At 70.0% G+C, this 48,125-nt stretch carries 42 protein-coding genes and 2 pseudogenes; 19 read left to right on the forward strand and 25 right to left on the reverse strand.

Annotated elements, in window-relative coordinates:
• The 4 genes and pseudogenes from AOZ49_RS15970 to AOZ49_RS15985 all read right to left on the reverse strand — a co-directional run.
• Positions 1-432, reverse strand: a pseudogene (locus AOZ49_RS15970) (ATP-dependent Clp protease proteolytic subunit); the annotation flags it as partial.
• 53 nt (positions 433-485) lie between these two features.
• Positions 486-845 carry an SRPBCC family protein gene (locus AOZ49_RS15975; RefSeq protein WP_054428751.1) on the reverse strand — a complete coding sequence of 120 codons (360 nt, stop codon included), beginning with the start codon at positions 843-845 and terminating at the stop codon, positions 486-488.
• The gene (locus AOZ49_RS15980; protein WP_054428750.1) at positions 842-1,156 is read right to left on the reverse strand and encodes an ArsR/SmtB family transcription factor; all 315 of its coding nucleotides are present in this window, start codon (positions 1,154-1,156) and stop codon (positions 842-844) included. Before AOZ49_RS15980 ends, AOZ49_RS15975 begins: the two co-directional genes overlap by 4 nt.
• 89 nt (positions 1,157-1,245) lie before the next feature.
• On the reverse strand, positions 1,246-2,301 hold the full coding sequence (locus AOZ49_RS15985) for a sensor domain-containing diguanylate cyclase (RefSeq protein WP_082380472.1): 1,056 nt from the start codon (positions 2,299-2,301) through the stop codon (positions 1,246-1,248).
• 206 nt (positions 2,302-2,507) lie between these two features.
• Between AOZ49_RS15985 and AOZ49_RS15990 the strand changes: the two genes are divergently transcribed.
• From AOZ49_RS15990 to AOZ49_RS16000, 3 genes are all read left to right on the forward strand, one after another.
• Positions 2,508-4,352 (forward strand): methyl-accepting chemotaxis protein, encoded by a 1,845-nt coding sequence (locus AOZ49_RS15990; protein ID WP_054476462.1) that lies wholly within the window; start codon positions 2,508-2,510, stop codon positions 4,350-4,352.
• 551 nt (positions 4,353-4,903) lie between these two features.
• Positions 4,904-5,332, forward strand: coding sequence for a tripartite tricarboxylate transporter TctB family protein (locus AOZ49_RS15995; protein ID WP_054476464.1), 429 nt, complete (start codon positions 4,904-4,906; stop codon positions 5,330-5,332).
• 15 nt (positions 5,333-5,347) lie between these two features.
• Entirely contained in the window at positions 5,348-6,859 is a 1,512-nt protein-coding gene (locus AOZ49_RS16000) for a tripartite tricarboxylate transporter permease (RefSeq protein ID WP_054476521.1), read from the forward strand.
• A gap of 87 nt (positions 6,860-6,946) precedes the next feature.
• Here the strand turns inward: AOZ49_RS16000 and AOZ49_RS16005 are convergent, their stop codons facing one another.
• Complete coding sequence (locus AOZ49_RS16005) at positions 6,947-8,641, reverse strand: FAD-dependent monooxygenase (protein WP_054476466.1); 1,695 nt, start codon at positions 8,639-8,641, stop codon at positions 6,947-6,949.
• Positions 8,642-8,731: 90 nt separating this feature from the next.
• Between AOZ49_RS16005 and AOZ49_RS16010 the strand changes: the two genes are divergently transcribed.
• On the forward strand, positions 8,732-9,577 hold the full coding sequence (locus tag AOZ49_RS16010; RefSeq protein WP_054476523.1) for an AraC family transcriptional regulator: 846 nt from the start codon (positions 8,732-8,734) through the stop codon (positions 9,575-9,577).
• A 44-nt stretch (positions 9,578-9,621) separates the two neighbouring features.
• Here the strand turns inward: AOZ49_RS16010 and AOZ49_RS16015 are convergent, their stop codons facing one another.
• Positions 9,622-10,788, reverse strand: coding sequence for a mandelate racemase/muconate lactonizing enzyme family protein (locus tag AOZ49_RS16015; protein ID WP_054428744.1), 1,167 nt, complete (start codon positions 10,786-10,788; stop codon positions 9,622-9,624).
• Positions 10,789-10,946: 158 nt separating this feature from the next.
• Between AOZ49_RS16015 and AOZ49_RS16020 the strand changes: the two genes are divergently transcribed.
• Positions 10,947-11,837 (forward strand): LysR family transcriptional regulator, encoded by an 891-nt coding sequence (locus AOZ49_RS16020; protein ID WP_054428743.1) that lies wholly within the window; start codon positions 10,947-10,949, stop codon positions 11,835-11,837.
• Positions 11,838-11,840: 3 nt separating this feature from the next.
• Here AOZ49_RS16020 and AOZ49_RS16025 read toward each other — a convergent pair whose 3' ends face one another.
• The 4 genes from AOZ49_RS16025 to AOZ49_RS16040 all read right to left on the reverse strand — a co-directional run bounded on the left by AOZ49_RS16025 (position 11,841) and on the right by AOZ49_RS16040 (position 14,062).
• A complete protein-coding gene (locus AOZ49_RS16025; RefSeq protein WP_054476467.1) occupies positions 11,841-12,293 on the reverse strand; it encodes a GNAT family N-acetyltransferase in 453 nt (150 codons plus the stop codon).
• A 76-nt stretch (positions 12,294-12,369) separates the two neighbouring features.
• On the reverse strand, positions 12,370-12,720 hold the full coding sequence (locus AOZ49_RS16030; RefSeq protein ID WP_054428741.1) for a DOPA 4,5-dioxygenase family protein: 351 nt from the start codon (positions 12,718-12,720) through the stop codon (positions 12,370-12,372).
• Positions 12,721-12,725: 5 nt separating this feature from the next.
• Positions 12,726-13,085 carry a translation initiation factor Sui1 gene (locus AOZ49_RS16035; protein WP_054476469.1) on the reverse strand — a complete coding sequence of 120 codons (360 nt, stop codon included), beginning with the start codon at positions 13,083-13,085 and terminating at the stop codon, positions 12,726-12,728.
• A 74-nt stretch (positions 13,086-13,159) separates the two neighbouring features.
• Complete coding sequence (locus tag AOZ49_RS16040) at positions 13,160-14,062, reverse strand: LysR family transcriptional regulator (protein ID WP_054428739.1); 903 nt, start codon at positions 14,060-14,062, stop codon at positions 13,160-13,162.
• A gap of 101 nt (positions 14,063-14,163) precedes the next feature.
• Here AOZ49_RS16040 and dkgB point away from each other — a divergent pair, with 101 nt between their 5' ends.
• From dkgB to AOZ49_RS16060, 4 genes are all read left to right on the forward strand, one after another.
• Positions 14,164-14,967, forward strand: coding sequence for a 2,5-didehydrogluconate reductase DkgB (gene dkgB, locus AOZ49_RS16045; RefSeq protein ID WP_054476471.1), 804 nt, complete (start codon positions 14,164-14,166; stop codon positions 14,965-14,967).
• 52 nt (positions 14,968-15,019) lie between these two features.
• On the forward strand, positions 15,020-15,910 hold the full coding sequence (locus tag AOZ49_RS16050; protein ID WP_054476474.1) for an NAD-dependent epimerase/dehydratase family protein: 891 nt from the start codon (positions 15,020-15,022) through the stop codon (positions 15,908-15,910).
• A 137-nt stretch (positions 15,911-16,047) separates the two neighbouring features.
• Positions 16,048-17,097, forward strand: coding sequence for an NADP(H)-dependent aldo-keto reductase (locus AOZ49_RS16055; RefSeq protein ID WP_054428736.1), 1,050 nt, complete (start codon positions 16,048-16,050; stop codon positions 17,095-17,097).
• 31 nt (positions 17,098-17,128) lie between these two features.
• Positions 17,129-17,881: a hypothetical protein gene (locus AOZ49_RS16060; RefSeq protein WP_054476476.1), complete on the forward strand. Its 753-nt coding sequence runs from the start codon at positions 17,129-17,131 to the stop codon at positions 17,879-17,881.
• A gap of 95 nt (positions 17,882-17,976) precedes the next feature.
• On the opposite strand, the gene AOZ49_RS16065 is transcribed toward AOZ49_RS16060, so the two are convergent.
• Entirely contained in the window at positions 17,977-22,305 is a 4,329-nt protein-coding gene (locus AOZ49_RS16065; RefSeq protein WP_054476478.1) for a bifunctional nitrate reductase/sulfite reductase flavoprotein subunit alpha, read from the reverse strand.
• Between the two features lie 409 nt (positions 22,306-22,714).
• On the opposite strand from AOZ49_RS16065, the gene nirB reads away from it, so the two are divergent.
• The 3 genes from nirB to AOZ49_RS16080 are packed head-to-tail and all read left to right on the forward strand — an operon-like array spanning position 22,715 to position 26,951.
• Positions 22,715-25,267, forward strand: coding sequence for a nitrite reductase large subunit NirB (nirB, locus tag AOZ49_RS16070; protein ID WP_054476480.1), 2,553 nt, complete (start codon positions 22,715-22,717; stop codon positions 25,265-25,267).
• Positions 25,267-25,671, forward strand: coding sequence for a nitrite reductase small subunit NirD (gene nirD, locus AOZ49_RS16075; protein ID WP_054428732.1), 405 nt, complete (start codon positions 25,267-25,269; stop codon positions 25,669-25,671). Before nirB ends, nirD begins: the two co-directional genes overlap by 1 nt.
• A gap of 11 nt (positions 25,672-25,682) precedes the next feature.
• Positions 25,683-26,951, forward strand: a complete 1,269-nt coding sequence (locus tag AOZ49_RS16080) for a nitrate- and nitrite sensing domain-containing protein (RefSeq protein WP_054476481.1) — start codon at positions 25,683-25,685, stop codon at positions 26,949-26,951.
• A 19-nt stretch (positions 26,952-26,970) separates the two neighbouring features.
• Here the strand turns inward: AOZ49_RS16080 and AOZ49_RS16085 are convergent, their stop codons facing one another.
• Complete coding sequence (locus AOZ49_RS16085; RefSeq protein WP_054476483.1) at positions 26,971-27,783, reverse strand: metallophosphoesterase; 813 nt, start codon at positions 27,781-27,783, stop codon at positions 26,971-26,973.
• Positions 27,784-27,862: 79 nt separating this feature from the next.
• Between AOZ49_RS16085 and AOZ49_RS16090 the strand changes: the two genes are divergently transcribed.
• Positions 27,863-28,840, forward strand: coding sequence for a helix-turn-helix domain-containing GNAT family N-acetyltransferase (locus AOZ49_RS16090; protein ID WP_054428729.1), 978 nt, complete (start codon positions 27,863-27,865; stop codon positions 28,838-28,840).
• 345 nt (positions 28,841-29,185) lie between these two features.
• A complete protein-coding gene (locus AOZ49_RS16095; protein ID WP_054476484.1) occupies positions 29,186-31,429 on the forward strand; it encodes a phosphocholine-specific phospholipase C in 2,244 nt (747 codons plus the stop codon).
• A 13-nt stretch (positions 31,430-31,442) separates the two neighbouring features.
• On the opposite strand, the gene AOZ49_RS16100 is transcribed toward AOZ49_RS16095, so the two are convergent.
• The 3 genes from AOZ49_RS16100 to AOZ49_RS16110 form a co-directional block, all read right to left on the reverse strand.
• Positions 31,443-32,855 (reverse strand): DUF2252 domain-containing protein, encoded by a 1,413-nt coding sequence (locus AOZ49_RS16100; RefSeq protein ID WP_054476486.1) that lies wholly within the window; start codon positions 32,853-32,855, stop codon positions 31,443-31,445.
• 103 nt (positions 32,856-32,958) lie between these two features.
• Positions 32,959-33,654 carry a pentapeptide repeat-containing protein gene (locus AOZ49_RS16105; protein ID WP_054429241.1) on the reverse strand — a complete coding sequence of 232 codons (696 nt, stop codon included), beginning with the start codon at positions 33,652-33,654 and terminating at the stop codon, positions 32,959-32,961.
• A gap of 31 nt (positions 33,655-33,685) precedes the next feature.
• A complete protein-coding gene (locus AOZ49_RS16110) occupies positions 33,686-34,336 on the reverse strand; it encodes a response regulator (RefSeq protein WP_054428726.1) in 651 nt (216 codons plus the stop codon).
• 396 nt (positions 34,337-34,732) lie between these two features.
• On the opposite strand from AOZ49_RS16110, the gene AOZ49_RS16115 reads away from it, so the two are divergent.
• Complete coding sequence (locus tag AOZ49_RS16115) at positions 34,733-35,506, forward strand: hypothetical protein (protein ID WP_054428725.1); 774 nt, start codon at positions 34,733-34,735, stop codon at positions 35,504-35,506.
• 77 nt (positions 35,507-35,583) lie between these two features.
• On the opposite strand, the gene gvpU is transcribed toward AOZ49_RS16115, so the two are convergent.
• A complete protein-coding gene (gvpU, locus tag AOZ49_RS32980; protein WP_197286521.1) occupies positions 35,584-36,033 on the reverse strand; it encodes a gas vesicle accessory protein GvpU in 450 nt (149 codons plus the stop codon).
• Positions 36,034-36,212: 179 nt separating this feature from the next.
• Complete coding sequence (locus tag AOZ49_RS16125) at positions 36,213-37,196, reverse strand: helix-turn-helix transcriptional regulator (RefSeq protein WP_054476489.1); 984 nt, start codon at positions 37,194-37,196, stop codon at positions 36,213-36,215.
• A 116-nt stretch (positions 37,197-37,312) separates the two neighbouring features.
• Between AOZ49_RS16125 and AOZ49_RS16130 the strand changes: the two genes are divergently transcribed.
• Positions 37,313-37,921 (forward strand): glutathione S-transferase family protein, encoded by a 609-nt coding sequence (locus AOZ49_RS16130; protein WP_054476490.1) that lies wholly within the window; start codon positions 37,313-37,315, stop codon positions 37,919-37,921.
• 22 nt (positions 37,922-37,943) lie between these two features.
• Here AOZ49_RS16130 and AOZ49_RS16135 read toward each other — a convergent pair whose 3' ends face one another.
• A complete protein-coding gene (locus tag AOZ49_RS16135; protein WP_054428722.1) occupies positions 37,944-39,257 on the reverse strand; it encodes a ParB/Srx family N-terminal domain-containing protein in 1,314 nt (437 codons plus the stop codon).
• A 147-nt stretch (positions 39,258-39,404) separates the two neighbouring features.
• On the opposite strand from AOZ49_RS16135, the gene AOZ49_RS16140 reads away from it, so the two are divergent.
• Positions 39,405-40,082 (forward strand): ArsR/SmtB family transcription factor, encoded by a 678-nt coding sequence (locus AOZ49_RS16140; protein WP_054476493.1) that lies wholly within the window; start codon positions 39,405-39,407, stop codon positions 40,080-40,082.
• Positions 40,083-40,114: 32 nt separating this feature from the next.
• Here AOZ49_RS16140 and AOZ49_RS16145 read toward each other — a convergent pair whose 3' ends face one another.
• The gene (locus AOZ49_RS16145; RefSeq protein ID WP_054476495.1) at positions 40,115-41,287 is read right to left on the reverse strand and encodes a multidrug effflux MFS transporter; all 1,173 of its coding nucleotides are present in this window, start codon (positions 41,285-41,287) and stop codon (positions 40,115-40,117) included.
• Positions 41,288-41,440: 153 nt separating this feature from the next.
• Between AOZ49_RS16145 and AOZ49_RS33565 the strand changes: the two are divergent.
• Both AOZ49_RS33565 and AOZ49_RS33570 read left to right on the forward strand, forming a co-directional pair.
• Positions 41,441-41,737, forward strand: a pseudogene (locus AOZ49_RS33565) (AraC family ligand binding domain-containing protein); the annotation flags it as partial.
• A gap of 238 nt (positions 41,738-41,975) precedes the next feature.
• Positions 41,976-42,167 carry a helix-turn-helix domain-containing protein gene (locus tag AOZ49_RS33570; protein ID WP_231690360.1) on the forward strand — a complete coding sequence of 64 codons (192 nt, stop codon included), beginning with the start codon at positions 41,976-41,978 and terminating at the stop codon, positions 42,165-42,167.
• On the opposite strand, the gene AOZ49_RS16155 is transcribed toward AOZ49_RS33570, so the two are convergent.
• The 6 genes from AOZ49_RS16155 to cyoC all read right to left on the reverse strand — a co-directional run.
• Complete coding sequence (locus AOZ49_RS16155; protein ID WP_054428718.1) at positions 42,164-43,270, reverse strand: porin; 1,107 nt, start codon at positions 43,268-43,270, stop codon at positions 42,164-42,166. The genes AOZ49_RS33570 and AOZ49_RS16155 overlap by 4 nt on opposite strands.
• A 295-nt stretch (positions 43,271-43,565) precedes the next feature.
• Positions 43,566-44,762, reverse strand: a complete 1,197-nt coding sequence (locus AOZ49_RS16160; RefSeq protein WP_054476497.1) for a porin — start codon at positions 44,760-44,762, stop codon at positions 43,566-43,568.
• Positions 44,763-44,889: 127 nt separating this feature from the next.
• Entirely contained in the window at positions 44,890-46,257 is a 1,368-nt protein-coding gene (locus AOZ49_RS16165) for a protoporphyrinogen/coproporphyrinogen oxidase (protein ID WP_054476499.1), read from the reverse strand.
• Between the two features lie 81 nt (positions 46,258-46,338).
• The gene (locus AOZ49_RS16170; protein WP_082380475.1) at positions 46,339-47,133 is read right to left on the reverse strand and encodes an SURF1 family protein; all 795 of its coding nucleotides are present in this window, start codon (positions 47,131-47,133) and stop codon (positions 46,339-46,341) included.
• A 4-nt stretch (positions 47,134-47,137) separates the two neighbouring features.
• Positions 47,138-47,536, reverse strand: coding sequence for a cytochrome o ubiquinol oxidase subunit IV (gene cyoD / locus AOZ49_RS16175; RefSeq protein ID WP_054428715.1), 399 nt, complete (start codon positions 47,534-47,536; stop codon positions 47,138-47,140).
• Positions 47,533-48,125: cytochrome o ubiquinol oxidase subunit III (cyoC, locus tag AOZ49_RS16180; RefSeq protein WP_054476525.1), on the reverse strand; the 593-nt coding region annotated here is incomplete at its 5' end. The genes cyoD and cyoC, both read right to left, overlap by 4 nt.

Raw genomic sequence — 48,125 nt, forward strand, 5'->3', positions numbered from 1 at the left:
GCGCTGCATTTCCTCGGCGTGGATCAGCATGTCCGAGGCCTGCCCCTGGAAGCCGCCCAGCGGCTGGTGCACGTGCAGGCTGGCGTTGGCCAGCGCGGCGCGATGGCCGGGCTCGCCGGCCATCAGCAGGAACGATCCCATCGAGCGCGCGGTGCCCATGCACAGGGTGTGCACCGGCGACTTGATGAACTGCATGGTGTCGTACATGGCCAGCCCGCTGGTGATGACGCCGCCGGGCGAATTGATGTACAGATGGATCGGCTTGCCGGGATTCTCGGCTTCCAGGAACAGCAGCTGCGCGCACACCAGGGCCGACACGGCGTCATTGACCTCGCCGCTCAGGAAGATGATGCGTTCGCGCAGCAGGCGCGAATAGATATCGAACGAACGTTCCCCGCGGCCGGACTGTTCCACCACCATCGGGACGAGCTGCATCGTTTCGCTCATGCGCGAACTCCTGTCTTGCATCAAAGGGAAAGGCGGCGTCAGGCGGCGAGCTTGAAGGCCGGCCAGGCATCGTTCGCGGCTTGCGGCGCGGGCCGCGCCAGCCGCGCGTCGTCGGGGGCGTGGATGATGGTCAGGCGGGTGCCGCCGTCGGCGGTGGGATTGAGCTGGAACGTGACCACGCTTTCCAGGCAGGGCGGCAGCGTGTCGCGCATGCGGTAGCGGATTTCGACGCCGGGCGTCGCGGCCAGCGGCTCGGGATCGGCCAGCGCGCCGTCCGGCAGCCACTGCTCGCGCAGGGCGGGGATGCTGAGGGCGCGCCAGACCTTCTCGGGCGGCGCATCCAGTTCGTAGTCGAGCACCAGGGTCGTGTCCCGCGAGGCGGCGTCCGTGTGGGTCATTGGTCCATGTCCTTGAGCAGCGTCTTCAGGGCGTCGACCCGCGCCGGCCACCAGGCGCGGTACTTCGACAGCCAGCCGGCGAGCAGCGCCAGGCCGTCCGGGTCGACTTCGTAATTGACGAAACGACCCTGGCGTTCCTCGCGCACCAGCCGCGCCTGGCGCAGCACCGCCAGGTGCTGCGAGACCGCGGGCTGGCTGATGTCCAGGCCCTCGCGCAGCGCGCTGGCGTTCATGGCGCCCGCCGCGAGCTTGTCGAACAGCGCGCGGCGGGTCGGGTCGGCCAGGGCCTTGAAGATGTCGTTTTCGATCATGGCAACACATTAGCAGTTACTTATGTGTTGTGCAAGCCCGGCCCGGCCCGGATCAGGGGCCGGGCCGCCGCCCTGCGCGGGCGGGGGACTCAGTGGATGACGCGGGCCGCCTTGCGGGCGCGCTTGATCTCGTACATGCGGGCATCGGCCAGGCGCACCGCTTCCTCGGCCGCCAGGCCGCGCGGATCGAGCGCCACCACGCCGACGCTGGCGCCCTCGTAGGGCAGGGCGGTCTCGCCGAGCTGGTAGCGGCCGACGGTGGCGGCGGCGGCGCGGTCTTCGAGCGAGCGCGCCGCTTCCTCGGCATCGCCGCGCTCGGCCTCGTGGCCTGGCGCCGCGTCGCCGCGCGCCAGCGCGGGGCCGGGGCCGATCAGCACGAATTCATCGCCGCCCAGCCGCCCGACCATGTCGGAGGCGCGCAGCGCCATCGCCAGGCGCCGCGAGACTTCCTGCAGGAAGGCGTCGCCCAGCTGGTGGCCGTAGGTGTCGTTGATGCCCTTGAAGCCGTCCAGGTCGACCACGCCCACCAGCACGCTGCCGCCTTCGCGCAGCGCGCGGCCGCGCAGGCGGTCCAGTTCCTCGTACAGCGCGCGGCGGTTGGGCAGGCCGGTCAGCGGATCGGTCAGCGCGTAGGCCATCAGCTTGGTGTTGGCGGTGCGCAGTTCGGCCACCAGCTGTTCGCGTTCCAGGAAGCTGGCGATCACGCTGGAGAACAGGCGCATGATGGCCTCGGCCTGCGGCGCGATGTCCTGGCGGCGGGCGCTGGCGCCGCACAGCGTGCCCAGCAGCAGGCCGTCGTCGGTGCGGATCGGGGTGCTGACGTAGGTCTGGATGCCGAGCTGGCGCGCCGCGTCGGAATCGGGCCAGCAGGCGCCGACGTCGCTGGTGGACATGCGGCCTTCTTCCAGCGCGCGCTTGCACAGCGTGTCCGACCACGGCACCGACAGGCCTTCCGGAATCTGCAGCGCGCCGACGTTGCGCGCGTAGCGCACGTGCTGCTGGTCCTCGTCCGGATCGATCGAGGTGAGATAGGTGGATTCCAGGCCGGTGACGGCTCCGAGCATATCCAGAAGGGGGCGCGTCAACTGTTCGACCGATTTGGCCGCCTGCAGTGACGCCGACAGTTCGGCGAGTATCGGGTCCAACGAAAGCTCCCAAAAAAACACTGACGCATCGACGCCGGCCCCGGGTCCTCGGCCCAGGGAGCGGCCTTGTCGACATTATGCCTGCCCTGCCTTCCTAAAGTCCTATGTTGCATTGCCGTAAGCCAGGATGGCGCGGACGCTTGCGTCGTCGCGTACCTGGATGCCCGTGCCCCCCCGGCATGGGCAGTTGCAGTAAGAAGACAAGCATGAAAATCACCTCGTTGCGCAACAGGATCCTGTTGATCACCTGCTTCACCGTCATCGGCGCGCTAGTGCTCTCGGGCATTGCGATTTATCACATCGTGCGCGACAACATGATGGCAACCATCTCCGCGGACCTGGACGCCATCGCCGCCGGCAACGCCAGCGCCATCGAACGCTGGTCGGCCGACAAGGCCCTGGCGGTATCGGCCACCGCCGCGGTGGTGGAGAAGGGCGATCCGCGCGGCCTGACCAAGCTCATGGGCGAGACCAACGGCTTTCCCATCACCAGCATCGGCTGGTCCGACAAGAGCTACTTCTCGACCGCCCAGACGCCGGCCGACTACGATCCCACCGCGCGTCCCTGGTACAAGAGCGCGGTGTCCGCCGGCAAGCTGACCGTGACCAAGCCGTATGGCGATTCCGGCACCGGCAAGCCCTACGTGGCCTTCACCGCGCCGATCGTGCGCGCCGGCCAGACCACCGGCGCCGTCAGCGGCGCGGTGGCGCTGGACGGCATCAAGGACGTCATCAAGGCGATCCGGCCCACGCCTTCCAGCACCGCGTTCGTGCTGGCCACCGACGGCCAGGTGATCTCGCACGTCGACGACAAGCTGGCGCTCAAGCCGTCCACCGACGTGGCCGCCGGCCTGACGCCGGCGGTGCTGGCCGGCATGGCGCACGACGGCGCCGCGCCGCTGGTGCTGAGCCTGGGCGGCGCGCCCAAGCTGCTCAAGGCGCGTCCGATCGCCGGCACCGACTGGTTCCTGGTGATCGCGCTGGACGAGGCCGAGGCCACCGCCGGCCTGTCGCAGGTGTTCAACGCCACGCTGATCTCGATGGTGGTGCTGACGCTGGTGGCCGTGCTGCTGGCCAGCGTGGTGACCTCGCGCGCCTTCAAGCGCCTGTCGGCGGTGCGCGACGCCATGGACACCATCGGTTCGGGCGACGGCGACATGACGCACCGGCTGGCGGTGGTGGGGCATGACGAAGTGGCGCAGATCTCGTCGTCGTTCAACGCCTTCGTCGACAAGATCAGCCACGTCATGCTGGACGTGCGCAACGGCGTGCACTCGATGACCTCGGCCACGCGCGAGATCGAGATGGGCAACCGCGACCTGTCGCAACGCACCGAAGTGTCGGCCGGCTCGCTGCAGGAGACCTCGTCGGCGCTGACCGAGCTGACCTCCAGCGTGCGCCAGACCGAGGAGGCCGCCGAGCACGCCACGCGCCTGGCGACCGAAGCCAGCCAGGCGGCCGAGCGCGGCGGCCGGGTGGTGACCGACGCGGTCAGCACCATGGGCGCGATCGCGCAGTCGTCCGAGCGCATCACCGAGATCATCAGCGTCATCGACGGCATCGCCTTCCAGACCAACATCCTGGCGCTGAACGCGGCGGTCGAGGCCGCGCGGGCCGGCGAACAGGGCCGCGGCTTCGCCGTGGTGGCGGGCGAGGTGCGCACACTGGCGCAGCGCAGCGCGGCCTCGGCGCAGGAGATCCGCACGCTGATCCAGGCATCGGTGCAGAACGTGCGCAGCGGCACCGAGCGGGTCCAGGCGGCCGGCTCGACCATGCACGAGATCGTTGAAGGCGTGTCGCGTGTTCAGCGTCTTGTCAGCGAGATCCACGGCGCCATGGCCGAACAGAGCGTGGGCATCAGTCAGATCGACCGCAGCGTGTCGGAGATGGACCAGGCCACGCAACAGAACGCGGCGCTGGTGGAACAGTCGGCGGCGGCCTCGGCGATGCTGAGCGACCAGGCCGGCGCGCTGGCCGGCACCGTGGCCCTGTTCAAGCTGCGCGGCGATGCGCACGGCGCCGCGCCCCGCATGGCGGCGCTGCCGGCCTGATCCGGCGCGGTTGGCGCGGCGGCGCGTGAGGCGCATGACGCGCCGCGCGCCGACGCGCATGGCGGTCCGTCATCCCGTGTGGTGACGGCCGCGCCAGCGTCGCGCAATGCGACGCGGGTGATGCATGGATGTCGCCGGAGATGGCGCTTGTCGTGGCGCGATGCGGTTGCATCGCGCCGATCTTTCCCGGTTCCGTTCGCGGACGTTTTTCCTGTCTTTCCACCGACCCGATCCGTCTTGCCGGAACGGCCCGCGCACGCGGCTTTCGTCTCGCTGAATGGGGGGTGAGGCCGCGGGCCGTTGTCATTTTGACATCAATTCAGGAAGCAGTCAGCTTCATGTCGCCAGACCTACGGGAAAGCGATAAGTCATTCGCGCGTTTCGGCGCAAAAAGCGAAAGCTGATTGGAAGTGTCGCTCTCTACTATCTGCCGACCTCGTCCGCAGCACCGAAATTTTCAGCGGGAAGACAGGCGGGGAAACCAGACCGGTTTGAGAAACCGGGTGGCAATAACAAGCGAAAAAAACGCAATGCCTGGGAGGGCGCGTCTTATGTATTTGGGCAATAGAAACTTTGTCGCGGGGCTCTTCATGATCGCCTTCGCCCTGCTGTTCGGGCTGGCGGCGTTGAAGTACCAACTGGGGTCGTTCAGCCGCTCGGGGCCGGGCCTGTTCCCGCTGATGGTCAGCTCGCTGCTGGGCGTGATCGGGGTGATCTCGGTGGTGCGTTCGCGCTTCGTGCCGCCGGTGCCGCTGAGCTACAGCATCAAGAACATCGCCATCATCATGCTGAGCCTGTGCGGCTTCGCGGTGGTGTCGGGCTTCATCAACATGATCGTGGGCATCGTCTTCCTGGTGTTCTGCTCGACGCTGGCGGGCACCTCGTACTCGGTGGTGCGCAATATCAAGATCTCGCTGGGCCTGATCGCGGTGGCATTCGCCTTCCGCAACCTGCTCGGCCTGAACCTGCCGCTGTACTGAGGGAGAGCCATCATGATGGAGATGTTGAACAATCTCGCGTTCGGTTTCGAGCACGCGCTGACCCTGCAGAACCTGATGTACTGCGCGATCGGCTGCGTGGTCGGCACGCTGGTCGGCCTGCTGCCGGGCCTGGGCCCGCTGTCGACCATCAGCCTGCTGTTGCCGCTGACGTATTCCATTCCCACCGGCGGCGCGCTGATCATGCTCGCCGGCATCTACTACGGCGCGCAGTACGGCGATAGCGTCAGCGCGATCACGATGAAGATCCCGCATGCGAGCAGTATCGTCGCCTGCATCGACGGGTATCAGATGAACCTGAAGGGCAAGACCGGCCTGGCCTTGTTCACCGCGGGCGTGTCGAGCTTCATCGGCGGCACCGTGGCGATCGTGGTGCTGTCGACGATGGCGCCGGCGCTGGGCGAAGTCGGCCTGCTGTTCGGCCCGGCCGACTACTGCGCGCTGATGCTGCTGGGCTTCTTCTGCGTCAGCTTCGTCAGCAGCGGCAGCCTGCTCAATGGCCTGGCGATGGCCATGATCGGCATCCTGCTGGGCGTGATCGGCACCGACGTCAACAGCGGCGTGGCGCGCTACACGATGGACCTGGCCTTCCTGCAGGACGGCGTGGGCCTCATCAGCATCGCGCTGGGCTGCTTCGGCATCGCCGAGATCGTCAAGAACCTGGACAACCGCAACACGCTGACGCCGTTCAACGGCAAGATCAAGCTGATCCCGACGTGGCCCGAGTTCAAGCGCATCATCCCCAGCGCGCTGCGCGGCAGCGTGGTGGGTTCGGTGCTGGGCATCCTGCCGGGCGGCGGCCCGACGATCGCGCAGTTCGCCGCCTACGCGGCCGACAAGCGCTTCAGCAAGTACCGCCACGAGATCGGCAACGGCGCCATCGAAGGCGTGGCGGGCCAGGCGGCGGCCGACGAAGCGGCCGCGCGCACCAGCTTCATCCCGCTGATGGCCATCGGCATCCCCGAAAACGCCGTCATGGCGCTGATGCTGGCCGCGTTCATCGTCAAGGGCATCCAGCCCGGTCCCAACATGATCGGCACCCACCCCGACCTGTTCTGGGGCCTGGTGGCCAGCATGTGGGTGGGCAACTGCTTCCTGCTGATCCTGAACGTGCCGCTGGTGCGCTACTGGCTGTCGGTGTTCAAGATCCCGTACACGGTGCTGTTCCCGGCGATCCTGTTCTTCTGCTGCATCGGCACGTTCAGCATCAACAACAACCTGGACGACATCTACATCACGGCGATCTTCGGCCTGATCGGCTACCTGTTCCTGCGCCTGGGCATGGAAGCGGCGCCGCTGATGCTGGGCTTCATCCTCGGCCCGATGCTGGAAGAGAACTTCCGCCGCGCCATGCTGCTCAGCCGCGGCGAGTTCGGCGTGTTCCTGACGCGGCCGATCAGCGGCACGCTGCTGGCGCTGATCGGCGCGGCCGTCGTGTGGCAGCTGGTGTCGTTCCTGCGCAAGGCGCGCAAAGCGCCGGCGCTGGAGCGGCAACCCGCCGAGCCGTGATCGTGCGTTGAACGCCTGGCCCTGTCGACGCCGCCCGCGGCGCCGACAGGGCCGGGTCGGATGCCCGGCGCGAGCGTCATGCGCGCGCTAGGGCAGATTGGCCTGCCACTCCTGCAATTGCTGGGTCCGCTGTTGCGTCCTGCGCAGAAGGCATGCCATCTGGTCCGCATTGCGCCCGGTCCCGGCCTGATTGATCAGGTACCACGCGGCACACTCGCTGTCGCGAAAGCGCACCCACCGCCGCTGGGCCTCGACGAACCGGGTTTTCAGCGCGGGATAGTCAAGCACCTCGTTCCGGGGTTGCGACAGGGTTTTCAGAAGCCGTTGATACACGCCGTTGAGGTCGCTGTCGGCCTGCTCGTAGGCGGCCTGCGCCCGCATGTCCGTGCATATCGGCGAATAGTCGTCCGCCTGGCAGTCCTGCGCATGCGCCAGGGGCGATGCGCTCAGGACAAGAGCAGCAATGAGGCGACGGCCGGACGTTGAACGCATGCGCATGGTGGCTGAGGGATGTCGGGTCGAGAGTCGGGAGGCGGCTTCAAGCCGCTGATTATCGCCCACGCATCCGCGCCCTGGGCGTCGGCCGTCCCGCCCCATGATGCGCGCGGCGGCCTGCGTCGATTGGCCGACGGCCAGCGCTCCGCGTTGCCGCAGACTCTCCTCATAGCGTTGCAAGGCCTGTTCCAGCGGCAGGCCTTGTCGCGTCTGCGCCAGCAACGCCGCCAGCGATTGCGCATCGGCCAGGGCGGTGTTCGCGCCCAATCCGCCCGCCGGGCTCATTGCGTGGACGGCATCGCCCAGGAAGGTCAGGCCCGCTTGCGTCCAGCGGGGCAGGGCGGGCGCGCTGTAGACGGTCTTCAGGGCGATGCCGGCCGGATCGCTGGCGGCCGCCATGGCGGCCAGCGCGGGATGCACCGGGGCGAGCAGCCGCTCGGCGGCGCGCTGCCAGCGACGGCCGGCATCCGCATCCCGCGGGGCCGCGTCGGCGTCGGGCAGGGGCGAGTCCTCGCCCAGCACCGCGGCGCGTTCGCCGATCACGGCCCAGTACTGGTAGTTGGGGATATCGCTGAGACGGCTGGCGGGGGCGATCCGCTGCGCAAGCGGCGGCAGCGCCGGCAGCCGCATGGCGTCCAGCACCAGCGCATAGCCGGGTCCGAACACCACGCCCGCGCCGGCCCGCAGATCCGCGGGCAGCGCATCGCCTGCCAGGCTGCCCAGCGGCGCCACGCCGAAGATCGTGACGGTGCCCGTGTCCCGCGGCGCGGCCTGCGGCAGATGCTGGCGCCGCAGCGCGGAATGCACGCCGTCGGCGGCCACGACCAGCGTGCCGGGCCGCGCGGGCAGGCCATCCAGGCGCAGCCCCGCCGCGTCCAGGCCGGCGCAGCCATGGCCGAAATGCACCCGCGGCCCCAGGCCCGACAGCAGGATCTCGCGCAGCGTCTGGCGGTGGGCGGAGCGGTCGGGCGGGGTGTCGGCGCCGTCCAGGCGCCAGGTGGCCGAGGCGCGCTGCGGCAGCGGCCGCAGTTGCGCGTCGAACATGCCGCCGGGCTGGTCGTGGGTCGAGCAGCTGTGTTGGAACAGGGCGTACAGGTCGGGCGGCAGGCAGTGCGCCAGCGCCGCCTGGCCGGTGGCGTCGATGCGCAGGCGGTAGCCCTGCACCCGGCTGTCGGTGCGCGCGTCGCGCTCGTAGACGTCGACCTCGATGCCGGCGCGCGCCAGCCCCTGCGCCAGGCACAGTCCGCCCAGGCCGGCGCCGATGATGGAAACGTGGAGATTCTGCATAATGTCCTCGAAGCAAGCCGGCGTCGCCGGCACCCCCACAGCTTGCGCGCAAGCGCGTCCGCGCCGGTAATGCCGGCGCGCCAACAAATCATGCGAACCCGCCAGACCGCTGCCCCCGCGCCCGACTACAGCGAATTGCTCGACGGCCCGGCCGTGTGCGTGTTCCATGGCGCCGACGCGCCGGGCAGCGAGTTCCGGCTGGGCTCGCGCGAATACGATTGGCACGCCCATGCCCGCGGGCAGTTGTTCGGGGTGGACAGCGGCGCGATGCGGGTGCGCACCGAGGCGGGCGCATGGCTGTTGCCGCCGCAGCGCGCGGGCTGGATCCCGCCGGGGCTGCGGCACCGGGTCAGCGTGGCGGGCGCCGCCAGCGGCTGGGTCGCGCTGGTGCATCCGCGGGCCGCCGCGGCGTTGCCGGCGGCGCCCTGCGTGCTGGGGGTGGACGGGGTGTTGCGCGCCATGGTCCTGCGCGCGGCCGATTGGCCGGACAAGCTGGCGCTGGATCCGGCGCGCGCGCGCTTCGCGGCGGTGTTGCTGGACGAGATCGAGGCGGCGCCGCGCGAACGCCTGCACCTGCCGTGGCCGCGCGACCGGCGCCTGGCCCGGCTGGCGCAGGCGTTGGCCGACGACCCGGCCGACAGCCGGCCGCTGGACGTGCTGGCCGCGCACGCCGGCCTGGCGCCGCGCACCGCGCAGCGCCTGTTCCGCGACGAGACCGGCCTGGGGTTCGCGCAGTGGCGCCAGCAACTGCGCCTGATCCATGCGCTGGAACGCCTGAGCGCGGGCCAGCTGGTGGCGCAGGTGGCCGACGCGCTGGGCTACGCCACGCCCGGCAATTTCATCGCCATGTTCAAGCGCGCCTTCGGCATGACGCCGGGGCGCTATCTGCGCACGCCGCTGGACGAGGGCGACGCGGGCGTCGCGGGCGTCGCCTGATCCGCGCGCCGGGACGCGCGGCGTCCCGGCGTCTGGCGGCCGCCTTACTCCGCCAGCTTGCGCATCTCGGCGATCAGGTCCGCCTTGCCCTCGAAGCCGATGCCGGGCAGTTCGGGCAGCGTGACGTAGCCGTTGTCGACCCGCACGCCGTCGGGGAAGCCGCCATAGGGCTGGAACAGGTCCGGATAGGATTCATTGCCGCCCAGGCCCAGGCCGGCGGCGATGTTCAGCGACATCTGGTGGCCGCCGTGCGGAATGCAGCGGCTGGCCGACCAGCCGTGCTGGCGCAGCATGTCGAGCGTGCGCAGGTATTCCACCAGGCCGTAGCTCAGGGCGCAGTCGAATTGCAGCCAGTCGCGGTCCGGCCGCATGCCGCCGTAGCGGATCAGGTTGCGCGCGTCCTGCATCGAGAACAGGTTCTCGCCGGTGGCCATCGGCTTGTCGTAGTAGTTGCGCAGCGTGGCCTGCAGTTCGAAGTCGAGCGGGTCGCCGGCTTCCTCGTACCAGAACAGGTCGTACTGCGACAGCGCCTTGGCGTAGCGGATCGCGGTGTCCAGGTCGAAGCGGCCGTTGGCGTCCACCGCCAGTTTCTTGCCATCGCCCAGCACGCCCAGGATGGCGTCGATGCGGCGCAGGTCTTCGTCCAGCGAGGCGCCGCCGATCTTCTTCTTGACCACGGTATAGCCGCGGTCGACGTAGCCGCGCATCTCGTCCTTGAGCTTGCCCAGGTCCTGGCCCGGATAGTAGTAGCCGCCCGCCGCATAGACGAACACGCGGCGGTCGGGGCGGCCGTTGCCGTAGCGCTCGGCCAACAGCTGGAACAGCGGCTTGCCGGCGATCTTGGCGACCGCGTCCCACACCGCCATGTCGATGGTGCCAATGGCGACCGAGCGTTCGCCATGGCCGCCCGGCTTTTCGTTGATGTACATGGCGTCCCAGACCCGGTGCGGATCGAGGTTGTCGCCGCTGTCGTCGAGCAGGCTGGCGGGGTCGGCCTCCAGCACGCGCGGGATGAAGCGTTCGCGCATCAGCGTGCCCTGGCCATAGCGGCCGTTGGAGTTGAAGCCGTAGCCGATCACGCGCCGGCCGTCGCGCACCACGTCGGTCACCACGGCCACCAGGCTCAGCGTCATCTTGCTGAAGTCGATGTAGGCGTTGCGGATGGGGGAACTGATCGGGACGGTCTTCTCGCGGATTTCGACGATTTTCATGGTGTCTCCTGGCCGGGGGCGGGGATGGGAAAACCGTAGATTATTGGCTTGATGCGGCATTATGATTCGCTATCAGGCACTACTTTATTAACTTGAAGTTAAAGATTCCGGCGCTCGCCTGCCGTCGCCGGCCTCGTCCGCATGAGGCGTTTCCCGCCGTGAACCACGATCTGGCATCTTCCCTGGAGTTCTTCGTGCTGCTGGCGCGCCACCGCAACCTGTCGACGGTGGCGCGCCTGCTCGACCTGACGCCGCCGGCGGCCACCAAGCGCCTGGCGCAGCTGGAGGCGCGGCTGGGCGTGCGGCTGGTGAACCGCACCACCCGCAGCATCAGCCTCACGCCCGAAGGCGAAACCTACCTGCACTACGCCACGCGCATCCTGGCCGACGTGCGCGAAATGGAAGAGGTGGTGTCGTCCAGCGGTTCGGTGCCCAAGGGCCTGCTGCGCATCAACGCGACGCTCGGCTTCGGCCGCACCGCGATCGCGCCCATCGTGTCCGAGTTCGCCGCGCAGCATCCGCAGGTCGAGGTGCAGCTGGACGTCACCGACCGGCCCATCGACCTGGTGGAAAGCGGCGTGGACCTGGGCATCCGCTTCGGCGCCTTGCCCGATCAGCGCCTGGTCGCCCGGCGCGTGCTGTCGAACCGGCGCTTCCTGTGCGCGGCGCCGCGCTACCTGGCGCGGCACGGCACGCCCGCCAGCCTGCGCGACCTGGCCAGCCACCAATGCATCATCCACCGGCAGAACGAGGACGCCTATGGCGTCTGGCGCTTCACCCGCGACGGCCGCGCCGAGACCGTGAAGGTGCATGGCGCGCTCTCCAGCAACGATGGCGACATCGTGCTGAACTGGGCGCTCGATGGCCACGGCATCCTGGTGCGTTCGGAGTGGGACCTGGCCAAGTACCTGGAGAGCGGGCGGCTGCGGGTGGTGCTGCCCGAGTTCATCCTGCCCTCGGCCGACCTGTTCGTGTACTACCCCAGCAAGCGCGACCTGTCGGCGCGCACGCGGGCGTTCATTGATTTCCTGATGGCGCGCTTCGCGTAGGCCCTAGCGGAATCGATAGGCCAGCACTTCGTCGCCGGCCGCGTCGATCTCGCCGGTGGGCGTCCACCCCAGCCGCCGGTAGAAGCCGTGCGAGCGCACGCCCGGATCGGCCGCGCAGCTCAGGAACAGGCGTTCGTGGCCCAGCCCGCGCAGCGTCTGCATGACCTGGTCGAGCAATGCGCGGCCGATGCCGCGGCCCTCGCAGGCCGGCAGCAGGGCCAGCACCAGGATCTCGCCGCTGTCGCGATCGCCGAAGCAGTAGCCGGCCAGCGCGCCGTCCGCCAGCGCCACCACGCCGGGCAGCGAGCCGTCGCGGATGCCGTCGCCCCAGCTTTCAGGCGTGATGCCGAGCGCGCGCAGGTCTTCGGCCGAGAAGGCATTCTCGCGGGTGCGGCCGCGCAGGTCGATGCAGGCGGCGGCGTCGTCGGGATGGGCTGGGCGGTAGTGCAGGTTCATGTCGGGCGTCGTCAGGCGGAAGGGGGCGCGTCCGGCGGCTCGCGGACGCGCGCCGGGCGCGGGAAGTGCGCGGGGATCAGCCGCCGAGCGCGGCCAGGTTCAGCGTGTGGCTGTGGCCGATCCACACCGCGCAGTCGCGGTGGTCGCGCAGCGATTCGCCGGTGTTGGGATGCAGGAACACATCCAGCGCGCCATGGTTGAGCGCCAGCCAGGTGAGCACCCGCGGCAGCGTGGCCGGCGCGAAGGCGAGCTGATAGCTCCATTGCGGATGCGGGCCGACCGGGCGCTCGTGGAAGCGGCCCATCTGGATGCTGTCGCCGAACGCGGCGATGGCCTGTTCGCGCAGCGCCCAGGCCGCGTCGCGGCTGTCGGCATTGAAATAGACGTGGGCGTGCCAGCTGTCGACGATGGCGGGGTCCAGGATCATGAGGGTCAACCTCCGGCGCGCTTGGCGCGATGGCCGAGTTTGTCGAGCGCGGCCAGGATGCGGTCGCAATGGTCGCCCTGCACCTCGACGACGCCGTCCTTGACGGTGCCGCCCGAGCCGCAGGCGGTGCGCAGTTGCTTGCCCAGCGCGGCCAGGGCGTCGTCGTCCAGCGGCAGGCCCTTGACCACGGTTACGGCCTTGCCGCCGCGGCCCTTGGTTTCGCGCGACACGCGCACGCCGCCGGGGGCCGGCACGGGCCGGGCCGCCGCCTTGCACTGGCAATCGGCGAGCGGGCGGCGGCATTGCGGGCACATCCGGCCGCCATCGGTGGAATAGACGAGTCCGCCTGGGGAGCTGCTTTTCATGGGTGATGCGTGAGATTGCGGTTCAGGCAGCCATTATGCCGGAGCCGCCGCCGCGGGCCCGGCGCGGGCGGCGCTCATTCGTCGAAGCCGCGCGGCCCCAGCGATTCGACCAGGTAATCGATGAACGACTTGATGCGCGAGGAGATCGCGGTGTTGCGGTAATAGACCGCGTTGACCGGCTGGCGCACGTCCAGCGTCTGGCGCGGAAACAGCTGGCGCAGCGCGCCGGACTGGCGGTCGGCGCGCGTCATGAAGTCCGACAGGCAGACGATGCCGGCGTCGTTCAGCGCCAGTTGCCGCAGCGTCTCGCCGCTGAACGAGCGGATCGCCGGCTGGATGTGCAGCGGCTGGCCGTCGGCATCCTCCAGCGGCCACTCGTTGAGCGATTCCAGTTGCGAGAAGCCCAGCAGGCTGTGGTCCGCCAGGTCGGCCACGCGCTTGGGCGTGCCGTGCGCCGCCAGGTAGCCGGGGCTGGCCAGCACCCGCACGCGGCTGCGGCCGATCGGCACGGCATGCAGCGACGAATCCTTCAGGCTGCCGATGCGCAGCGCCAGGTCGGTGCGGCGTTCCAGCAGGTCGATGTTGCCCTCATTGCTGTTCAGTTCCAGCTCGACCTTGGGATAGCGCTTGCGGTAGCCAGGCACCAGCGGCACGATCACGTGCAGCATGAAGGGCGAGGCGGCGTCGACCCGCAGCCGCCCGGCCGGCTGGTTGCGGCGCGCGTGCATCTGCTCCTCGGTCTCTTCGACCGCGGCGATGATCTTGCGGGCCTGCTCCAGGTAGGCGCGGCCTTCCTCGGTCAGTTCCAGCCGCCGGGTGGTGCGGCGCATCAGCGTGGTCTGCAGCTTTTCCTCCAGCCGCGTCATGGTGCGGCTGGTGGCGGAAATGGTCTGCTGCAGCGCATCGGCGGCGGCGGTGATCGAGCCGCTGTCGACGATGGCGATAAAGACCTGCATTTCGTCGAGTGTCGTTTTCATATTTGAAGTTATATCAAAAGTCTTTCGCCGATACAGGGCTTATTCCGCAAGGATCGTGCGGGCACACTGGGTGCATTCCAACACCTACCCAGGAGTTTTACATGAGCATCCCGTCTTTTGGCGTCGGCACTTTCCGCCTGCAGGGCCAGGTCGTCATCGATTCCGTGCGCAACGCGCTGGACGTCGGCTACCGCGCCGTCGATACCGCCCAGATCTATGAGAACGAGGCCGAGGTCGGCCAGGCTGTCGAGGCCAGCGGCATCGCCCGCGCCGACCTGTTCCTGACCACCAAGATCTGGGTGCCGAACTATGGCCGCGCCAAGCTCGTGCCCAGCCTGAAGGACAGCCTGGCCAAGCTGCGCACCGACTACGTCGACCTGACCCTGATCCACTGGCCCGCGCCCGGCAACGGCGTCGCCATCGCCGAGATGATGGCCGGCCTGATGGATGCCCGCGAGCAGGGCTTGACGTGCCAGATCGGCATCTCCAACTTCCCCATTGCCGAGACCCGCGAGGCCATCGCCGCCGTCGGCAAGGACGCCATCGCCACCAACCAGATCGAGCTCAGCCCCTACCTGCAGAATGCGGCGCTGGTGGACTTCCTGAACCAGCAGGGCATCCCCGTCACGTCGTACATGACGCTGGCCTACGGCAAGGTGCTGAAGGATCCTGTGATCGGCCAGATCGCGCAGCGCCACAACGCCACGCCGGCGCAGGTCGCTCTGGCCTGGGCGCTGCAACGCGGCTTCGCCGTGATCCCGTCGTCGACCAGGCGCGAGAACCTGGCGAGCAACCTGCTGGCCCGCGACCTGCGCCTGACCGACGCCGACATGGCGCAGATCGCCGCGCTGGAACGCAACGGCCGCGAAGTCAGCCCGGAAGGCCTGGCCGCCGCCTGGGACTGAGGCACGCCATCGGCGCCGCGCGCGCCAACCAGATTTCACAAGGAGCCATTCCATGAAGCTATTCATCACCGGCGCCAGCGGGTTCATCGGCGGCGCCGTCGCCGCCTCGATGGCCAGGGCCGGCCACCAGGTCCGCGGCCTGATCCGCAATCCCGACCGCGCCGCCGAACTGCGCGGCTTCGGCATCGAACCGGTGCTGGGCACGCTGGATGACGCGGCGCTGCTGGCGGCCGAGGCGCGCGCCGCCGACGCGGTCATCAACGCCGCCGACAGCGACCATCGCGGCGCCGTCGAGGCCCTGCTGGGCGCGCTGGCGGGCAGCGGCAAGGCGTTCATCCATACCAGCGGCAGCAGCCTGGTCGCCGACGACGCGCTGGGCGAGCCGTCCGACGCGGTGTTCGACGAAACCACGCCGGTGGCGCCGGTGCCGGGCAAGGTGGCGCGCATCGCCATCAATGACCTGATCCACGCCAGCGCGCCGGGCGTGCGCAGCGTGGTGCTGTGCCACACCCTGATCTACGGTTCGACCGAGGGGCCGCGCGCCGCAAGCGTGCAGATCCCGCCGCTGGTGGCGCAGGCCCGCGAAAGCGGCATCGCGCGCCACGTCGGCCGGGGCCTGAACCGCTGGTCCAACGTGCACATCGCCGATGTCGCGGCGCTGTATCACCTGGCGCTGGAGAAGGCGCCGGCCGGCAGCTTCTATTTCGTCGAGAACGGCGAGACCGCCTTCGTCGACCTGGTCGGCGCCATCGGCCAGGCCCTGGGGTTGGGACCGGCCCAGGCCTGGGATCCGGCGCTGGCGGTGGCTTATTGGGGCAAGGACCTGGGCGCCTACGCGCTCGGCTCCAACAGCCGGGTGCGGGCGGGCAAGGCGCGCCGCGAACTGGGCTGGGCGCCGCGGCACGATGACGTGCTGGGCTGGGTGCGCCAGGCCATCGCCTGACGCGGGACGGCGCGGCGCCGGGTCGGGGCCGCGCCGGCGTCCACGGGGTGGGCCAACGGCGGGGCGCCGTCAGCAAAACGCCAACAGAGTTGCGGTAAGGTAACCGTTCCCTTCAGAGATTCCGCACGGAGCAGAACTTGAAATACCGCAAACTCGGCCGTACCGACCTGGACGTCAGCCTGATCGGCCTGGGCACCATGACCTGGGGCGAGCAGAACACCGAGGCCGAGGCCCACCAGCAGCTGGACTACGCGCTCGAGCGCGGCGTCAACCTGGTCGACGTGGCCGAAATGTACCCGGTGCCGCCCAAGCCGGAAACCCAGGGCCTGACCGAAACCTACATCGGCACCTGGCTGGCGCGCAGCAAGCGGCGCCAGGACATCGTGCTGGCCAGCAAGGTGGCCGGCCCGGTGCGCGATCCCAAGCGTCCCGGCCACATCCGCGACGGCAAGACCTTCCTCGATCGCAAGAACCTGACCGAGGCGCTGGACGCCAGCCTCAAGCGCCTGCAGACGGATTACCTGGACCTGTACCAGCTGCACTGGCCCGACCGCACCACCGCCACCTTCGGCCAGCTGTCGTATCCGTGGGTCAAGGACGACCACACCGTGCCGATCGAGGAAACCCTGTCGGTGCTGCAGGACTTCGTGCGCGCCGGCAAGGTGCGCCACGTCGGCGTCTCCAACGAAACGCCGTGGGGCGTGTCGCAGTTCCTGAAGGCCTCCGACAATCTCGGCCTGGCGCGCATCGCTACGATCCAGAACGCCTACAGCCTGCTCAATCGCGTCTACGAGATCGGCCTGTCGGAATTCAGCCACCACGAAGGCGTGGGCCTGCTGGCCTATTCGCCGCTGGCCATGGGCATGCTTTGCGGCAAGTACCTGGACGGCGCCCGTCCCGCCAACGCCCGCCTGACGCTGTATACGCGCTTCACCCGCTACAGCAACCCGCAGGCCGAGGCCGCCACCCGCGAGTACGTCGAACTGGCGCGCCAGCACGGCATCTCGCCGACGCACCTGGCGCTGGCCTGGGTCAACCAGCGCCCGTTCGTCACCAGCAACCTGATCGGCGCCACCAACCTGCAGCAATTGAAGGAAAATATCGATAGCGTCGACGTCGAACTGTCGTCCGACGTGCTGCAGGCCATCGACCAGATCCACGTGCGCCACCCGAATCCGGCGCCTTGATCCCGCTTGCCGGGAGCGACGAGGACCCTATATGCGCAATCTCGATTTCAGCTCCTGGCAAACCGTACTGTCCACGCTGCTGGGCCTGGCGGTCATCACCCTGATCGGGGTGGGGATCCGCCTGCTGGTGATGCAGACCATCCAGCAGCGGCGCGAACGCGAGAACCGCCAGATCAACGAGCGCCTGCGCACCCTGATCGCGGCCTACAAGACGCTGGGCGGGTCCTTCACCGGCAACCTGGTGGTGGACCCCAGCCATCTGCGCGACCTGCGCCATGGCGCGCCGCAAGCGGCCGTCGCCAGCGGCGCGCACGACGATGAGATCGACCCCGATGCCGCCGACCCGCTGCGGCCGGCGGCGCTGGACGGCCCCGGCGGCGAGCGCCGCCGGCGCGTGCGCGACGCGGTCGAGGCGGCGCTGTCCGACATCATCCTGCCGGGCACCGAGGACCAGGTGCGGCTCGCGGCCCAGGCGGCCGCCGACCTGGTGGCCGGACGCCGCATCGAGACCGCCGAGCTGGTGGTGTCGCTGCGCGACTTCATCCGCCGGGTGCTGAACCTGGAACCCGTGCCGGTCGGCCTGGCGATTCCGCGCCAGGGCCCGACCCGGCCCGCGGCTGGCGGCGCGAAGGGCGGCAATGCCCGTGGCGAGGCGGGCGGCGGCGGCAAGGGCGGGGGTGGGGGTGCAGGGGGCGGCGGCGCCGCCGCGGGCATGGGCATGATGGGCGTGGGCGCCGGGCTGGCGGCCGACGATCCGCACGATCCCCACGGCGGCGCCCGCTAGCACGCAACCGTCGGTCATGCCGGCGTGGGTGATGCCTGCGCGAGCCGGCCGACGCGCCGGCCGATCATTGCGGCCGCGCGCCGCGCCGCTTCGCTTCAATACACATCGCGCACATAGCGCTTGTCCGCGGTCATGCGCGCCACGTAGGCCGCCGCCGCGTCGGCATCCATGCCGCCGTGTTCCCGCACCACCTGCCTGAGCATGGCGTCTACGTCGCGGGCCATCTGTCCTGCATCGCCGCAGACATAGAAATGGGCGCCCTCCTGCAGCCACGCCCAGAGCCGCGCGCCGTGCTCGCGCATGCGGTCCTGCACGTAGATCTTGGCGGCCTGGTCGCGCGAGAACGCCAGGTCCAGCCGCGTCAGCAGGCCGTCGTCGCGCAGCGCCTGCAGTTCGTCGCGATAGTAGAAATCGCTGGCCGCGTGCCGCTCGCCGAAGAACAGCCAGTTGCGGCCGCCATCGCCGCGCGCCCGCCGCTCTTGCAGGAAGGCGCGGAACGGCGCCACGCCGGTGCCGGGGCCGACCATGATCATCGGCGTGTCGCCCTGCCGTGGCGGCCGGAAGTGGCTGGCCTCCTGCACGAAGACCGGCACGTCGGCGTCGCTCGCGCGGTCGGCCAGGAAGGTCGATGAGACGCCCTTGCGCTGGCGCCGGCCGTTGTCGTAGCGCACCGCGGACACCGTCAGGTGAACCTGGCCGGGATGCGCCTTGGGGCTGGAGGCGATGGAGTACAGACGCGGTTGCAGGCGCTTGAGCGCGCCCAGCCACGCCTGCGCCGGCAGCGCCGCCGGAAACGCGTGCAGCACGTCGGCCAGCTGCTTGCCCCACAGCCATTGCCGCAGGTCCGCGCGGCGTTCCTCGGCCAGCAATTGCCGCAGGCCGGGATCGCGGGTGTGTTCCGCGATCAGCGCCAGCGTGGCCGGCGCGGGGCGCGCGATTTCGTAATGCGCGGACAGCGCCCGGGCCAGCGGCATGTCGCCGACGCCCGGCACGCTGGCCACCGCGTCGCCTGACAGGCCGGCCTGCGCCAGCAGTTCCTCCACCAGCTCGGGGCAGTTCACCGGCCAGACGCCCAGCGCGTCGCCGGCCTGGTAGTCCAACCCGGTGCCGGCGATGTCCAGCGTCAGCGCGCGCGTGTCCTTGTCGCCGCTGGCGTTCAGCCGCTGGTTGCCGATCAGGCGCGCGGGCGCCGGGCGCGTCCGGGAGGGCGGCGCCGGGCGCGCGCCGATGGGCGGGGCGGCAGGTTCGGGCGGCGCGGCGGGGGCCGCCCTGCCGGACGGGGCGTCGGCAGTCAGCGCCGCCGCGATGTCGTCAGGCATCAGGCCGCCGGCCGCATGGCCATGCTGTTCGGCGTCGGCCGCATGGATGCCGGCGATGGCGCTTTCCAGCCAGGCGTCGGCCGGCGCCTCGTAGTCGGTGTCGCAATCGACCCGCGCCAGCAAGGGCCGCGCGCCCAGCTGCGCCAGCCGCTGGTCGAGCCGGCGGCCGTGGCGGCAGAAGGCGTCATAGTTGCTGTCGCCCAGCGCCAGCACCGCATAGCGCAGCGACGCCAGCCGCGGCGCGTCGGCGGCCGACAGCGCGCGCCACAGGTCCTGGCCGTTGTCCGGCGCGTCGCCGTCGCCGAAGGTGCTAGTGATCAGCAACAGGTGCTGGGCGCGCGCCAGGGCGTCGAGCGTGCAGTCCGCCATGCAGGCGGTGCGCAGCTCGAAACCGGCCGCGGCCAGCGCGGTGGCGCTGCGTTCCACCAGCGATTCGGCATTGCCGGTCTGCGAGGCCCATAGCAGCGTCACGCGCGGGCGCGGGCCGATGATGCGGACGGTGGCCTCCGCCGCGTCGGTGGCAGGCGTGGTCGCAGGCGCCAACGGCTGCGGCACGCGGCTGTACAGGCCATGCAGCAGGCCGTTGAGCCACAGGCGGGTGGCTTCGTCGAAAGGCGCGTGGACGGGCAGCTCCGGAATGCCGGGAGCGCCGCCGGCCTGCCGCAAGCCGTTGAGAAAACCCGACAGGTAGTGGCGCTGGCGCGCATCCAGCGCGGGCGGTTCCGCGCCGCTCGTCAGGCCGAGTAGCGCGGCCATGGCCTCGGCGGGGGCGGCGCCGCTGGCCGACACGGCGACGGGCTGCAGGGCCGGGCCGGTCTCCAGGTTCCCGGCCGCTGTCAACGCCGGGGCCGCGTGTGCCGCGGCCAGGCCGGCAACATTGTCGGCCGCCATTTCCGTCATGGCCAACGTGGCCGGCGCTACGGCGCGCGTCGCCCTGCCGGCAGGCGCCGCGACGCGGCACAGCGCCACCGCGCAGAACTTCAGCTCGGGCTGCTGCGACACCGGATCGATGGCGTCGCTGGTGACGGCGTTGATGCACAGATCGTCGCCATACACGTCGTTCCAGTGCATGGGGGCGAAGCAGTTGCCGGGCCGCACCCGGTCGGTGACGACGGCGGGCAGCACCGCGCGGCCGCGGCGCGAACGGATCTCAACGTTGTCGCCGGCAGCGATGCCGAGCGCTGTCGCGTCATCGGGGTGGATCTCCACGAACGGCGCGGGGTTGAGTTTGTTCAGCATCGGCACCTTGCCGGTCTTGGTCAGCGTGTGCCATTGGTGCTGCAGCCGCCCGGTGTTGAGCACCATGGGATAGTCGGCGTCGGGCAGCTCGGCCGGATCGGCGTGCGGCCGCGCGTGGAACTGCGCGCGGCCGTTGGCGGTGGCGAATGCCAGGCGCGGCCGCGCGCCATCGTCCTCTTCGCGCCACGGCTGGCTGACGCCGTCGTTGAGATAGCGGATCGGATTGCGCTCGGGGCCGTCGGCGCGCGCACAGGGCCATTGCAGCGGCGTCTCGCGCAATCGCGCATGGCTGGCGCCGCGCAGGTCGTAGCCGGTGGCGGGGTTGGAAAAACCGGCGATCTCCTCGAACACCTCGGCCGCGCTGGCGTACTGGAACGCGTGGCCGTAGCCCATCTCGCAGGCCACGCCGGCGATGATGCGCCAGTCGGGCAGCGCGTCGCCGGGGGGCGGCACGGCCCGCGGCATCAACGTCAGGGTGCGTTCGGAATTGATCATCACGCCGTCGGCCTCGGCCCACAGCGCGCCGGGCAGCAGGATGTCGGCGTAGCGGTTGGTCTCGGTGTCCAGGTAGGCGTCCTGCGCGATCACCAGTTCCGCCGCGCGCAGCCCGGCCACCACGTTGGCGCGGTTGGCGACGCTGGCCACCGGGTTGGTGCAGATGATCCAGCAGGCCTTGACCTCGCCCGCCGCCATGCGCTGGAACAGGTCGATGGTGCCTTGCCCCAGCCGCGTATGCAGCGTGCCGGCGGGCACGCCCCAGCGCGCTTCGACAAAGGCGCGGTCGGCGGCCGACAGCACGCTGCGCTGGCCCGGCAGGCCGGGGCCCATGTAGCCCATCTCGCGTCCGCCCATCGCGTTGGGCTGGCCGGTCAGCGAGAACGGCCCGCTGCCCGGCCGGCAGATGCGGCCGGTGGCCAGGTGCAGGTTGCACAGCGCGTTGGTGTTCCAGGTGCCGTGGGTGCTCTGGTTCAGCCCCATGGTCCAGCAGCTCATCCATTCTGGCGCCGCGCCGATCCAGTCGGCGGCCTGGCGCAGTTGCGCGGCGGCAATGCCGGTCAGCGCCTCGACCCGCTCGGGCGCGTAGTCGCGCAGCAAGTCCGGCATGGCCTCCCAGCCGTCGGTGTGCGCGGCGATGAAGGCCGCGTCGGTCTTGCCGGCCCCATGCAGCAGATGCAGCAGGCCGTTGAGCAGCGCCAGGTCGGTGCCCGGCTTGATCGCCAGGTGCAGATGCGCCTTCTCGGCGGTGGTGGTGCGGCGCGGATCGACCACGATCAGGCGGGCGCCGGCCTTGACCCGGTCCATCATGCGCAGGTACAGGATCGGATGGCAGTCGGCCATGTTGGCGCCGATCACCAGGAACAGGTCGGCGCGGTCGATGTCCTGGTACGAGCCGGGCGGGCCGTCGGCGCCCAGCGACAGCTTGTAGCCGCTGCCGGCGCTGGCCATGCACAGGCGCGAATTCGATTCGATGTTGTTGGTGCCGATGAAGCCCTTGGCCAGCTTGTTGGCCAGGTACTGGGCCTCGATCGACATCTGTCCCGATACGTACAGCGATACCGCGTCGGGGCCGTGCGCGTCGATGATGGCGCGCAGCCGCCTGGCGGTGTCGCGCAGGGTGTCCGCCATCGGCCGCGGCGCCAGGTCCTGGCCGCGCCGGTCGCGCACGTAGGCGTGCTCCAGCCTGCCCGACTGGCGCAGGGCAAGGTGGGCCGACGACCCCTTGGTGCAGAGACGGCCGAAGTTGCTGGGATGCTCGCGGTTGCCGGTGATCTTCACCACCTGCTCCCGTTCCACGTGCAGGGTCATGCCGCAGCCCACGCCGCAGTAGGGGCAGACGGTGTCCACGGTGCGCTGGCTGCCGCTCATGCTCGGTTCCCAAAAAAGAAAGCGCCCTGCCTGCGCGGCCAGCGGCCGGGCGGGCAGGGCGCCATTGCCCTGGTTGGCTCCCGGCGTGGCCGGGTCGATACCCTGTCGATGCAAGTTCCATGCCAATCGGCCGCCGCCGGTGGACCGCGCCGCACGCGGACCGGCGGCGCGCGCGGTGGTGCGTGGCTGCACCGCCGTGGTGCGCCGCCGACCCGTTTGGGTGCGCGGCGGCGTGGGTGGCGGGCCGCCGCGCGGGCGGCATCGCGATGGCACGCTTATTGCTTTGATTGCCATACCGGGCCCGTGTCCGGCCAGACAACGCAAGCTTTGCAGGCAACGGCGCCCGGACCCACCAGTCCCGGGCGCCGTTTGTCTTTTGAAAACCGAACGGCCCAGCCTGGACAGCCCCATGAGCACAGCGACCTCCACGACTCCCATGCAGACCCTGATCGTCATCGGCAACGGCATGGTCGGCCATCACTGCGTCGAGCAACTGATCGAGCGCGGCGCGCTGGCGCGCTATCGCATCCTGGTGTTCGGCGAAGAGACCCGGCGCGCCTACGATCGCGTGCACCTGTCCGAATACATCGGCGGCCGCGATGCCGAATCGATGGCCATGAGCGACGCCGCGTTCTATGAGCGGCCAGGCCTGTCGCTGCGGCTGGGCGAGCCGGTGCTGCGCATCGACCGCCACGCGCGACAGGTGGTGACGGCCGCCGGCAGCCATGACTACGACAAGCTGGTGCTGGCCACCGGCTCCTATCCCTTCGTGCCGCCGATCGCCGGCGCCGAAGGGGCCTCGCGCCTGGTGTACCGCACGCTCGATGACCTGGACCAGATCCGCGCGGCGGCCGACGGCGCCCGGCGCGGCGTGGTGGTGGGCGGCGGCCTGCTGGGCCTGGAGGCGGCCAATGCGCTCAAGTCGCTCGGGCTGGAGGCGCACGTGGTCGAGTTCGCGCCGCGCCTGATGCCGGTGCAGCTGGACGAGGCCGGCGGCGGCGCGCTCAAGGCGCGCATCGAGGCGCTGGGCGTGGGCGTGCACCTGTCGCGCGCCACGCAGGAAATCAAGGATGGCACGCAGTACCGCTACCGCATGCGTTTTGCCGAGGGCGCGCCGCTGGAGACCGACCTGATCGTGTTCTCGGCCGGCATCCGGCCGCGCGACGGCCTGGCGCGCCAGGCCGGACTGACGGTGGCCGAGCGCGGCGGCGTGGCCGTCGACGGCTATTGCCGCAGCAGCGATGCGTCGATCTACGCGATCGGCGAATGCGCCGCGTTCGACGGCGCCATCTTCGGCCTGGTGGCGCCCGGCTACCAGATGGCGCGCGTGGCCGCCGCCGAGCTCTGTGGCGACGACAGCGCGCCGTTCGCCGGCGCCGACATGTCGACCAAGCTCAAGCTGCTGGGCGTGGACGTCGGTTCGATCGGCGATGCCCATGGCGCCACGCCCGGCGCGCGCAGCTACCGCTACATCGACGAGGCGGGCGCCTCGTACCGCCGCCTGGTGGTGTCGGCCGACGGCAAGCGCGTCCTGGGCGCGGTGCTGGTGGGCGACAACAGCTACTACGACACGCTGCTGCAATACGCGCAGAACGGCATCGCGCCGCCGGCCGACCCGGCCAGCCTGATCCTGCCCGCCGGCCAGGCCGCGCCCGCGCTGGGCGCCGGCGCGCTGCCGGCCACCGCCACCATCTGTTCGTGCCACAACGTCAGCAAGGCCGCCATCTGCGACGCGCTCGACGGCGGCTGCACCGACGTCGGCGGCGTCAAGGCCTGCACCAAGGCCGCCACCGGCTGCGGCGGCTGCGCGGCCCTGCTCAAGCAGGTGGTGGAACACGAACTGGCGAGCCGCGGCGTCGCGGTGGACAAGAGCCTGTGCGAGCACTTTCCCTACACCCGCCAGGAGCTCTATTCGATCGTCCGGGTGCAGGGCATCGAATCGTTCGAGGAACTGCTGGCGCGCCACGGCCGCGGCCACGTCGGCTGCGATCTCTGCAAGCCGACGGTGGCGTCGATCCTGGCGTCGTGCTGGAACCGCCCGATCCAGGATCCGAATCGGGTGCCGCTGCAGGACACCAACGACACCTTCATGGCCAACATGCAGAAGAACGGCACCTATTCGGTGGTGCCGCGCATCCCGGGCGGCGAGGTCACGCCCGACGGCCTGATCGCGATCGGCGCCGTGGCCAAGAAGTACCAGCTCTACACCAAGATCACCGGCGGCCAGCGCATCGACCTGTTCGGCGCGCAACTGCACGAGTTGCCCGACATCTGGGCCGAGCTGATCGCCGCCGGCTTCGAGACCGGCCACGCCTACGGCAAGTCCACCCGCACCGTGAAGTCCTGCGTCGGCAGCACCTGGTGCCGCTACGGCGTGCAGGACAGCGTCGCCATGGCGCTGCGCATCGAAGACCGCTACAAGGGCCTGCGCGCGCCGCACAAGCTCAAGTTCGCGGTCTCGGGCTGCACCCGCGAATGCGCCGAGGCGCAGAGCAAGGACATCGGCGTCATCGCCACCGAGAACGGCTGGAACCTGTACGTGTGCGGCAACGGCGGCATGCGCCCGCGCCACGCCGAACTGTTCGCCCAGGACCTGGACGATGCCACGCTGATCCGCTACATCGACCGCCTGCTGATGTTCTACATCCGCACCGCCGACAAGCTGCAACGCACCTCGGTCTGGCGCGAATCGCTGGAAGGCGGCCTGGACTACCTGAAGGCCGTGGTCATCGACGACAGCCTGGGACTGGGCGCCGAACTGGAGGCGCAGATGCAGCTGGTGGTGGACCGCTATGAATGCGAATGGGCCAACGCCCTGTCCGACCCGGAAAAGCTCAAGCGTTTCCGCACCTTCGTCAACAGCGCCGCCGCGGATCCGGACATCCGCTTCGTGCAGGAGCGCGGCCAGCCGCGGCCCGCGCCCGCCGCGCGCGTGATTCCCATCGCCGAGGAGCTTGCCTGATGCGCTCGAATGTCGTGATCGCCCTGCGCCAGGAGGCGCCATTCAATGCCCGGCCCGGCGCCGAGGCGTGGCAGCCTGTCTGCACCCGCCGCGACCTGGTCGCCGATTCCGGCGTGGTGGCGCTGGTCGATGGCCGCCAGGTGGCCCTGTTCTACTTGCCGGCGGTGGCCGGCGAAACGCTCTACGCCATCGACAACCGCGACCCGAAGTCGGGCGCCAACGTGATCGGCCGCGGCATCGTCGGCCACCTGGCCGGCGAGCTGGTGGTGGCCTCGCCGCTGTACAAGCAGCACTTCCGGCTGCGCGATGGCGTCTGTGTCGAGTATCCCGAGCAATCGCTGCGGGCCTGGCCGGTGCGCTTCAACGGCGACGCGGTGGAAGTCCAGCCGCCCGCCGCAGCCTGAGGATCGTCGCCATGTCGCAGCACGCCATGCCCTCGACCCTGCGCTTCCTCCTGGCGGCCCGCCGCAGCGAGCTGCACGGACTCGAAGCGTTGGCCAGCACCTGTGAGCTGGCCACCCTGGTCAGCAAGCTGGTGCACGTGCTGCAGAAGGAGCGCGGTTCGTCCAACCTGTATCTGTGCGGCGGCCAGGACGCGCTGCGCCAGACCCTGGCCGGCCTGAGCTCCGACGCCTGCGCGGTCGAGGAGGAAGTGCGCCGCTTCCTCGACCGGCTGGAACCGGATGCCACCCGCAGCGCCGGCAAGGCGCGGCTGCTCAACTGCATCGCCTACGCGCTGTACCGCCTGGACGAGCTGCCGCGCACGCGCCGCGCCATCCGTGACCGCCGCGTGGCGGCGGAAGAGGCCGGCGCGGTCTTCACGCGGCTCATCGCAAGCCTGTTCGCGCTGGTGTTCGAAGCCGCCGACTCGTCGCTCGACGCGGGCGTCACGCGGCTGCTGGTGGCGCTGCTCAATTTCATGCAGGGCAAGGAGCTGTGCGGACAGGAACGCGCCTATGGCGTCATGGGCTACACCGCCGGCTATTTCACCGAAGTGCAGAAGGCCCGCGTGCTGGAGCTGGCGGATCTGCAGAAGCGCTGCTTCGACAGCTTCGCGCAGTACGCCGGCGCGGACGCGCTGGCCGCGTGGGAGCGGCTGGAGCAGGGCGCCGGCCCGGTGCTGCGGCTGCGCGACATGGCGTTGCGGACCTCCGAGGCCGAACGCGTCGACGCCGGCCTGGCCGAGCTGTGGTTCGGCCTGTGCACCGAGCGCATCGACGCCATGCGCGCGGTCGAAAGCCTGCTGGCCGAGGCCCTGACGCTGCAATGCCATCGCCGCATCGTCGAGACCCGCGCCGAGCTCGACAACCACCGGCTGCTGCTGAGCCGCTTCGCCGACCGCGCCGGCGACGACGCGCCGGCGATGCTGTTCCAGCTGCAGGGCCGCATTCTCGACGTGCCGCCGCAGGACGGCGTGGGCGAGGCCATGGAGCGGTCCATCCTCGACCTGATGCGCGATCAGGCGCAGCGCCTGCGGCAGTCGGACGACGCGCTGGCGCTGGCGCGCGGCGCGCTGGAGGAACGGCGGCGGGTCGAGCGCGCCAAGTGGCTGCTGGTCAGCCGCCACGGCCTGAGCGAGCAGGCTGCGCACGACCAATTGCAGCGGGTGGCCATGGACTGCCGGCGTTCGCTCGACGAGGTCGCCCGGCAGGTGCTGGCCGAACTCGATACCGCGGCGCGCTGAACGCCGCCGCGATGCCAGCCTACGCGCGCGGCACGTCCCACAACGCGTCGGGCAGGTAGCCCTCCTGCTCGCCCTTGCGGGCGTAGCCCAGCGGATTGGCGACCACGCGGCAGCCGTCCTTCACGTAGTCCAGCGGGCAGTGCAGGTGGCCGTGCAGCCACAGGTCGGCCAGCGGCAGCAGGTGGTCCAGCGCGTTGCAGAAACCGGCGGTGCCCGGCGTCACGCCGTAGCGCGGATCGGCGCTGGCCAGGCTCGGCGCGAAGTGGGTGATGGCGACCGTGGGGCCGTCGAACGGCGCGCGCAGCGCCGCTTCCAGCCAGGCCTGACAGGCCAGGCCCTGCTCGCGCATCTGCTCGGCCATGAAGGGCGCGCCGTGGCGCCGCATCTGCGCCTTTTCCAGGTAGAAATCGGCGGCCCGGAACGCCTTGCCGCGCTTGGCCAGCGCCTGCGTCAGCGTGTCGCCCGGCGCGGCCAGCGCGTCGAAGTCGCTCCACAGCGTGGTGCCCACCAGCCGCACGCCGTCGATCACCAGGGTCTCGCGCTCGAGCCACTGGATCCCCAGCGCCTCGCACAGCGTCCGCAGCCGCTCGTGGGTCTCGTCGAAGTCGAGGTTGTCGTATTCGTGGTTGCCCGGCACGTACACCACCGGCGTCGGCCAGCCGTGGCGCGGCGCATAGCGGCCCAGGCCGAAGTCGTCCGTGGCCAGCCGCGAGCGCGGCTGGTACGAGCCGATGTCGCCCGCCAGCACCAGCAGGTCCGCGCCCGGCGTCGGGTCCGCGACGAAAGTGGGGTCGGATTCCAGGTGCAGATCGGACAGCAATTGGATTTTCATGAGGCAGCAGGGGGGGGCTTGTGTTGGTTGCGATTCGCAAGTAAATTGGTTGCGACCCGCAACTTCAGGACGCGCCACCATGGATCTTATCGACTTTCCCACCCGATCCCGCGAACAGACCATCCGCGACCTGCGGGAATTCTCGCGCAAGCTGGTGCGCGAACTCGGCTTCATGCGGCCTTCGCTGGCCGGCAGCGAGCTGGCGCCGTCGGCGGTGCACGCCATCATCGAGATCGGCCTGCAGCCTGGCATCCAGGCGCGCGACCTGGCGCTGGTGCTGCGGCTGGACAAATCCAACACCAGCCGCCAGGTGGCCAAGCTGGAAGCGGCCGGCCTGGTGGCGCGCGAGACCGACAGCGGCGACGCGCGCGCCTCGCGCCTGTCGCTGACGCCGGCCGGCCTGGACCTGCGCAACCGCATTGACCAGTTCGCCACCGAGCAGGTGTCGCGGGCCCTGAGGCAACTGGCGCCGCCCGACCAGGAGATCCTGGTGCGCTACCTGTCGCTCTATGCCGACGCCTTGGCACGCGAGAATCCGAACACCCGCGCCGCCCAGGCCAGCGACGCCATCGAGCTGCAGATCCAGGAAGGCTATGCGCCGGGCTGTATCGGCGACGTGGCCGCATTGCATGCGCGTTACTACGCGCAGGCCGCCGGCTTTGGCGTGGTGTTCGAGCGCCTGGTGGCGACGGGCCTGGCGGCCTTCGCCGAGTCGCTGCCGGCGCCGGGCAAGAACCTGTGGCGCTATGCCGACGGCAACCGCACGCTGGCCTCCATCGCCATCGACAGCGACCTGGAAAAACGCACCGCGCATCTGCGCTGGTTCATCGTCGATGAATCGCTGCGCGGACTCGGCGTCGGCCGCGCGCTGCTGACGCGCGCGATGCGCTTCGTCGACACGCTCGATATTGACGAAACGTATCTGTGGACCTTCAAGGGATTGGACGCCGCGCGCCATCTGTACGAGTCCGAAGGCTTCGTGCTGACCGAGGAAGCCGAGGGCACGCAATGGGGCGGCGTGGTGGTGGAGCAGCGCTTCAGCCGGCCCGCGCGCTGACGCATCTGGACACACACTGAGGCCGCGCGCACGCGCCGCGGCCCGTTTCGGCACGCCACCTTTCACGGCGCTGTCACGTCGCATTCCTAGACTCGCTGGGGTCTTGCCGGCTGGTCGCGGCAAGGTCGGTCCTCCTCTTTCCAAAGAACCTCCCCATGCCCTCCACGAGTCTTGCAAGAACCCTTGCCGCGGTCCTGCTCGCGGCCGCCACGCTCGCCGCCTGTGGCGGTGACGATTCCTCCGACGATCCCGCGCAGCCGCCGGTCACCCAACCGACCGCGCCGCAGCTGCGTTGCGCCCCGTAAGCGGCGGTAGCGCCGACCTCCACGATCCCGAGTAGAACTGATGACCTCCCGCCGCAATTTCCTCCAGACCGCCACGGGCGCGGGCTTCGCCGCCGCCGCGCTCGCCGCCTTTCCGCCCAGCATCCGCCGCGCGCTCGCCATCCCCGCCAACAACGCCACCGGCACCATCAAGGACGTCGAGCACGTCATCATCCTGATGCAGGAGAACCGCTCGTTCGACCATTACTTCGGCACGCTCAAGGGCGTGCGCGGCTTCGGCGACCGCTTCCCGATTCCGCTCGCCAACGGCCGCAAGGTCTGGCAGCAGCAACGCGCCAACGGCGCCGTGCTGACGCCGTTCCACATCGACGGCACCACCAACAACGCGCAGCGCGCCTCCGGCACCCCGCACAGCTGGGACGACAGCCAGAAAGCCTGGGACGGCGGCCGCATGGCGCAATGGCCGACGCACAAGAACGACATCTCGATGGGCTACTTCAAGGAACGCGAGATCCCGTTCCAGTTCGCGCTGGCCAACGCGTTCACGCTGTGCGACGCCTATCACTGTTCGATGCATACCGGCACCGACGCCAACCGCTCGTTCCACCTGACCGGCACCAACGGCGCCGTGCCCACCAACACCGCTTTCGTCAACAACGAGTGGGACTGGATCGACGGCCTGCCGGCCAACGTCAACAAGGGCTACACCTGGACCACCTACGCCGAGCGGCTGGAGCAGGCCGGCGTCAGCTGGATCTCGTACCAGAACATGCCCGATGAATGGGGCGACAACATGCTGGGCGCGTTCCGCGCGTTCCGCCAGGCCAACGTGAGCTCCGGCTTTCCGGTGTCCAGCGGCGGCGAGCCGGGCGTGCCCTACGCCAACACCGGTCAGGCGCTGCCGTACAAGGCCTACGACCCGGCCACCGACAATGCCGCCAATCCGCTCTACAAGGGCGTGGCCAACACGCTGCCGGGCGCCGCGCCCGAGAACTACCTGGACGCCTTCAAGCGCGACATCCGCGACGGCAAGCTGCCGCAGGTGTCCTGGATGAACGCGCCGTCGATCTACTGCGAACACCCCGGCCCGTCGAGCCCGGTGCAGGGCGCCTGGTTCCTGCAGGAAGTGCTGGACGCGCTGACCGCCGTGCCCGAGGTCTGGAGCAAGACGGTGCTGCTGGTGAATTTCGACGAGAACGATGGCTACTTCGACCACGTGCCGTCGCCGTCCGCGCCGTCGCGCGACGCCGGCGGCAGCCCGGCCGGCAAGACCACGCTGGCCGATGCCGACCTGACGCCCGAGTACTTCACGCACGCCTCGCCCGCCGGCAGCACGACCCAGCCGGCGACCAAGGACGGCCGCGTCTACGGTCCCGGCCCGCGCGTGCCGATGTACGTGATCTCGCCCTGGAGCCGCGGCGGCTGGGTCAACTCGCAGGTGTTCGACCACACCTCGGTGCTGCGTTTCCTGGAAGCGCGCTTCGGCGTGGCCGAGCCCAACATCAGCCCGTTCCGCCGCGCGGTCTGCGGCGACCTGACCAGCGCCTTCAACTTCAAGACGCCCAACACCGAGTCGCTGCCGACGCTGGCCGGACGCGCCACGCGCGCCGCGGCCGACCAGTTGCGCACCGCGCAGGAGGCCCTGCCGCAGATGCCGCTGCCCACCGATATGCAGCTGCCGCTGCAGGCCAGCGGCACGCGGCCGTCGCGCGCGCTGCCCTACGAACTGCACACCAGCGCGCGCTGCGCCGCGGCCGGCACGGTGGAGCTGGTGTTCGCCAACACCGGCACGCAGGGCGCGGTGTTCCATGTCTACGACCGCTATCACCTGGACCGGTTGCCGCGCCGCTATGCGGTCGAGGCCGGCAAGACCCTGTCCGACACCTGGAACGCGCTGCAGGACAACCTCGGCATGTACGACCTGTGGGTGCTCGGCCCCAACGGCTACCACCGCCATTTCAAGGGCGACACCAACCGCATCGCCGACAGCGGCGCGCTGCCCGAGATTCGGGTCTGCTACGACATCGCCAACGGCGAGGTCTACGCCGAGCTGCTCAACACCGGCGCCAAGGCCTGCACCTTTACGGTCGCGCCGCAGGCGTACCGCCAGGACGCGGCGGTGACGCTGGACGTGGCGGGCGGCGGCAAGGCCACTCGCAACTGGGGGCTGGCGGCCAGCGGGCAGTGGTATGACTTCGCCGTCACCTGCTCCAGCGATCCGGCGTTCTACCGCCGCTTCGCCGGCCGCGTCGAGACCGGCGCGCACACGGTGAGCGATCCGGCCATGGGCGTGGCCGGCGCCTGACGGCCGGGCGCGGTCAGACGCGGAAGTCCGCCGCCATGTCCTCGTCGGTGCGCATGGGCAGCTTGCCCGCGCGGCAGGCCTCGAGGAAGCGGCGGTAGTCCTTCTCGTTCTGCCGCGCGTAGCCCTGCGCATACGCCAGCAGCGCCTCGGGGAATTGGCCCGCGCGTCCCATGTACGCGGCCAGCTCCACCGAGTGCCCGCTGGCCTTGGCATGGGCCCGCGCCAGCGCGCGGCCGCACATGCGGGCGTAACCGGTCAGGATCTTCTGGTTGAAGCTCTCGACGTCGGCCGACACTTTCATGTCGCGCAACTGGCGGAAGTAATAGTGCCTGCCGCGCGGCCCCGTCGACCACCCCAGGAAGATGTCGCTGGCCGCCTGCAGCAGCCGCTGGCCCGCCACCACGCGATAGCCGTCATGCGCGGGCGCCTTGTCGCGGGCATAGCGGGCGATCACGGATTGGCGCGCTTCCTTGACCTGCAGGAACAGCGGATTGCCCCAGCTGTCGACCATCAGCATCACCAGGCAGACCGTGCCCACGCTGCCCACGCCCACCACCTTGAAGACCACGTCCTGCACCGCGAAGTGCTTGAGCAGTTCGCGCCGGTCCGGCGCCAGGCTGTCGAGATAACCGGCGTAGCACTTGGCCATCTTTTTCTTCCAGGTCGGCGTGTCCGGCCAGTGCTCGGCCTTGCCCAGCAGCGTCACCGGGCCGCTGGGGTGGAACATGGCCGGCGGCGCGTCGCGGATGCGCCAGTGGCCGCCGTCCAGGTACGCCATCTTGTGCAGCATGCTCTCGTTGGTGCGGCCGGCGGCCTTCTCCATGGCGCGGCCGATCAACCGGCGGCCCTCGGGGGTTTCCGCGTCCTGCAGCATGCGCTCGAAGGTGATGCCTTGGTACCAGACGTCGAGCGTGCTGTTCTGCGCGTACTCGTTCATGCGCAGCTGGTATTCGCTGGCGGCCGCCATGACGATGTCGGCGCTGTCGCCGCGGCCATAGCCCATGTGCGCCGCCGCCACCGCCAGACTCGCCGTCAGCCGCTTGACGTCCCATTCCCACGGGCCGGTGGCGGTTTCGTCGAAGTCGTTCAGGTCGAACAGCAGCTGCCGTTCGGGCGTGGCGAAGCCGCCGAAGTTGAGCAGGTGGGCGTCGCCGCAGATGGGGATGGAGATGCCGGTATGCGGGGTGCCGGCCAGGTCGTGCGCCTGCAGGATGGCGGCGCCGCGAAAGAAGGTGAAGGGCGAGGCCGCCATGCGGCCGTAGCGCAGCGGGATCAGGGCCTGCACCCGCCCGGCGCTGTTGATCCGCAGCAACCGGATCGGGTCCCGGTCGACATTGCCGAGGGCGGCGTGGGCCGAACGCTTGACGCGTTCCCGGGCCTTCTGTCCGTTGGACCTGCGCGCTTGAATGCTGTCTGTTTCGAGCATGGCGGTTCCCTGGTCGCGGACCGGTGCCGATGACCGGCCTGTCGCCAGGAGTGTAGCGGGACCGGGCGCCTTGCGGGCGTCCGCGCGGACGGCGCGGCCGCCGTCAGATGACGGTGATGCGCAGTTCGGCCAGCAGCGCCGCCGCCTGGGTCTTGGAGATGGCCGCGCCGGCCAGCCGCGCGGCGGCGGACAGGTCGATGCCGCCCAGGTCGGCCTCGCGCAGGTCGGCGCCCTCGAACCGCACGTTCTTGAGCGTGGCGTTGCGCAGGCTGCCGCCATGGAACACCGTGTCGCGCAGATCGCAGCCGGTCAGGTCGGCGTCGGAGAAGTCCAGTTGCTGCAATGCACACTTGCGGAACGAGATGCCGCGCACCAGCGCGCCCACCAGCAGGCAGTCTTCCAGCGTCCAGCCCAGGCAGGCGATGCCGTCGAAGTCGGCGCCGGTCAGCTTGCAGCCCTGGAAGCGGGCGCTCGCCAGGCGCGCGCGGCGCCAGTTGGCATTGTTCAGGTCGCAATGCTCGAATAGCGCCTCGCTGGCGTCGGCCGAGGCGAACACGGCCTGTCCGCCACGGCAGCGCCGCCAGACGCTGTCGGCCAGCGTCGCGCCCTGGAACGAGGCGCCGGCGATGGCGCAGGCGGTGAAGCGGGCGCCGCGCAGATCTAGGCGCGAGAAGTCGGCTTCCTGGAAGTCGCAGTCGTCGAAGGCCAGCGGCTGGCCGTCGGCCCGCTCGATCAGCGCCTGCATCGCCTGGCGGTCCAGCGCCTGGCCGATGACGGTTTCCGGGGATTGCCGCGTCATGCCCATCTTCTCTATCGGGTTCATCGAACCCTCATTGGAACATGCCGTGCTCGACGCAGAACGCCACCAGTTCCTGGTCGGTGCGCACGTCCAGCTTGCGCATGGCCGAGATCTTCTGGCCGCTGACGGTCTTGACGCTGCGCTTGAGGCTGCCGGCCACCTGCATCATCGACTCGCCGCGCACGAAATGCCGCAGCACCTCGAACTCCTTGGGCGAAAGGCTGTTGATGCGGTCGCCGATGAGCGCGCCGCGCCCCGCTGGCGACGGCCGCCGCGTCAGGCCGGGCGGATAGTATTTGCGGCCGCGTTGCAGCGCCTGCAGGGCGCTGACGATCTCGTTCGGGCTGTCGTGCTTGAAGACCACCGCATCGACGCCGGCGTCGTACAGCGCCGACACGATCATGGGATTGGACACCATGGTCAGCACCACCACGCGGACCCCGGGATAGTGGCGGATCAGGTACTTGACCAGGCGGATGCCGTCGCCGTAGAGGTCGTCGCCGGGCATGGCGTAGTCGGTGATGACCACCTGCGGCAGCTCGCGCTCGAGCTGCTCGACCAGCGCCGTCGGCGAGTCCAGCGCGGCGACGACCTCGAAGCCCAGGTACTGCTTCAGCAGTTCGGTCATGGCCATCAGGACCAGGGGGTGATCGTCGGCGATGACGATGCGGAGTCTTTGCATGCGGGGCGCGGTCGGGTTGGCGGGAGGGACCGACGAATTATTCCGCATCGGCGGCCGCGGGCGGAGCCGGCGGCGCCGAAGCCGGACGAGGGGACAGAATTTTAGGGTTCATGACGGCCGCAGGCGGTGGGAGGAATCTCAAAAATGCAAGCAGGACGGGCGCGCCGGCCGCACCTGGGCAGCCAGCGCCCGCTCGGATCCATCCAGGCGCGATCACGCGGCCGATTGAGAATATTCCTGTTCAATCGCTGCCCCGCCTTTGGCACCATCGTCCACATCCCTGCTGGTCTTCCGTCCGACACGGCCGGCATTGCGGCCTGGCCGCGCCCCGATGAGGTTCCATGATGTTCTCCCCCACGCGCCGCCTCTGGCCGGCGCCCGTGGTCCGGTCCCGCCATGCGTGACGCCACTCACGCCTGCTTCCCGCCCGAAGAATCCCTGTTCCTGCGGTTCCAGCCGGTCTTCACCGCGCAAGGCCGGGTGCACGAGTACGCGGTCGCCGACAGTTTCATGCCCTGGCGCGCCGTCGATCTGGCGCCCCAGCGTGCCCGCTTGCGGGCCGCGGCGGCTTTCGCTTCCCGGCCTGACGCGCCCATCGACCTGTCTTTCGATCATGCGCTGACCGCCCCGGGCGACGCAGACCTGGCGCAGCGCCTGTGCACCGATCTCGACCTGGGCCTGTCGCGCGAACAGCTTTGCTTCGGCGCCGCCGCCCGCCGTGACAGGACGCACCTGGCGGCCCGGCGTCTCACCTTCCAGTTGCCGTTGATCCTGCGCCTGATGCCGCAGGCGCAGGCCGTGGCCAGCTACGCCGAATTCCGTCCCGGCCTGCGCGCGCAGCTGCTGCCTGCTACTTGCGGCGGCCAGCCGGTGGCCTGTGGCGAGCTTTGCGCGACCGGCCTGGTGTTGAAAATCCCGCGCGGACTCGGCGCCGACCGTGGGCTGCAACGCCGCTTCAACGCCTTGATGGCATGTCTCGCCGACACCCACCTGCAAGTGGTGGCCGACGACATCGCGGACATCCACGATTTCGTCTGGCTGCGTTCGCATCCCGGGTTGCTGTTTCGCGGCGCCACGCTGTCCGCGCCGCTCAGCGCACAATGCCTGGCGGTCTGGCTGGCGGCCGATGGCGCCGCCTGGCGCAGTTTCAACGCCTGCGTCTCGCCCTAGGAAGCGCTCCCCGCACGGAGGGGTACGCGTGCGAGGCGTCCTGTCGTGTTCGGCAGGCCCTGGCACGGCCGCCCGGCTCAGGCGGCCTGCAGGCGGCCCAGGATGAAGCCGTCCACGGCGCTGCTGCGGCCGCGCCACAGCGTCGGCTGGCCGGCGATCGGGGTGCCGTCGGCGGTGAAGAACAGGGCGTCGGCCAGGTGGATGTAGTTGGGCAGGGGTTCGGCCGGTTGCGGCAGCCGGAACACGTCGCCCAGTTCCGCCAGCGAGGTGCGCACCGATTGCCGCGCCTGGCCGTCCGCGTCCGACAGCGAGTCGGCGAAGGTTTCGGCGAAGCGGTCGAAGTACTCGGCGCCCGACACGATCTCGCCGGACACCAGCATGCCGCCCATCTGCAGCGTCACGCCGATGCTCTTGAGCTGGCCGCCGTTGTTCACCAGGTTCACCAGGAATTGCAGGAAGACGTCGGCGGGCGGCGCCGCGGCGGCGGTGGCGGGCTGGGACGGGGAGGAGGTCGGTTCGAGACTCATGGCGGCAGGGGCTCCGGAATGTGCGAGGGAGTCACAAGATACTCGAACTGCGGCCCGCGCGCATCGGGGCAATCAGCGGATAAACAACCGGTTCGGGTGCCATTCCTCGGCATCGGCCCGAGGGGCCGGGGAATAGGGTTCAGACGCAGGATTCAGACGCAGGGTTCAGACGCAGGGGGTCAGAGGCCCTCGTCGCGCGCGGCGCGGCGTTGCAGCATGCGGTCGACGCGTTCGCCCGCCTGCCGCAGGCGCTGCGCCAGCGCCGCGGGCGCCAGCACGTCGAACTCCACGTCCAGCGTCATCAACCAGTAGGCCAGCATGTCCGGCGACTGGCCGGCGCAACGCAGCAGGCAACGGCCGTCATCGAGCGCATCGAGTTCGCCGGCCCACGGCGGAATGCGCGCCGCCATCGCCGCCCGCGGCGCGTGCAGGATGACGCGGGCGTCCTCGGCGTTGGGCGCCTGGCCCACCGATCGCGCCACGTAGCCGCGCAGGTCGCCGCCATCGGGCGGCGGCCGCGGGCGGAAATGCGCGCCCGGCGTCACCTGGCCGGCGATGCGGTCGAGGCGGAACGTGCGCCAGTCATCGCGCGCCGGATCCCAGGCCACCAGATACCAGCGCCAGCCCGTGTGCGCCAGCCCCTGCGGCTCGACCTCGCGCGTGCTGGCCTGGCCGCGGCTGTCGGTGTAGCCGAAGCTCACCCGCAGCTGGTCGCGGCAGGCGGCCGCCAGCGCGGCCAGCAGGCCCGCGTCCACCAGCGGGGTGTGGCGGGCCAGCGGCACCAGCGCCGAGCGCAAGGCATCCATCTTGTGCCGCAGCCGCGACGGCATCACCTGTTCCAGTTTCACCAGCGCGCGCAGCGCGGCCTCCTCGATGCCGCCGACCGTGCCGGTGGCGGCGGTGCGCAGGGTGATCGCCACCGTCAGCGCCTCGTCGTCGTCCAGCAGCAGCGGCGGCAGCGCGTGCCCGGCGCGGAAGGCGTAGCCGCCGGCCACGCCGCTGCTGGCCTGGATCGGGTAGCCCAGTTCGCGCAGCCGGTCGATGTCGCGCCGCAGGGTGCGCGGGTGCACTTCCAGCGTCTGCGCCAGCTCGCCTCCGGCCCAGTGGCGGCGGGTCTGCAATAGCGAAAGCAGGCGCAGGAGGCGGTTGCTGGAGGTGAGCATGGCGTCGACGATAAAGCGAATCGAGGGCGGAAACTGTCCGCAATGGATTCTACAGTTCATCCCGTCGCCAGCGGCCATGGGGCCGCGGCGGGAATCCACGAAACCGGAGTTTTTCCATGTCCATCGTCTTTTATTGGTACCCCCAGTCCAGCGCCTCCCCGATCGCCGCCGCCCTGGCCGAACTGCAGGTGCCGCACGAACGCGTGAAGGTCGACATCCGCGCCGGCGAGCAGCATCGCCCCGAATTCCTGGCGATCAATCCGAATGGCAAGGTGCCGACGCTGACCGTGGACGGTGCGCCGCTGTCCGAAGGGCTGGCGATCCAGCTGTGGCTGGGCGAGCAATGGGGCGTCGAGCGCGGCCTGTGGCCCGCCGCGGGCACGCCGCAACGGCTGGCCGCCATGTCCTGGAGCGCGTGGGCCTATGTGTCGTACGGCGCGGTGCTGTGGCGCCTGTTCCACGTCGGCTACGGCGAGGAAGGCCAACGCGATCCGAGCCAGGCGGAACGGGCGCTGGCCGACCTGGACGTCTTGCTGGCGGTGCTGGACGGTCACCTGGCGCGCCAGCCCTGGATACTGGGCGCCGAATACTCGCTGGCCGACCTGGTGGTGGGCTCGGTGATCGGCTACAGCACGATGCTCGGGGCGCGCGTGGCGGCGCACCCGAAGGTGCAGGCCTGGCTGGGCAAGGTGCAAGCCCGGCCGGCCATGCAGATCGACCGCTGAGGCGGCGTGGCCGCCCCGGCGCCTACCAGCCCCAGCAGGTGCCGGTGGCCGGCTTGCCGCAGGCGCGGTAGTTGACCGCGAACCACAGCTTGCCCGCGCCGCGCGGGGTGCCTTGCGGCGTGGCGTCGGCCTTGACGTCGTTGCGCGGCAGTTCTTCCAGCGTGTCGCGCGCGGTCTTGGTGGGCGAGCCGCTGGGGGCGCCAGCCACCAGCTGGATGCGGCCCAGGCTGGCCGCCGTGCGGTCCTGGAACACGATGTCGGTGTCGGCCAGCGCGGTCATCTTCAGCGCGGCGTTGCGCACGGCGGCGGCATAGCCGTCGTTGGCGCCGGTGGGCGCCAACGCGCCGCTCAAGGTGCTGACCGTCAGGATCTGCGCGGGCGTGGACGGCGCGGCCATCGCGTACTGGTCCAGGCCGGGCAGCTGGCCGCCGGCCACCTGGCGGCGCAGCCAGTCGCCCCACAGGAACTCCGCGAACTCCGGCAGGCTGCCGTTGCTGTAGGCGATGTCGCGGGTGAAGTACACCAGCGAGCGATAGCGGTCTTCCTGCATGCCGCCGGCTTCCTGCGCGTTGGCGATGCCCACCCGCGTCGGCAGCTGGTCCACGGTGATGGGCTGGTTCTGGCCGTCGCGCAGCCAGGCCTTGCGCTCGTCGACCATGCGCTGCCAGAAGGCCGAGGCGGTGCCGATGCCGCTGTAGTTGGCGTCGACCTTGACCCATACCGGCAGCTTGGGGCCGCCGTCGGCGATCTCGCGCAGCGACGAGAACGTGTGGTGGCCGTCGGTCAGGTACAGATTGCCGTCCCAGCCGACCACCACGGTCTTCAGGTTGGTGGGGTTTGCGCCCATCGCCGCGGTGCAGTTGAAGGTGGCCGGCTGGTCCAGGCGCGCGGCCTGCAGCTGGGCGATGGAGGTAAAGGCCTGGGACGTGTTGGCGCCCATGTCCTCGCAGTAGTCGCTGAATTTCTTGCCGACCGTGCGGTTCAGATAATCCAGCTGCTTGGTCGCGTCGGCCGCCCAGGTGGGACGGTTGAAGTCGCCTTGCCAGCGGCCCAGCTTGTAGTAGATCTGGTCGTAGCCGATGGCGGCCTGGGTCGGGTGCAGTTCCTCGATGCGGACCTTGATGACGTCGCCCGGCTTGGTCGCCAGATAGGCCTGGTTGCGGGTGTCGGTCGGCGGCGCCGGATTCTGGACGACGGGGCTGTCGTCATCATCGTCTTTGCTGCCGTTGCAGGCGGCCAGCACCAGCGGCAGCGCGGCCAGGGCCAGGATCCGCAGGGCGGGGCGCCAGCGCGCGGTGAAAGGGCGGGGAAGGACGGAGTTGGGCGAGCGGGACATGAATGAGCGTTTCGGGTTCGGCTGAAGAAGTATCCAATGATGACAGTCACGTGTTTCGTGTTCATTGCACCGTCACGCCAGGTTCACGCCAGGCGTCGTTCAAGGTCCCGCTTGATTGACGCGGCCCCAATGCTAAGATCGCCGCCAATGACCGCGCCACCCCTCCAGACCCCTCTCGCGGCCGAACTGGCCGAACTCGCCCGCACGCTGGGCAACGCCCATCGCCTGGTGCTGCTCGAGCATATCGCGCAGGGCGAGCGCCCGGTCGAACGGCTGGCCGAATTGTCCGGCCTGTCGGTCGCCAATACCTCGCAGCACCTGCAGCAGTTGCGCCGCGCCGGTTTCGTGGCGACCCGGCGCGACGGCAAGCATGTGTACTACCGGCTCGGCACCGCGCCCGTCGCCGGGCTGCTCAATGCCCTCGGGGCCGTGGCGCAGCACAACCGGAGCGAGATCCGGCGCCTGGTGGCGGACAGCCAGGATCGCCGCGACGGGCTGGAAGCCATCTCGCGCGACGAACTGCTCGACCGCCTGGGCGAAGGCAGCATGACGCTGCTGGACGTGCGGCCCGCCGACGAGTTCGCGCAAGGCCATCTGCCTGGCGCCATCAATATCCCCGCCGGCGAGTTGCTCGAGCGGCTCGGCGAATTGCCGGCCGCGCACGAGATCGTGGCCTATTGCCGCGGCCCGTTCTGCGTGCTGTCTTCCGACGCCGTCACCGCGTTGCGGGCGCACGGCCTGCGCGCCCGGCGGCTCGACGCCGGTTTCCCGGACTGGCGCGCCGAGGGGCTGGCGGTCGAGACGCCCGACCCGCCCGCGCGCTAGCGCGCCGCGACGTCTTGCGCAGAGGGCCGCATTCAAGCCGGCTTCGAGCGCGCCAGCAGCAACGCCAGCGCCAACCCCAGCCACGCCAGGGACAACGGCCGGGGCGTGTCGAAAGGCAGCCATGAGGTGGCCGCCAACCCCAACCCCAGCAGGCTGTAGTAGGCCAGGCCGAACAGGGCGCCGGCGCGCCCCAGGCAATGCCCGTGGCGGCGCAGCGCCGGCCCCAGCAGATTGGGGATCGCCAGGCCATAGCCCGCGAACACCGGCAGCGCCGCGGCCGCCCACAGCCAGCCCGGTTCCGGGCGCCAGGCCATGGCGGCGGCCTGCGCCGCCGTGCCCAGCGCGACGCAGCGCAGGCCGTAGCGCACCCGGCGCTCGGCGTCCGCGGCGGCGGGCAGCCGGCGGTTGGCGGCGGCGCCCAGGCTGCCCACCAGCGCCACGCCCAGGCCCACCCAGCCGAAACCCAGTCCCGGCAGCGGGCCCGTCATGAACGGGCCGGCGGCATAGAACGAAAACACCAGCAGGTTCAGGCCGGCGACCCGCAGCACCGCCAGGCGCAGCGCGGCGTCGGCCAGCATCTGGCCGGCCAGCGCCGCCAGCGGCACGTGGCCGGTGCGCGCCGGGCGGGTTTCGTGCCAGCGCCAGGCGACCGATCCCAGCAGCAGCGCGATCACGACGGCGAGCGTCGCCAGCACGCCGGCATAGCCATGCCGGTCGGCCAGCAGTTGGCCCGTCAGCGGTCCGACGGCGGGCGACCAGGCCAGCACCGCGCCCAGCGTGACGAAGGTGCGCGTCAGCCGCGGGCCGTCCAGGCAATCGCGCAGCGCGGTCTGCGTCACCACCGAGCACGCCGCCAGGCCCAGCGCCTGGACGAAGCGGCCGCCAAGCAGCGCCGCGTAATGCGGCGCGGCCAGCGCGCCCAGCGTGCCCGCCAGCCCGGTGGCCAGGCCGGCCAGCATGGCGGGGCGGCGGCCCCAGGTATCGGCGAGATGTCCCCATAGAAACACCCCGGCGGCGAAGCCGACGAAGAAGACGCCCATGACCGGCTGCGTGGCGGCGGCATCCAGGCGCCAGTGGCGCGCCAAGTCCGGCAGGGCGGGGGCGAGAATGGTCTCGGCGATCTGCGGCAGGGCCAGCAGCGCGATGACGAGCCAGGACGGCGGCGGGGCGCCGCAGGCGGGCGGGGAACAAAGACGGGAAGACATGCGACGGACTTGATGCGAAAAGCCGCTAGCGTAGGCGCGCGGCGGCGCGCAAAATCACGCTATCGCGCCATAAAACATCGCCAATCGGACATGCCTGTCTATTCCCCCGATGCCGTCGAAGATCCGGACCTCGTCGCCTGCCCCGTGGTGGGCATGGCGATCGACACGCGCGCGCACGCGTCGGACTGGCATGCGCACCAACGCGCGCAATTGCTGTATCAGGCGGAAGGCGGGGTGACGCTGTATCTCACCGACCGGGTGGGGCAGTTGGCGCCGCTGCAGGCAGCCTGGCTGCCGGCCGGGTGTGTGCATCGCACGGCCATGCAGGGCACGTTCGCCTATCGCAGCCTGTATTTCGATGTGGCGGTCTATCCGGACCTGCCGCGCGAGCCGCGCATCCTCGACGTCAATCCGCTGTTGCGCGAAATGATCGTGCGCGTGACGCAATGGCCCTCCGACCAGGCGCTGGACGGGCCGCGCCAGCGCCTGGTGGGCGCGTTGCTGGATGAACTGGCGGCGGCGCCCGCGGCGCCGCTGCATCTGCCCATGCCGCGCGATCGGCGGCTGGCGCCGATCGCGCGCGAACTGCTGGCAAATCCGGCCTGCGCGCTGTCGATCGATGACTGGGGGCCGCCGGGTGGGCGCCAGCGGCCGTACGCTGGCGCGCGCCTTTCTGGCGGAGACCGGCTTGCCGTTCACGCGCTGGCGCACGCAATGCCGCCTGCTGATGGCGCGGGCCCGGCTGGCCGAGGGCGCGTCCGTCACGGAAGTGGCGCATGCCGTGGGCTATGCCAGCGACAGCGCCTTCATCGCCATGTACCGGCGCGCCTACGGCGAGCCGCCGGGGCGCCGGCAGCGCCGGCGCGACCCGTTGCCTTAGAACACGTGGCGGATGCCGACGCCGGCCGCGGTGCTCTTGAGGCCGTCGATGAACGCGTAGTCCTTGCCGTACGAACCATAGGCGTACAGGTTGGTGCGCTTGGACAGGTCGTAGGTGTAGCCCACGCTCCAGACGTTCATGTTGGCGTCGCCGCCGGTCAGGCGGTCATTGGACGGCGAGACGTGCTGCCACGAGGTGAACACGCTGCTGGCGCCGCCGATCGGGAAGGTGGCGCCGAGCATGTAGGCGTTGGCCTTGAAGCCGTCCACGTAGCGGTTGGTGCCGAACTCGTCGCTGAAGGGCGTGCCAGCCGGCAGGTCCTGGCCGACGAACCAGCCGTCGGTGGTGCGGCCGTAGGCGGCGGCCAGCTTCACCACTTCCAGGTCGTACGACGCACCGATGGCGTATTGGCGCGGCGTCGCGCCGTGGTCGATCGAGCCGCGGTTCGAGCCGTTGAGCTGGTCGTAGGTCAGGGTGACGTTGACCGGGCCCTCGACGTAGCGCAGGCCGGCGGTGATGCCGCGCGAGTTGTCGTTGGTGCGGAAATGGGTTTCGTCGCTGTTGGTATCGTCGACGTTGAAGGAATAGCCCGCGGCGAACTGGAAGCCGCTCATCGAGGGGCTGCGATACATGATCATGTTGTCCCAGCGCATGGTGTTGGCCGCGCTGAAACCCAGGCCCAGGTTCGATTGGGTGTAGCTGGTGTAGAAGGGGTCGATGTCGGCCAGGTAGTTCGAGCCGACGGTGGCCTGGCGGCCGAATTCGATCGTGCCCCAGGCGTCGTTGGCCAGCCCGAGGGTGGCCTGGCGGCCGAACAGGCGGCCGCTCTGGCCGCGGGTGCCGTTGCCCGAATCGAAACCGCTTTCCAGCGTGAACACGGCGCGCAGGCCATCGCCCAGGTCTTCGGATCCGCGCAGGCCCCAGCGGGAGCCGGCCTGGATGCCGTTGATCATGCCGAGCTTGCTGCCGTCATAGCCACTGCCCTTGATCTTGTTGTAGCCAATGCCGGTGTCGATGACACCATAGAGAGTGACTGACGTTTCTGCCTGAGCGACGCCTGCAAAAGTGGTCAACATTGCGGCTGCGAGCAGCGTCTTTTTCATCCGTGGAACTCCTTGCTGTAGAGGGAAAAAAATAAAGGGAACAACACGTTGAGCATGACGCCCAACGTGGTTCCCAGCCCCTAGTGTAGGTCAAAAAGTCCTATTTCCTGGCAAAAACCGTGATTTTCTGTCTATTTGTATCGTGAAGATCGCCGCGGCTCGCAGCCGGAAGGCCCGGAAAAGCGGCCCAGGGCGCCGCGCGTCGCCGCAGGCCGAAGCCAAAAAAACCGCCACGGAGCGGATCCGTGGCGGTGTCGCGCGCGTGGCGCCGGCAGGGCCGGCCCGGCGTGGATGCTTAGAACAGGTGGCGCAAGCCGACGCCGCCAGCGGTGCTCTTCAAACCTTCGATGAAGGCGTAGTTCTTGCCGTACGAACCATAGGCGTAAACCATGGTGCGCTTGGACAGGTCGTAGGTGTAGCCCACGCTCCAGACGTTCATGTTGGCGTCATCGCCGGTCAGCTTGTCGTTGGACGGCGAGACATGCTGCCACGAGCCGAACAGGTTGCTCATGCCGTCCAGCGGCAGGGTCGCGCCCAGCATGTAGGAGTTGGCCTTGAAGCCCGCCGCGTAGTGGAAGGTGCCCAGCTGGTCGTTGACCGCCGTGTTGGCCGCCAGGTCCTGGCCGGCGAACCAGCCGTCGGTGGTGCGCCCGTAGGCGGCGGCCAGCTTCAGCACTTCGAGGTCGTACGATGCGGCCACGGCGTACTGGCGCGGCGTGACGGAATGGTCGAATTCCGCCGGCTTGCCGGCGACCATGACAGGATCGCCATCGGCGTCGAGCTGGCGCGCCGAGTTCGAGCTGTTGAGCTGATCGTAGGTCAGCGAGACGTTCAGCGGGCCCTGGACGTAACGCAGGCCGGCGGTGATGCCGCGCGCGTTGTCGGCGGTGCGGAAGCCGCTCTGGTTCTTGTCGGTGCTGTCGGCGTTGAAGGAATAGCCCAGGGCGAACTGGAAGCCGTCCGACCAGGCGCTGCGGTACATGACCATGTTGTCCCAGCGCATGGTGTTGGCGGCGCTGAAGGAAGTGCCGATGTTGGCCTGGGTGAAGCTGGTGTAGAAGGGGTCGATATCGCCCAGGAAGGTGCCGCCGACGGTGGTCTGACGGCCGAATTCCAGCGAGCCCCAGCTGTCGTTGGCCAGGCCGATGGTGGCTTGGCGGTTGAACAGGCGGCCTTGTTGGGACGTGCCGTTGCCCGAGTCGAAGCCGCTTTCGACCGTGAACATGGCGCGCAGGCCGTCGCCCAGGTCTTCGGAGCCGCGCAGGCCCCAGCGCGAGCCGGACTGGACGCCGTTGATCATGCCGATGCGGCTGGCGCCGACGTCGACGGCGCGGGGCGCGCCGGTGATGGGGTCGGTCGCGTTGACCGAGCCGGACACCTTGTTGTAGCCGATGCCGGTGTCGATGACGCCATAGAGGGTGACCGAGGTTTCAGCCTGGGCCGCGCCGGCAAGAGTGGTCAACATGGCGGCCGCGAGCAGCGTCTTTTTCATCCGGAGAACTCCTTGAGTGGGGAAAAACAACGGGAACGACGGGGGGGGGGCGTGCTGCCCGCGTTGTTCCCGGTTGCCTGTGTAGATTGCACTCAAGCATTCTCAGTCAACCGTCACGCATTTCCGGTCATCTGCGGCGATTGTCGGACCGATTGACGGGAGCGGAATCGGCCCCGGTGACGCGGTTTCGCAACAGGGCCGCGGCCGCCCATTCGCCGCTGTGGGCCGCGCCGTCGGTGGTGGGCATGGCCAGGTAATCGCCGGCCAGCACCACCGGGTCGGCGTCGCGCCATTGCCGGCGGTAATCACGGATGGCGCGCGCCCGGCCGACCGCCGACAGGGGCTCGGCCGCCGGCCAGCGGCAGAAATGGGTGAAGTCGATGCGGCCGACCAGGCCGGGGAAATGGCGGCCCAGTTCGGGCAGCACTTCCGCCAGCACGCGCCGCTCGTCGGCGTCCTGCGGGCGCGCGCCGGCGCGGCCGTCCAGCATGACGTTGAGCAGTTCGCCGCCGGCCGGCACCAAGGTGGCGGCCTTGCGCGACTCGATGCCGACCGCGGCGATGACCTGCCGCTCGCGGCGCGGGATCAGCAGGCCGTAGACGTCCTCCAGCCCTTGCGGCGCGGGCAGGCCGCCGGGCAACGCGATGGCGATGTTGAGGGTGGCGCTGTAGGGCGTGGCGAGCAGGGCCTGTTGCGCCTCGCTGTCGCCGCGGTACAGCGCGCGCGCCTGCGCCGCCGGCGCCGCCAGCACGACCTTGTCGGCCTCGAACGGGCCCGCCGGCGTGTGCGCGCAGACCCGGCCGGGCGTCACGTCCAGCGCGGTGACGGGCGTGTCCAGCCGCAGGTCCAGCGGCGCCGCCAGGGCCTCTGGCAGCGACTGCATGCCTTGCGCCAGCGCCAGCGTGCGGCTGCGGCGCGCGCCGAAGGCCCACAGCGCCATCGACAGGGCGCGCGAGGTCTGCTCGGGCGCCTGGAAATAGAACCCCTCGAGCATCGGCTCGAACAGGTAGTCCAGGCCGCGCTCGCCCGCCAGCCGGGCGGCCCAGGCGGCGGTGTCGCCGTCGTCCCAGTCGCTCCAGGCGGCATAGTCATCGAGCGGCAGGCGGGCGGTGCCGCGCATGCCGGCCGCCATGCGACAGCCCAGCCGCAGCAGCTCCCGCTTGCCCATCAGGCCGGATGACGCCAGGGTCCAGGGCCGCCGCGCGTGCAGGCGCCGGACGCGGCCATCGGCCACGGTCGCGCTCCAGCCGGAGGTGGGGCGGCAGGAGGCCAGCAGGCCGGTCTCGGCCAGCAGGGCGTGGATGCGGGCGTAGCCGCTGGACAGGAACTGCGCGCCCCGATCGATGCGCCAGCCGTGGCGCAGGTCGGTGCTCATGCGGCCGCCGACCCGGTCCCGGGCTTCCAGGACAGTGACGCGCACGCCGTGTTGCGACAGGCGGTGCGCGGCCGTCAGGCCGGCGATGCCGGCGCCGATGACGATGACGGAAAGAGGCATGGCGGGGATACCGTGGGCGTTTGCGACGCCGGTATCCTACGCCCGCTCTGCGATGGTCGATTCGGGCCTGATCTGATCCGGTCAGCGGCGCGCGCGCAGCCGCCGTTCCTCGCGCGCCACGATGCCGGCGCCGACGATGATCATGACGGCCAGGGCGTACCAGGTGATGGCGTAGACCAGGTGGTTGTTGGGGAAGGTCAGCGTCGTCAGGCCGCCGACCGGCGCCTGCGTCGGATCGCGGCCGGCGCCTGGGGCGGCGTCGGCGTCGATGAAGTAGGGCGCCACCTCGCCCAGCCCGCGCGCCTGGGCGATGGCGGGCAGGTCACGCGAATACCAGAGGTTGGCGGCCGGATCGTTGTTGCGCAGGAAGCCGTTGCCCGGCTCGCCCATGCGCAGCAGGCCGTCGACCTTGACCGGCGCGGCGTCCGCCGCGGGCTGGCCGCCGGCGGCCTGGCGCTTGCGCCATTCGGGCAGCACGAAGCCGCGGTTGACCAGCACCGTGCCGCCGCCATCCGCCAATTGCAGCGGCGTCATGGCCCAGTAGCCGCTGCCCAGCTCGGTGGCGGCCTGCACCAGCGTCTGCTTGTCGTACTGGTAGGCGCCGCTGGCCGACACGCGGCGGTATTCGGCGTTGTCGGCGGTCAGCGCCGGCCAGTCGGCGCGAGCGGGGGCGGGCGTGGCGGGCGCGTGCGCCCGCTGGTCCACCTGCGCGATCAGGTTCTGCTTCCAGGCCAGGCGGTGCACCTGCCAGGTACCGAGGGCGCACAGGCCCGCGAACAGCGCGACCGCAACCACGCCCAGGACGGCCAGGGTGGTTGCGCTGCGGGGATTGCGGGGGGTGTCGCCGGAATGCGTAGAGTCTTTTGTTGCCGCCATCACGTCAGGGCATATTCCGCATGTCGTGGATCGACATGGGCATCATGTTGGAGTTCAGGTGATACATGATCCAGATGGATCCGCTGAGCGTGATCACGACCAGCACCAGCGTGAATATTAACGCCAACATGTTCCAGCCGCTTTCGGACTTGGCATCCATGTGCAGGAAATAGATGATGTGCACCACGATCTGGACCGCCGCGAAGGCCAGGATGATCAGCGCCGTGGTGCGCGAGCTTTCGAACACCCGGTCCATCACCAGCCAGAACGGGATCGCGGTCAGGATGGCCGCCAGGATGAAGCCGGTGACGTAGCTTTTCAGGGTGCCATGGGCGGCGCCGTCGTCATCGTCATGGTGGCCGTGACCGTGGCCGTGGCCCGCGTGGTCGGCATGGGCGTTCATGGTAGCACTCCCATCAGGTAGACAAAGGTGAACACGCCGACCCAGATCAGGTCCAGGAAGTGCCAGAACATCGACAGGCACATCAGCCGGCGGCGGTTCTCGGGGATCAGGCCGTGCATGCGCACCTGCACCATCATCGTCACCAGCCAGACGATGCCGAACGTGACGTGCAGCCCGTGCGTGCCCACCAGCGTGAAGAACGACGACAGGAAGGCGCTGCGCTGCGGCCCGGCGCCGATGTGGATCAGGTGCGCGAACTCATACAGTTCCAGCGACAGGAAGCCCAGCCCCAGCAGGCCGGTGACCGCCAGCCAGCCCTGCGTGGCGCCGACCCGGTTGCGCCGCATCTCCAGCATGGCGAAGCCGTAGGTGATGGACGACAGCAGCAGCAGCGAGGTGTTGACCGCCACCAGCGGCAGGTCGAACAGGTCGGCGCCGGACGGGCCCGCGGCGTAGTTGCGTCCCAGCACGCCGTAGGTGGCGAACAGGCAGGCGAAGATGAGGCAGTCGCTCATCAGATACACCCAGAAGCCCAGCAGCGTGCCGTTCTTCGGGTGGTGTTCGCCGGCCACGTGGAACACGGGCTCCG

It is taken from the genome of Achromobacter sp. 2789STDY5608615 (assembly GCF_001298995.1).
GTDB classification, from domain to species: domain Bacteria; phylum Pseudomonadota; class Gammaproteobacteria; order Burkholderiales; family Burkholderiaceae_B; genus Achromobacter; species Achromobacter insuavis.

Excerpts from the sequence above, each read along its gene's own strand:
- AOZ49_RS16145 (WP_054476495.1), bottom strand. The coding sequence starts at position 41,287 with ATGTCTTCCCGTCTTTGTTCCCCGCCCGCCTGCGGCGCCCCGCCGCCG.
- nirB (WP_054476480.1), top strand. The coding sequence starts at position 22,715 with ATGAGCACAGCGACCTCCACGACTCCCATGCAGACCCTGATCGTCATC.
- AOZ49_RS16010 (WP_054476523.1), top strand. The coding sequence starts at position 8,732 with ATGCGAACCCGCCAGACCGCTGCCCCCGCGCCCGACTACAGCGAATTG.
- AOZ49_RS16115 (WP_054428725.1), top strand. The coding sequence starts at position 34,733 with ATGCGTGACGCCACTCACGCCTGCTTCCCGCCCGAAGAATCCCTGTTC.
- AOZ49_RS16170 (WP_082380475.1), bottom strand. The coding sequence starts at position 47,133 with ATGGCGGCAACAAAAGACTCTACGCATTCCGGCGACACCCCCCGCAAT.
- AOZ49_RS16005 (WP_054476466.1), bottom strand. The coding sequence starts at position 8,641 with ATGCAGAATCTCCACGTTTCCATCATCGGCGCCGGCCTGGGCGGACTG.
- AOZ49_RS16155 (WP_054428718.1), bottom strand. The coding sequence starts at position 43,270 with ATGAAAAAGACGCTGCTCGCAGCCGCAATGTTGACCACTTTTGCAGGC.
- AOZ49_RS15975 (WP_054428751.1), bottom strand. The coding sequence starts at position 845 with ATGACCCACACGGACGCCGCCTCGCGGGACACGACCCTGGTGCTCGAC.
- AOZ49_RS16060 (WP_054476476.1), top strand. The coding sequence starts at position 17,129 with ATGCGCAATCTCGATTTCAGCTCCTGGCAAACCGTACTGTCCACGCTG.
- AOZ49_RS16140 (WP_054476493.1), top strand. The coding sequence starts at position 39,405 with ATGACCGCGCCACCCCTCCAGACCCCTCTCGCGGCCGAACTGGCCGAA.
- AOZ49_RS16085 (WP_054476483.1), bottom strand. The coding sequence starts at position 27,783 with ATGAAAATCCAATTGCTGTCCGATCTGCACCTGGAATCCGACCCCACT.
- AOZ49_RS16030 (WP_054428741.1), bottom strand. The coding sequence starts at position 12,720 with ATGATCCTGGACCCCGCCATCGTCGACAGCTGGCACGCCCACGTCTAT.
- AOZ49_RS16025 (WP_054476467.1), bottom strand. The coding sequence starts at position 12,293 with ATGAACCTGCACTACCGCCCAGCCCATCCCGACGACGCCGCCGCCTGC.
- AOZ49_RS16135 (WP_054428722.1), bottom strand. The coding sequence starts at position 39,257 with ATGTCCCGCTCGCCCAACTCCGTCCTTCCCCGCCCTTTCACCGCGCGC.
- gvpU (WP_197286521.1), bottom strand. The coding sequence starts at position 36,033 with ATGAGTCTCGAACCGACCTCCTCCCCGTCCCAGCCCGCCACCGCCGCC.
- AOZ49_RS16090 (WP_054428729.1), top strand. The coding sequence starts at position 27,863 with ATGGATCTTATCGACTTTCCCACCCGATCCCGCGAACAGACCATCCGC.
- AOZ49_RS15980 (WP_054428750.1), bottom strand. The coding sequence starts at position 1,156 with ATGATCGAAAACGACATCTTCAAGGCCCTGGCCGACCCGACCCGCCGC.
- AOZ49_RS16095 (WP_054476484.1), top strand. The coding sequence starts at position 29,186 with ATGACCTCCCGCCGCAATTTCCTCCAGACCGCCACGGGCGCGGGCTTC.
- AOZ49_RS16130 (WP_054476490.1), top strand. The coding sequence starts at position 37,313 with ATGTCCATCGTCTTTTATTGGTACCCCCAGTCCAGCGCCTCCCCGATC.
- dkgB (WP_054476471.1), top strand. The coding sequence starts at position 14,164 with ATGAGCATCCCGTCTTTTGGCGTCGGCACTTTCCGCCTGCAGGGCCAG.
- AOZ49_RS16110 (WP_054428726.1), bottom strand. The coding sequence starts at position 34,336 with ATGCAAAGACTCCGCATCGTCATCGCCGACGATCACCCCCTGGTCCTG.
- nirD (WP_054428732.1), top strand. The coding sequence starts at position 25,267 with ATGCGCTCGAATGTCGTGATCGCCCTGCGCCAGGAGGCGCCATTCAAT.
- AOZ49_RS16015 (WP_054428744.1), bottom strand. The coding sequence starts at position 10,788 with ATGAAAATCGTCGAAATCCGCGAGAAGACCGTCCCGATCAGTTCCCCC.
- AOZ49_RS16050 (WP_054476474.1), top strand. The coding sequence starts at position 15,020 with ATGAAGCTATTCATCACCGGCGCCAGCGGGTTCATCGGCGGCGCCGTC.
- cyoD (WP_054428715.1), bottom strand. The coding sequence starts at position 47,536 with ATGAACGCCCATGCCGACCACGCGGGCCACGGCCACGGTCACGGCCAC.
- AOZ49_RS16125 (WP_054476489.1), bottom strand. The coding sequence starts at position 37,196 with ATGCTCACCTCCAGCAACCGCCTCCTGCGCCTGCTTTCGCTATTGCAG.
- AOZ49_RS16105 (WP_054429241.1), bottom strand. The coding sequence starts at position 33,654 with ATGACGCGGCAATCCCCGGAAACCGTCATCGGCCAGGCGCTGGACCGC.
- AOZ49_RS16065 (WP_054476478.1), bottom strand. The coding sequence starts at position 22,305 with ATGAGCGGCAGCCAGCGCACCGTGGACACCGTCTGCCCCTACTGCGGC.
- AOZ49_RS16035 (WP_054476469.1), bottom strand. The coding sequence starts at position 13,085 with ATGAAAAGCAGCTCCCCAGGCGGACTCGTCTATTCCACCGATGGCGGC.
- AOZ49_RS16165 (WP_054476499.1), bottom strand. The coding sequence starts at position 46,257 with ATGCCTCTTTCCGTCATCGTCATCGGCGCCGGCATCGCCGGCCTGACG.
- AOZ49_RS16040 (WP_054428739.1), bottom strand. The coding sequence starts at position 14,062 with ATGAAAACGACACTCGACGAAATGCAGGTCTTTATCGCCATCGTCGAC.
- AOZ49_RS16160 (WP_054476497.1), bottom strand. The coding sequence starts at position 44,762 with ATGAAAAAGACGCTGCTCGCGGCCGCCATGTTGACCACTCTTGCCGGC.
- AOZ49_RS15995 (WP_054476464.1), top strand. The coding sequence starts at position 4,904 with ATGTATTTGGGCAATAGAAACTTTGTCGCGGGGCTCTTCATGATCGCC.
- AOZ49_RS16100 (WP_054476486.1), bottom strand. The coding sequence starts at position 32,855 with ATGCTCGAAACAGACAGCATTCAAGCGCGCAGGTCCAACGGACAGAAG.
- AOZ49_RS15990 (WP_054476462.1), top strand. The coding sequence starts at position 2,508 with ATGAAAATCACCTCGTTGCGCAACAGGATCCTGTTGATCACCTGCTTC.
- AOZ49_RS16000 (WP_054476521.1), top strand. The coding sequence starts at position 5,348 with ATGGAGATGTTGAACAATCTCGCGTTCGGTTTCGAGCACGCGCTGACC.
- AOZ49_RS16080 (WP_054476481.1), top strand. The coding sequence starts at position 25,683 with ATGTCGCAGCACGCCATGCCCTCGACCCTGCGCTTCCTCCTGGCGGCC.